46 protein-coding genes (1 of these 46 running past the window's edge) are annotated in these 57671 nt (G+C 41.5%); 14 read left to right on the plus strand and 32 right to left on the minus strand.

The features are described 5' to 3' along the window. Positions 1-276: 276 nt before the first annotated feature. From ACFVSW_RS08530 to ACFVSW_RS08605, 16 genes are all read right to left on the minus strand, one after another. Positions 277-1458: a glycosyltransferase family 4 protein gene (locus ACFVSW_RS08530; RefSeq protein WP_387314654.1), complete on the minus strand. Its 1182-nt coding sequence runs from the start codon at positions 1456-1458 to the stop codon at positions 277-279. A 46-nt stretch (positions 1459-1504) separates the two neighbouring features. Next, entirely contained in the window at positions 1505-2626 is a 1122-nt protein-coding gene (locus ACFVSW_RS08535; RefSeq protein WP_387314656.1) for a glycosyltransferase family 1 protein, read from the minus strand. A 20-nt stretch (positions 2627-2646) separates the two neighbouring features. Further along, positions 2647-3555: a D-glucuronyl C5-epimerase family protein gene (locus ACFVSW_RS08540; RefSeq protein WP_387314658.1), complete on the minus strand. Its 909-nt coding sequence runs from the start codon at positions 3553-3555 to the stop codon at positions 2647-2649. Between the two features lie 21 nt (positions 3556-3576). Next, a complete protein-coding gene (locus tag ACFVSW_RS08545; protein ID WP_387314660.1) occupies positions 3577-4614 on the minus strand; it encodes a glycosyltransferase in 1038 nt (345 codons plus the stop codon). Positions 4615-4805: 191 nt separating this feature from the next. Continuing rightward, on the minus strand, positions 4806-5579 hold the full coding sequence (locus ACFVSW_RS08550) for a glycosyltransferase family 2 protein (RefSeq protein ID WP_387314662.1): 774 nt from the start codon (positions 5577-5579) through the stop codon (positions 4806-4808). Between the two features lie 50 nt (positions 5580-5629). Beyond that, complete coding sequence (locus tag ACFVSW_RS08555) at positions 5630-6487, minus strand: NAD-dependent epimerase/dehydratase family protein (RefSeq protein WP_387314664.1); 858 nt, start codon at positions 6485-6487, stop codon at positions 5630-5632. Beyond that, positions 6484-7152 (minus strand): sugar transferase, encoded by a 669-nt coding sequence (locus ACFVSW_RS08560; protein WP_387314665.1) that lies wholly within the window; start codon positions 7150-7152, stop codon positions 6484-6486. The genes ACFVSW_RS08555 and ACFVSW_RS08560 overlap by 4 nt, the downstream gene beginning before the upstream one ends. A 35-nt stretch (positions 7153-7187) precedes the next feature. Then, the gene (galU, locus tag ACFVSW_RS08565) at positions 7188-8069 is read right to left on the minus strand and encodes a UTP--glucose-1-phosphate uridylyltransferase GalU (RefSeq protein WP_387314667.1); all 882 of its coding nucleotides are present in this window, start codon (positions 8067-8069) and stop codon (positions 7188-7190) included. 134 nt (positions 8070-8203) lie between these two features. Further along, positions 8204-10030 (minus strand): polysaccharide biosynthesis protein, encoded by a 1827-nt coding sequence (locus ACFVSW_RS08570; RefSeq protein ID WP_387314669.1) that lies wholly within the window; start codon positions 10028-10030, stop codon positions 8204-8206. 562 nt (positions 10031-10592) lie between these two features. Then, on the minus strand, positions 10593-11360 hold the full coding sequence (locus tag ACFVSW_RS08575) for a tyrosine-protein phosphatase (RefSeq protein WP_387315124.1): 768 nt from the start codon (positions 11358-11360) through the stop codon (positions 10593-10595). Between the two features lie 98 nt (positions 11361-11458). Further along, positions 11459-12163: a CpsD/CapB family tyrosine-protein kinase gene (locus ACFVSW_RS08580; protein WP_387314671.1), complete on the minus strand. Its 705-nt coding sequence runs from the start codon at positions 12161-12163 to the stop codon at positions 11459-11461. After that, positions 12153-12902: a YveK family protein gene (locus ACFVSW_RS08585; protein ID WP_387314674.1), complete on the minus strand. Its 750-nt coding sequence runs from the start codon at positions 12900-12902 to the stop codon at positions 12153-12155. Before ACFVSW_RS08585 ends, ACFVSW_RS08580 begins: the two co-directional genes overlap by 11 nt. 228 nt (positions 12903-13130) lie before the next feature. After that, the gene (locus ACFVSW_RS08590; protein WP_387314677.1) at positions 13131-13862 is read right to left on the minus strand and encodes a LytR/AlgR family response regulator transcription factor; all 732 of its coding nucleotides are present in this window, start codon (positions 13860-13862) and stop codon (positions 13131-13133) included. 37 nt (positions 13863-13899) lie between these two features. Then, complete coding sequence (locus ACFVSW_RS08595) at positions 13900-14700, minus strand: EAL domain-containing protein (protein WP_387314679.1); 801 nt, start codon at positions 14698-14700, stop codon at positions 13900-13902. A 287-nt stretch (positions 14701-14987) separates the two neighbouring features. Next, entirely contained in the window at positions 14988-15317 is a 330-nt protein-coding gene (locus ACFVSW_RS08600) for a hypothetical protein (RefSeq protein ID WP_387314682.1), read from the minus strand. Between the two features lie 721 nt (positions 15318-16038). Further along, the gene (locus ACFVSW_RS08605; RefSeq protein WP_387314684.1) at positions 16039-18024 is read right to left on the minus strand and encodes a PAS domain-containing hybrid sensor histidine kinase/response regulator; all 1986 of its coding nucleotides are present in this window, start codon (positions 18022-18024) and stop codon (positions 16039-16041) included. 149 nt (positions 18025-18173) lie between these two features. Between ACFVSW_RS08605 and ACFVSW_RS08610 the strand changes: the two genes are divergently transcribed. Further along, a complete protein-coding gene (locus ACFVSW_RS08610; RefSeq protein WP_387314687.1) occupies positions 18174-18395 on the plus strand; it encodes an aspartyl-phosphate phosphatase Spo0E family protein in 222 nt (73 codons plus the stop codon). Positions 18396-18505: 110 nt separating this feature from the next. Here ACFVSW_RS08610 and ACFVSW_RS08615 read toward each other — a convergent pair whose 3' ends face one another. Beyond that, positions 18506-19231, minus strand: coding sequence for a LytR/AlgR family response regulator transcription factor (locus tag ACFVSW_RS08615; protein WP_387314689.1), 726 nt, complete (start codon positions 19229-19231; stop codon positions 18506-18508). Between the two features lie 256 nt (positions 19232-19487). On the opposite strand from ACFVSW_RS08615, the gene ACFVSW_RS08620 reads away from it, so the two are divergent. Next, positions 19488-20558, plus strand: a complete 1071-nt coding sequence (locus ACFVSW_RS08620; protein ID WP_387314691.1) for a diguanylate cyclase domain-containing protein — start codon at positions 19488-19490, stop codon at positions 20556-20558. Between the two features lie 1186 nt (positions 20559-21744). Here the strand turns inward: ACFVSW_RS08620 and ACFVSW_RS08625 are convergent. Together ACFVSW_RS08625 and ACFVSW_RS08630 are read right to left on the minus strand one after the other, a co-directional pair. Next, on the minus strand, positions 21745-21942 hold the full coding sequence (locus ACFVSW_RS08625) for a hypothetical protein (protein WP_387314693.1): 198 nt from the start codon (positions 21940-21942) through the stop codon (positions 21745-21747). Positions 21943-22164: 222 nt separating this feature from the next. Further along, the gene (locus tag ACFVSW_RS08630) at positions 22165-22323 is read right to left on the minus strand and encodes a YwzD family small protein (protein WP_387314696.1); all 159 of its coding nucleotides are present in this window, start codon (positions 22321-22323) and stop codon (positions 22165-22167) included. A gap of 522 nt (positions 22324-22845) precedes the next feature. Between ACFVSW_RS08630 and tagU the strand changes: the two genes are divergently transcribed. Next, positions 22846-23769: a polyisoprenyl-teichoic acid--peptidoglycan teichoic acid transferase TagU gene (gene tagU / locus ACFVSW_RS08635; protein WP_387314699.1), complete on the plus strand. Its 924-nt coding sequence runs from the start codon at positions 22846-22848 to the stop codon at positions 23767-23769. A gap of 61 nt (positions 23770-23830) precedes the next feature. On the opposite strand, the gene tagH is transcribed toward tagU, so the two are convergent. Beyond that, positions 23831-24682 carry a teichoic acids export ABC transporter ATP-binding subunit TagH gene (gene tagH, locus ACFVSW_RS08640; RefSeq protein ID WP_387314701.1) on the minus strand — a complete coding sequence of 284 codons (852 nt, stop codon included), beginning with the start codon at positions 24680-24682 and terminating at the stop codon, positions 23831-23833. 231 nt (positions 24683-24913) lie between these two features. Between tagH and ACFVSW_RS08645 the strand changes: the two genes are divergently transcribed. From ACFVSW_RS08645 to ACFVSW_RS08660, 4 genes are all read left to right on the plus strand, one after another. Continuing rightward, positions 24914-26023, plus strand: coding sequence for a phage baseplate protein (locus tag ACFVSW_RS08645; RefSeq protein WP_387314703.1), 1110 nt, complete (start codon positions 24914-24916; stop codon positions 26021-26023). Positions 26024-26767: 744 nt separating this feature from the next. Next, positions 26768-27670 carry a LysR family transcriptional regulator gene (locus tag ACFVSW_RS08650; RefSeq protein WP_387314705.1) on the plus strand — a complete coding sequence of 301 codons (903 nt, stop codon included), beginning with the start codon at positions 26768-26770 and terminating at the stop codon, positions 27668-27670. A gap of 217 nt (positions 27671-27887) precedes the next feature. Continuing rightward, positions 27888-28403, plus strand: coding sequence for an acyl-CoA thioesterase (locus tag ACFVSW_RS08655; RefSeq protein WP_387314707.1), 516 nt, complete (start codon positions 27888-27890; stop codon positions 28401-28403). A gap of 25 nt (positions 28404-28428) precedes the next feature. After that, positions 28429-28800: a hypothetical protein gene (locus ACFVSW_RS08660; RefSeq protein ID WP_387314710.1), complete on the plus strand. Its 372-nt coding sequence runs from the start codon at positions 28429-28431 to the stop codon at positions 28798-28800. 282 nt (positions 28801-29082) lie between these two features. Here the strand turns inward: ACFVSW_RS08660 and ACFVSW_RS08665 are convergent, their stop codons facing one another. Beyond that, positions 29083-29355, minus strand: coding sequence for a hypothetical protein (locus ACFVSW_RS08665; RefSeq protein WP_387314711.1), 273 nt, complete (start codon positions 29353-29355; stop codon positions 29083-29085). Between the two features lie 800 nt (positions 29356-30155). Here ACFVSW_RS08665 and ACFVSW_RS08670 point away from each other — a divergent pair. Then, complete coding sequence (locus ACFVSW_RS08670; RefSeq protein WP_387314714.1) at positions 30156-30326, plus strand: hypothetical protein; 171 nt, start codon at positions 30156-30158, stop codon at positions 30324-30326. Between the two features lie 120 nt (positions 30327-30446). On the opposite strand, the gene ACFVSW_RS08675 is transcribed toward ACFVSW_RS08670, so the two are convergent. From ACFVSW_RS08675 to tagD, 8 genes are all read right to left on the minus strand, one after another. Further along, positions 30447-31850 (minus strand): polysaccharide pyruvyl transferase family protein, encoded by a 1404-nt coding sequence (locus tag ACFVSW_RS08675; protein WP_387314716.1) that lies wholly within the window; start codon positions 31848-31850, stop codon positions 30447-30449. A 26-nt stretch (positions 31851-31876) separates the two neighbouring features. Next, positions 31877-33739, minus strand: a complete 1863-nt coding sequence (locus ACFVSW_RS08680) for a CDP-glycerol glycerophosphotransferase family protein (RefSeq protein WP_387314719.1) — start codon at positions 33737-33739, stop codon at positions 31877-31879. A 15-nt stretch (positions 33740-33754) separates the two neighbouring features. After that, positions 33755-34924: a CDP-glycerol glycerophosphotransferase family protein gene (locus ACFVSW_RS08685; protein ID WP_387315127.1), complete on the minus strand. Its 1170-nt coding sequence runs from the start codon at positions 34922-34924 to the stop codon at positions 33755-33757. A 28-nt stretch (positions 34925-34952) separates the two neighbouring features. Further along, on the minus strand, positions 34953-35978 hold the full coding sequence (locus ACFVSW_RS08690; RefSeq protein WP_387314721.1) for a ribitol-5-phosphate dehydrogenase: 1026 nt from the start codon (positions 35976-35978) through the stop codon (positions 34953-34955). After that, a complete protein-coding gene (locus tag ACFVSW_RS08695; protein ID WP_387314724.1) occupies positions 35971-36687 on the minus strand; it encodes an IspD/TarI family cytidylyltransferase in 717 nt (238 codons plus the stop codon). The genes ACFVSW_RS08690 and ACFVSW_RS08695 overlap by 8 nt, the downstream gene beginning before the upstream one ends. 623 nt (positions 36688-37310) lie before the next feature. Then, positions 37311-38117 (minus strand): ABC transporter permease, encoded by an 807-nt coding sequence (locus tag ACFVSW_RS08700; protein ID WP_387314726.1) that lies wholly within the window; start codon positions 38115-38117, stop codon positions 37311-37313. 24 nt (positions 38118-38141) lie between these two features. Continuing rightward, complete coding sequence (locus tag ACFVSW_RS08705) at positions 38142-39347, minus strand: CDP-glycerol glycerophosphotransferase family protein (protein ID WP_387314729.1); 1206 nt, start codon at positions 39345-39347, stop codon at positions 38142-38144. Beyond that, positions 39319-39717 (minus strand): glycerol-3-phosphate cytidylyltransferase, encoded by a 399-nt coding sequence (gene tagD / locus ACFVSW_RS08710; RefSeq protein ID WP_387314731.1) that lies wholly within the window; start codon positions 39715-39717, stop codon positions 39319-39321. Before tagD ends, ACFVSW_RS08705 begins: the two co-directional genes overlap by 29 nt. Positions 39718-40046: 329 nt before the next feature. Between tagD and ACFVSW_RS08715 the strand changes: the two genes are divergently transcribed. Then, entirely contained in the window at positions 40047-40769 is a 723-nt protein-coding gene (locus tag ACFVSW_RS08715) for a WecB/TagA/CpsF family glycosyltransferase (RefSeq protein WP_387314734.1), read from the plus strand. Between the two features lie 81 nt (positions 40770-40850). Here ACFVSW_RS08715 and ACFVSW_RS08720 read toward each other — a convergent pair whose 3' ends face one another. Continuing rightward, entirely contained in the window at positions 40851-47300 is a 6450-nt protein-coding gene (locus tag ACFVSW_RS08720) for an Ig-like domain-containing protein (RefSeq protein ID WP_387314736.1), read from the minus strand. Between the two features lie 274 nt (positions 47301-47574). Between ACFVSW_RS08720 and ACFVSW_RS08725 the strand changes: the two genes are divergently transcribed. The 3 genes from ACFVSW_RS08725 to ACFVSW_RS08735 all read left to right on the plus strand — a co-directional run bounded on the left by ACFVSW_RS08725 (position 47575) and on the right by ACFVSW_RS08735 (position 50528). After that, on the plus strand, positions 47575-48798 hold the full coding sequence (locus ACFVSW_RS08725; protein ID WP_387314738.1) for a HupE/UreJ family protein: 1224 nt from the start codon (positions 47575-47577) through the stop codon (positions 48796-48798). A 372-nt stretch (positions 48799-49170) separates the two neighbouring features. Then, positions 49171-50196, plus strand: a complete 1026-nt coding sequence (locus ACFVSW_RS08730) for a C40 family peptidase (protein ID WP_387314740.1) — start codon at positions 49171-49173, stop codon at positions 50194-50196. Positions 50197-50402: 206 nt separating this feature from the next. After that, a complete protein-coding gene (locus ACFVSW_RS08735; protein WP_387314743.1) occupies positions 50403-50528 on the plus strand; it encodes a hypothetical protein in 126 nt (41 codons plus the stop codon). 33 nt (positions 50529-50561) lie between these two features. Here ACFVSW_RS08735 and ACFVSW_RS08740 read toward each other — a convergent pair whose 3' ends face one another. Continuing rightward, complete coding sequence (locus ACFVSW_RS08740) at positions 50562-51017, minus strand: VOC family protein (RefSeq protein WP_387315129.1); 456 nt, start codon at positions 51015-51017, stop codon at positions 50562-50564. A gap of 946 nt (positions 51018-51963) precedes the next feature. Then, positions 51964-52326, minus strand: a complete 363-nt coding sequence (locus ACFVSW_RS08745; protein WP_387314745.1) for a DUF4181 domain-containing protein — start codon at positions 52324-52326, stop codon at positions 51964-51966. Positions 52327-52782: 456 nt separating this feature from the next. Here ACFVSW_RS08745 and ACFVSW_RS08750 point away from each other — a divergent pair, with 456 nt between their 5' ends. Then, positions 52783-54408: an SWIM zinc finger family protein gene (locus tag ACFVSW_RS08750; RefSeq protein WP_387314747.1), complete on the plus strand. Its 1626-nt coding sequence runs from the start codon at positions 52783-52785 to the stop codon at positions 54406-54408. 441 nt (positions 54409-54849) lie between these two features. Then, positions 54850-57671, plus strand: the 5' portion of a protein-coding gene (locus ACFVSW_RS08755) for a DEAD/DEAH box helicase (protein WP_387314749.1). 256 nt of this gene lie beyond the right edge of the window; 2822 of the gene's 3078 nt are visible here — the first part of the coding sequence; it begins with the start codon at positions 54850-54852; the stop codon falls past the right edge of the window.

Consider the following 57671-nt stretch of genomic DNA (forward strand, 5'->3'; position numbering starts at 1 on the left):
ATATATAATATATGCCTTATACTCTTTAGAAAATTTAAGGTTACTTTTCTTAGTTGAAAATAAATAAATTATAAAAATATAGATACCCAAGAATATCAAATAAAACCACCATGATACCCCAAATACCCCCATACTATTAAATAAAACTTTAAGGATAATTATTATAATTATCAAAAAAAATACTAATCCCTGCATAATATTCCTTTCAATTATTAATTTTTTTTAGAAACTAAATAATTCTCTTCTAATTTTGGAATGATAATAAAATCAATATTATTACTCCTCAATTAATACCCCGAATTCCTTTTCAAGTACTTCGCCAAGTGCAGAATAATAATTAGGAAATGAATAATTATACTTGATATTAAGATAAGCTTGATTTCCCATCTTATATATATTTGTTTTTTTCGAAACTATTTGTTCAATCTTAATCGCTAAGTCCTTTGCATCCATTGTACGGAAAAGATAGCCGCATTCTCCCTCGTTTATATAAGAAGCAGTACCATTATTATCTGTGCTAATAGTTACCATTCCATTTGCCATAGCTTCTAATATTGAAATGGAAGCAGATTCCAGCTTACTAGGTAAAATGAATATGTCATTAGTTTGGTAAATTTGGTCCATTTTATTATAATCAATATTCTTTTCAAGTCTTATCACATCGTCTACGTTCTTAGACTTTATATATGTTTTTAATAAATCAAAATATTTTTGCTCATCTTCATTTACTACTTGTCCAACGATTGTCACTCTCAAATTTCTTCTATCTCCTATAAGGGATATAGCATCAACCAATAAAAAGTGGTTTTTATAATCTCTATACTTACCCACATCTAAAATGTTGATATTTCCGCCCTTACAATATGTTCTATTAGCTGTTTCTTCCTTTAATTCTGCAATAAATGGAACAAAATAATCATGACTTTTAATGTGATACTTATCTTGATTATTTCTTAACACCGAAATATTTCTAGCATAAACCGTAGTTATTCTAACTTTAGGGAAAAATTCACGTATTATTTTTTTAATGAATCTTTTTATTATATTTTCAGAAGTATTTGGGGAATATAATGGTGTCTGATTGTAAATTATGGTACATCGTATTTTTAAAATCTTACAGATTAAATAAGCACACCATGATGAAAAATTTCTTTCCCTTAATATTACAACATCGGGGCGATACTTCCTTATTCTTATAAACAATGAAATATTTGCAGGAATAAAATAATAGAGTTTCTTACTCTCTGCCTCATTAGCACTATATTTCCAATCGACTATTTTGCATAAAAGAATTGATAATATTGACTTTTTCATTAGATATGGCTTCAATTTGCTATGATCTTCGCTTTTTCCAACATTTTGGACAAAAAATTCAACATTATGGCCTCTTTCAATTAGTGACTTAACTATTGGAAATTGATTGGTATGAAATCTTGGAGCCACAAAAAGAAATTTCATATAACGAAATGACCTCTTTTCAAATTTATATCATCTTGTAAAATTGTTATTCTATAAAAACGGTTCTTACAAAGGTATCTGTAACTGAATCAATGTCGTACCCAGCTATTTTGAATTTATCATTCATACTTTCTCGTACTACATCTTCTTGTCTGTATTCTAAAGCTTTTTCAGCCCAAATTTTTGTGCTATCTTTTAAAGATAAATAATCTACCAACTTAGTAATACCTGCCTCACGCGTTATAGAATCTGAAATAATACAATGTAGCCCGGTTGCTTGAGCTTCAATAATCACATTTGGCATACCTTCAAAGAATGAAGGGAAAATTAATACGTCCATTGCCATCATGATATTAGGCACATCTGATCTTACTCCAGTAAAAATTACTTTATCTGTTAGACCAAGCGTTTTAATCTTATTTTTTATATCACTTTCTAACTCACCTTTTCCAACTAGTATTAGAACACTTTCTTTATGTTTCTTTACAATCTCATTAAAGACATCAATTAAGAAACTGTGATTCTTGGCATTATTAAATCTTCCAACATGTCCAACTACAAATTTATTTTTTATTTGAAACTCTTCACGAATTGCAGTTCTTGTATCCAAGTCAAAATGGAAATTATCTAGTGCAATTGCATTCTTAAGAATTATTGCCTTTTTTCGTTGTATACAGCCTTTTCCAAACATAAACTCAGCAGCTTCTGTCGATGGTGCAATTTTTATATTTGGAATTGTTATAGATAACCATTTAAATACCAGATGGAGAATTTGATGCACTCTTCCCCCATAAGTTTTAGTATTACTAGACCGAAATACAAGTACTTTAGCCCCTCCAAATTTCGCTGCAAGTAAATCAATTGTTGATAATGAATGCTGTGATATCCTCATAACATAGTCATACTTTTCTTTCCGAACAATATCCTTAAGTGTATTGAAGGATTTTACTATTCTTTTAGACTTAGGAATGGAACGATGGATTTTCCCCCCCATGGATATTATTTCTTCTTCATAAAATCCTTCTTCCTTTGATGCCACATAAAAGTCCATCTGATATTTATTTTTATCTAAAGCACGATAAACTTTCATCAAAAATGTTTCAGCGCCCCCAGCATTCATTGAGCCAACTATACATAAAAGCCTTTTAGTATTGCCATTTTTTTTCATTTTAGTTTCCTTCTTTTCAACTATTTCTCAGTTAACTTCTGACACACCTTTACTATAAATGCATGTTTCCTTTTAAACCAATTATTTTGATATTTATGCCATCTCTCAGAATACTCTTTAAATAACTCATTTCTAAATATGTCATATAATACTTCCAACTGTGCAATATGCAGTTTATGGTAAAATGGACTTGTTATTCTACCACCTAGGTCATACATACTCCAATATCCGTTATCAAATTCAGACAAGTGAGCTTCCAAGCTTTCCAACGTTTTATCAAGTAATTCTTTTATTCTTTTATCCTCACTCACCTTAAAATAATCAAACAAACCAAATATAGCAAATATCCAACCATTAAGTACTGTTGGCTCATTTGTATATTCTTGAAGAAAAACCTCACCATTAAAATATTTTGTTGTTCCACCTAAATCTAACGGAGTTAATAAAAAATCTATTGCTTTCTTAGCTCCAAATAGATATTTCTCATCATTAAATTCTTTATACGCTCTAAGCAAAAGTGATACACCCTCACCCTGGGCCATAGCTGAGTATGGAGCGTTAGAATGTACAAAAAAGAAATTACTCCATGAACCATCTTTTTGTTGATTATTTATAGCCCAATCAACACATAGTTTAAATTTATTTAGATATAATTGTTTATTTTCTAATAAATACAAATCATATGATCCCAAACCGTATTGAAAAATTGCTATAGGGAACAAAACTTTTGAACCATCCTCAAGTTCTAGAATTGGAAGTTTTACCTCATTTAAATTATCACCCTTAGTAACCTTTTCTGTGAGATCATTGTAGTATCCCTTAATTCCTGATTTTGAATAGATTTTGCCTATTCCTTGATTAACATGCAATATACTCTTACCATTTAGCATATTTAACCATTTTTTCAACTTAAATATACTTAAGCTCATATTGAAGAATTTTCCTCTCTATCACAAATATTTTAAAAATCTACTAATAACCTTTTCAGGTAGGAATTCGTTGGCTTTAAATAAACAATTACTTTTCATTCTGGTAATATTATCGGGATTGTTAACTAATTCCATTAGAAGATCTTCTAATTTAGACTTTTGCATAAAGTCATATATGAACCCAGTCTTACCATGATCAATAATTTGATTTGCAGAATCCCAATTTGAAGCCAGGACTGGTAACCCTGCGGCATACGCATCTATTATTGTCCCTGGTACACCTTCTGTCTTATAATGAGTTGGAAATAACAATGCAAAGTATCCCTTTAATACATCTACGCTATCATTATAATTTACAGCTCCTTTATAGGTTATATATTCAGGAAAATCCTTTTTTATTTTTTCAAACCTATCGTTATATTTTTCTTCTACTGGTCCATATATATCTAATGTATAAACTTGTCTACCTAATTTCTCATTAATATTGATAATCACGTCTATAGCATCCTCTATACCTTTTTCTTCCATAACTCTTGAAAAAGTACAAAGGTTATATTGCCCTTCGATTGGAAATTGCAAATTTTTTTCATCGAGTATACTTAATCGCTTAAAGTTTGGTAAATATTTTACATTCTTTAATCCCAGAATCTGTAATGCATTAATCATGTTGTATGATTCAACATAAACTCCATCTAAATTGCACATTTTACTTTTAAGCTTATGATTTTTTTTTAATATTTCAGGCAGCCACCCACCAATAACTACATAGTGCAACTTCTTATGAAATATCCAATTTAACACTAGAAACAAAGGAATAAAAATCTTAACTCCATTATGAGCAGGTAGTATCACTACATTGTCACAGTTCTTTAGTAAGAGTAAACATTTAAACAGTAGAGCTACGGGATTTTTTTTCCAACCATGCGTATCAACGGTCTGCACTAAATTTGAACCTATAGCTATTTTTAATTCCTCTGTTAATAATTTTGTTTTAATAGTTTGTCCATTGAGAAGATTTTTATTATTCCCAAAATGTCCGCATACACCAACCCTATACAAAATTCCACCTCTAATAACGTAAAATATTTAAAGTTTCTCCAAAATTTTTCTCTAAATAAATAAGGAAATTAAAATTAATATGTTAATACCTCTAAACACATATAATTGCAACTTCCTTATATAATTCAATGCAAATTACTAGGTAGTATATAAATTTTTAAAGCAATTTCTATCTTGATACATAGCCCCACTTACCTTAATTTAAGAATTGTTACTATTATCCAATATAAAATTAGATAGAATGATTTTAGTATGGGTATTTGCTCTATTTCACGATATACCTTCCAATGATAACTAACTAAGGATGATTTTTTACTAGATATAGCACCAGCTCTTATACGATGACTTCCAAGCGGCTCATCCAAACCATAAAGATATGTTTCCTTTTTTATGACCTGTAACCACATAACATAATCGTTTCTCTTTTTAATATTTGGTATTTTAAATTTACCCAAATTTTCGGCACTGTATATTACTGTCGAATTCCCGGGGCAAGTTTTTAAAACGCCATCATAGTCGCTTTTGACCTTTGCCCTGATAGTTCGATTAAGGAAATTCCCCTGCTCATCGATTTTAGTGTAACTTGTACATGTAAAATTATAATTATTCTTTTTCATGAACTCTATCTGTTTGTGTAGTTTTTCAGGAACCCACACATCATCACTATCAAGGAAAGCTATATATTTACCTTTTGCTAAATCAACAGCCGTATTACGTGCCACTGCTGCACCAGAATTTCTGTCTAATTTATAGTATTTAATTCTTTGGTCCTTCTTCATATACTCCATTACTACAACCGATGTGTTATCCGTGGAGCAATCATCAACAACGATAACTTCCCAGTTTTTGTACAACTGTGCAATTACAGACTCCAGTGTTATCCCTATAAAATTCCCGCAATTGTAAGCAGGCATAATTATTGAAACCAAATCTTCTTGTATATTAATAGATTGCATACTTTCCATTACTCCACCTCAAAAATGATACATAAAATATTCATGTAAAACCCATCAAATTATTTTTCAATAGTCAATTTAATCGACTCTTCAAAACTATTGATACAATAATCTTCTTTGTACTTTGACATAACTTGCTCATATAAAAATGTCCCAAATACTTTATTTATAGCATTTACCTTTTTACCCATAAGTTTAATTACCAAATTAAATAACTTAGTCACTACTATCTTGTTCCCATATACATCTCCTATTTTACACACCATATCGGCAGTATTTACATACTCTTTATTCTGAGGGTGGAAGATACCATGCTCTTCATTATCAATCATCAAACGTATAAACTCACAAAGGTTTTCTATATAAAGCATGCTACGCTTGTTATCTATATTTGGGAAAATCGGAATCATCTTTGCTAATTTAGCCAGCTTTGGAAAGTTCCCTTTCGTTCCTTTTCCATATATCATTGGCGGGCGGACAATGACGACTTTGAAGTTATCATCTTGCAAAGGGGTAATCCCCTGCTCTGCCTGTAATTTACTGTTACCATAAAATCCATTTGGATTTGGCTTTGTATTTTTTTTCACAACTATACTTTTATTAGTAGCGCTACTCTCGCCAAAAACAATCATACTACTCATAAATATGAATTGCTTCACACCTTCTGCCTTACTTTTCTTGGCAAGTTCTATTGTCAAGTCACGGTTAACCTTATAATACAAAGACTCTAAATCAGACTTTGCATCGACATGGGCTATACCTGCCACATGGAAGATGACATCATACTTTGAAAAGTCTGCTTTCCTCCACTCTTCAGTCCGGCATGAAATGTACTCTATAGTGTATTTATCTGCAGTCGAAGAAGCGAATGCATTACCAATATAACTATGTTTGGCCGTGATAAGTATTCTTTTCATCTCAAAATCCTCTCACTATCCGCTTTTTCTACTGCTGTTGTTGAAGTTGGGGTACCTTTCTCTCTCTCAATCTCGCCAGTACCACCTTCAACAACACCATCGTGCTTTAGAATACTAACTATGGTACCGAAGAAGCATCTCACATCAAAAACAAAGCTCAATTTCTCAACATATTCCCCATCAAGCCGCGCTTTAACTTTAATCGGTAACTCATCCCTCCCATTAATCTGCGCCCACCCCGTAAGCCCAGGGTAAATATCATTCGCCCCATATTTATCTCTCTCAGCTATCAAATCATACTGATTCCAAAGGCAAGGCCGTGGACCAATAATACTCATTTCACCTTTAAGAATGTTTATAATTTGCGGAAGTTCATCCAAACTAGTTTTCCTCATAAACTTCCCAACTCTGGTAATAAAGCTTTCTGGATTTTTCAAAAGGTGAGTAGGTGTATCCTTTGGTGTATCAATTTTCATCGTTCTAAATTTCAAAATAAAAAACTCGGATTTATCTTTACCAATCCTACGTTGCTTAAATAAGACTGGGCCCTTTGAATCTAGCTTAATACATAAAATTAATAGTAAGAATACTGGTGAAAGTACCATGATCCCAATAAAGGCCAGAACAATATCTAATATTTTTTTTATATATCTTCTATAAATCACTTATTTACGCCCCTCAATGAGAAAAGGTTAAATAATTATTTAACCTTTTCTGCCTCCAATATTTCATCCATAAATGATAGAATTTCTTCTCGTAAAGAAGGTTCTTGCAGAGCAAACTCAATCGTAGTCTTCACAAACCCAATCTTCTCCCCAACATCAAACCGTTTACCCTCAAAATCATATGCAAAGACTCTTTGAATCTGATTCAACTTCTGAATCGCATCCGTCAACTGTATCTCTCCACCAGCACCAGTTTCCTGCTGCTCCAAAAACATAAAAATCTCAGGTGTAAGAATATATCTTCCCATAATCGCAAGATTAGAGGGAGCAGTTCCCGGTGCAGGCTTCTCAACAAAGTTCTCAACCTGGTACCTTCGACCATCTTGAACCGAAGGTTCAACAATCCCATACCGATGGGTCTCATCATCCGGTACACTCTGAACACCAATAACCGAAGAGTGAGTTTCCTCATAGACATCAATAAGCTGTTTTAAGCAAGGCGTCTCACTCTGAACAATATCATCACCTAAAAGAACTGCAAACGGCTCATCCCCTATAAAATTACGCGCACACCAGACTGCATGGCCGAGCCCTTTTGGTTCCTTTTGACGAATGTAATGAATATCAGCAAGATCAGCAGCATATCGTACTTTATCAAGAATATCTAATTTGCCCTTCTCCAATAAATTTTGCTCAAGTTCATGTGCAAAATCAAAATGATCCTCAATTGATCGTTTCCCTTTACCAGTAACAATAATAATATCTTCAATCCCTGACGCAACAGCTTCTTCAACAATATATTGAATCGTTGGCTTATCAACGATTGGTAGCATCTCTTTCGGCATTGCTTTCGTAGCCGGTAGGAACCTTGTCCCAAGTCCTGCTGCTGGTATAATCGCTTTCCTTACTCGTTTCATACATATTCCACCTTTTTAATTCAATAACAAACCGAAAGGTTTGAATATTTTAATCTTGTTCATTCCAATAACAGTACAATAGGTATTGTTTTTTTAATATCATACCGAAGGTTTTGCTTTTTCAATTAGTTATATTAATTCACCGCAGCCAACACAGCCGAACCCTCAAACCGATTATTAGCCACCGCAATCAATGTATCATGCATCTCCATCTCACTCATATCTAACAAACTATCAATTAAACGGCCCAACTTCTCAGCACGGATAACCTTCGCCTTCCCAATATGAATCTTCGGAAACACTTGCTCGGGATGCACTTCATTCTCATTAAGTAGTTCCTCGTACATCTTCTCCCCAGGGCGTAGTCCTGTGTACTTAACCCCAATTTCTTCTATAGAATAACCTGAGAGCTTAATCAGGTTTTTCGCCAAATCAACAATCTTAACCGGCTCCCCCATATCCAGCACAAAAATCTCTCCGCCGCGCGCTAACGAACCCGCCTGAATCACAAGCCGTGAGGCTTCCGGTATCGTCATAAAATACCGTGTCATCTCAGGATCCGTCACCGTCACTGGCCCGCCAGCTTGAATCTGCTTCTTAAACAACGGAATCACACTGCCGCGGCTGCCAAGCACATTTCCAAACCGAACCGCCACAAACTTTGTGTCACTATTCTGGGCAAGACTCTGAATAATCATCTCCGCAAACCGCTTCGTCGCGCCCATTACATTTGGCGGATTTACTGCTTTATCCGAAGATATCATCACAAAAGTATGAACTCCGAAGGTGTCCGCAGCTTCAGCCACATTCTTCGTCCCAAAGATATTATTCTTCACCGCTTCTCTTGGGTTGTATTCCATCAACGGGACATGCTTATGCGCCGCCGCATGATAAACAACAAACGGTCGATGCTCGTCCATCACATCAAAAATCCTTGCACGGTCCTGAATATCACCAATCACAGGAACAATTTCAATTCGGCCTTGGTATTCTTTCCGAAGCTCCATATCAATTAAATAAATACTGTTCTCTCCATGACCAACCAAAACAATTTTACTAGGATTAAATCTGCAAATCTGCCGGCAGATTTCCGACCCGATCGAACCGCCAGCACCTGTAACTAACACTGTTTTTCCTGACACACGTTCTGAAATGCCCGCTATATCTAACTCCACCGGTTCCCGGCCTAATAAATCCTCTACCTGGACATCGCGAAAGTGATTCACGGACACTTTTCCTGTCATTAAATCTTCCAGCATCGGCATGATTTGTGTCTTGGCTTTTGTTTTTGCACACTCATCAAAAATCCGCTTTAATTCGTTTTGCTGTAAGGATGGGATGGCAATCACGATATTGTCGATATTTAACTTTTCAACCGCCTCTTGAATCTGACTAGAATCTCCAAACATCGGTATATTTAATATCTGCAGCTTGTATTTCTTCGGGTCATCATCGATGAATGCAACTGGTTCAAGCTCCGTATCTGCACTTTTCTGCAATTGTCTGGCCACCATTACTCCAGCAGCACCCGCTCCAATAATCAGTGTCCTTTTTTTCGAGGCATCCCCCTGTAAATACGTATCGCGAATCATTCGCCACACAAATCGAGAACCGCCTATTGATAATACATAAAGCATCCATGTCGTTATTAACGCCCTAACGTATATTTCAAAGTGGACTATGTATTGAATAACCGCCGTCGTCAACACAGCGAATGTTACTGCCTTCACAATCGCCAGTAACTCCCCTACACTCGCATATTCCCACGCCTTATTATAAAGCCGGTAATAGCTAGCAAAAATATGATGACAGACCACAAGTGTTAACCCGCTTATGACAATAACTAGTTTGGTGTCAATGACAATCGATGGATGTAATGGATAATAACTTAGATATATAGCCGTTAAAACAAGAACAGAATCTAATAACCCCAATGTTACAAGCCGAGTCCTGTATGCCAAATCAATCATTCCTCCTTTTATCTTTTTATTTCGTCTAACTAAACAGTACGTGGCCAAAAAAATAAATACCTAATGAAATACCAAGTGCATTATCACTTATTCTTTCATTAGATATTTATTATTGTAAATTTGTATTTAAACGGGCATCGAACCCTCCCTCACACCATGATTCTGACGACGCGCGTCTAAGGTCCTGCTTGGAACCCACAGCATGACCGAGTGCCCCCATGGATATCGGACAGGGGAGCCTCGCCGGTCAGCCAATGATGCCTAACAAAGAAGTATAATCACATGATGTTAATTCCTATCATCATAAGCGGGGAAAAGGATATTCCACCGCCAACGACGTGCGCCTAAGGTCCTACTCGGAACCCACAGCATGACCGAGTGCCCCCATGGATATCGGACAGGGAAGCCTCGCCGGTCAGGCCATGACGCCTGACCAAGAAGTATAATCACATGGGTTTAGCAGGGTAAAGGATTTCACCCTGCCAATTGGGCCGTAATGGCGCCACATCAAAGTAGTCAATAATCAACATTGATATATATAGCTTCTTCTTGATTAAAAAATCCCAAATATCTTCTTTTTCTTCCTAACCCGCTCCGGCACTTCCTTATAGACATGACTGCCCCCAACCACCAGCGCCGCATTTTCTTGAAATAAATAAACCATTTCATTCCCATACTTCGCCTGAATCACGTCGAAGGCCTCTCTCATCTTAAACGTCCGATTCCCCGTATTATGGGCATCAGAGGCAATAAAATGAGTTAAGTTCGCCTCGATTAACTGGTGTGTAAAGTTTTTAATCTTCTTGCCAAAGTCACCGGAAACGCTCGCTGCGGTGACCTGCGACAATGCGCCCTTTTTCACAAACTGATAAAGAAGGTCCGGCTGTTCAATGAGTTGCTGATTCCGCTCTGGATGGACAATCACCGGCACAAGCCCTTTCAGCTGCATTTCATAAAACAACTTCTCCGTGTATCTCGGTACATGGCTCGACGAGAACTCTACCAAGACGTATTGGCTGCCATTAACCGCGAGGATATCTCCCGATTCGTAGGCCTCGACCATTTCTCCATGGATCCGTGTTTCCTGACCAGCTAAAATCTTCAAATCTATCTTTTCTTTTTGTAATGCTAGATTCAACTCTTCAACACCAGCGATAATACCTTGCTTCGAATTTTCGTACTGATTATTCAAATGATGCGGCGTGGCGACAATCGTGCGGATCCCCTGCTCGACCGCTTTCCGTGCCATGTCCAGGCTATCCGACAAATCCTGTGCCCCGTCATCCACGCCCGGCAATATGTGACAGTGCAAATCAATCATAAGCCACACCCATTTCCATTAAATTGTTATCTAATTAAGATTAACACGGTCGAAAGGCCTAGTAAAGGGAGGTATTTTGTCGCATTTTGTAGAAACCGTTATTTAGCACCATAATAATAGTAATAATCATTATTCTTTATTTCTTTATGGTTTAACACGACACCAAGCAGCTTGCTTTGCGCGTGGTCAAGCAATTCTTTTGCCTTCTTCGCCTGCTCGATTTCTGTCTTCTCACTAAAGACAACAAGAATCGAACCATCACATTGATTCGCGAGAATTTGTGGATCAGCTACAGCTAATAACGGCGGTGTATCCAAGATGACGTAATCAAATTGCGCCTTTGCTTCTTCCATAAATTGCTCCATCGATTTCGAGCTTAATAATTCAGCTGGATTCGGCGGCACCGGTCCGCTTGTTAACACATATAAATCTTGCTCTTCTGTTTCGTTCACGGTTTTTTCAAGTGTCTTTTGCTTCGTCAGCACGGTGGTAAAGCCAAAGCGGTTATCCTCGCCAAATGTATGATGAACCGTCGGCTTCCGTAGATCGGCATCGACTAATAGTACTTTTTTTCCAAGCTGGGCGAAGGTTACCGCAAGGTTTGCCGCTGTCGTTGATTTTCCTTCCGCCGGACCTGATGAGGTCACCATAATCGTTCTGATTTCTTCATCAATCGCGGAATATTGGATATTTGTCCGAATCGTCCGGTATTGCTCCGAGATTGGTGATTTTGGTGCAATCGCCGTAATCAGCTTTCGGCTTGGGTCTTTACTTGTTTGTGTCTTTTTCTGCTTACGAGCCAAGGGTCTCACCTCTTACCGTTGATTTTCGCGCCGCACGTTTCATTTTCAATTCTTCGATTTGCTGGTCATCAATCGTGGCAATAACCCCTAGAATCGGTAAACCTAAGATTTTTTCAACATCCTGCTCGTTTTTAATCGTGTTATTGAAATACTCAAGCAAGAATGCAAAGCCAACCGCTGCCATTAACCCGACAACAATCGCAATTGCCACATTTAATAATGGTCTTGGTTTTATCGGCGCCGGATTTTCTGAAATATCGGCTTTCGCTAAAATACTGACATTATCGACTTTCATAATCTTCGGGATTTCTTTTTGAAACACTTCTGCTGTCTTGTTCGCAATTTGCGCTGCCACTAAGGCATCCGGGTCCTGAACAGACAAGTTCACAACCTGTGAATCCTTTTCACTGCCAACGGTAATCTTTCCTTTTAACTGGGAAGCCGTCATCTTTAAATTAAGCTCGTTCACGACGATATCTAAGATCGCCGGGCTTGTGATAATCACATTATAGGTATTTATTAATTGAAGGTTTGTTTGGACCTCACTTGGGCTATAAACGGATTGTTCATTTTTCTGTTGGTTGACGAGAATTTGGGTAGAAGCTTGGTAAATCGGGGTCAATAAAAAGTAACTTACCACACCACTTACAATGGCAGCTATTAAAGTTATCGACACGATTAGAAGCAATCGTTTTTTCAAGGTCTCAAGCAGTTCTTTTAAACTAATAGTCTCTTCCATTTCGGCCTCCTAATTTTATCACTACAAAACATAGGTATTATATCACAATTTGTCAGCTTTTACTGTAATTTGTCAAATTTAATTTCACTTACTCTATTAAACACCCATTTGTAAGATTTTTGAAGGGGAAATTAAAGAATGGTAAAAATTTCACATATTTACAAACGAACAAGCAAGTTAGACAGCCTAACGAAAGACCTAAATAGAGTAGGCTCCCCGCCTCATTGGTCATTTCCCCATTAGCCGGTTGACGGTTTGAATTTGTAATTTGGAAATATGAGCGATTTTTTCCGAATCGGCAAAATGGGCGAGATAGGTTTCACCGTACGCTTCAATTTTGACGATTTTCCTGAGGTTTACGAGGTACGAGCGGTGGGTTCGATAAAAGTATTTTGGCAAGCGTTTTGCAATATCCTGAAGGGAATCAGCTGTTTCCACCTGCTCCGCTTCCAAATGGATGATCGACTTTCTTCCTTCTTTTTCGACATAGACGATATCGTCCATGGCAAGATAAAGAAACGCTTGATTCGACTTAATCGTCAGCTTATTGAGAGCGGCCGCTCCCTGCTTCGCTTCCAATCGCTTGTGCAATTGCAGACCAATCTTTGCCTTTTCTAAGGCAATTAACAGCCGGACCTTTTCGATTGGTTTGACAATATAATCGACTGCCGAGAGATTAAACGCCTCCACCGCAAACTCATCATAACCCGTCGTAAAGATGACCTGAAGTGCCGGAACCATTTTCTTACACAGCTGTGCTGCCTCGATGCCATTGATACCAGGCATATTAATGTCCACTAACACAATATCTGGCTTCTTCTTGTTCACAAGCTCAATCAGCTCTTCACCGCTCGACGCCTCCCCTGCCAGCACATATCCAGGAAATAACTGAATATAGTGGCCTAGCAGTGTTTTCGATGAAAGGTCGTCATCGACAATGATCACTTTCAGATTCTTCATCATACCACTCACTTTTTCGTTTAATGCCGCTGCCCCCTTATTTTACACCTATTTCGGGGCGAAAAGTATGAGCAGGATGTTGGGTTTTAAGCGATGTCTGATATTTCCGAAACACGGTCTGGGCAGTCATCTTTTTCGGTTTGCCTAACAGGTATCCCTGAATAATCGGCACATCGATGTTGATAGCCGCAGCTAAATCGTCTTCCTCCTCAATTCCTTCTAAGATCACGCCCATTTTGTATTGTGCGTATTGAATCAACAGCGCTACCATTTGCTGTTTTTCCGTTGACGACGATAATCCGACGGAAAAGTAGCGATCCAACTTAATATAATTAGGGGAAAACTCAATTATTTTTTGTAACCCCGTAGCCCCTGTGCCAACATCATCAAGTGCGATGGCAAAGCCGAGGTCTTTGACTAACAAGATTCTTTTCTTAAACTCCGGAAGCTCCCAGCAGGATTCTTCCTCTTTCGTTTCATTTAATTCAATAACTACCCGCCCGCAAACGAAAGGATATGTTTTTACTAACTGATTCATGAAAAAAGGAAAATGAGGATGAAGCAATGTCGACGGATAAAGATTGAGAAACAATAGCCCCTCCGCTAATTTATTTAACGGAAACCGGCTGATCGCCTGAGCGAATGATCTTGTGTCCAGCTCGTATAACGTCCCATCTGTTCGTGCCGCAGCGAAGACCTGCTCAATATTGCCATCGCCATATCCGTCCGGAAACCGCAGCAACGCTTCATAGCCAAAAATACTCATCGCATCTACATTCCACATTGGTTGATAAACATGTTCAATATTTTGAATCAGAACATCGCTAATTTGACCCACGCTCCTAACCAATCCGTGATTTCTTTTAGAGGATTTTTTTTGAGTTTGTTGCTGTATTGTTGGATTCGCCGATAAATTTGAAAATTCCCCGATAAAGCGGTGTGATTCGCCGATAAAATCGTAAATTCGCCGATAAACTTGCAAAATCGCCGATATATCAGCTTAACTTGTATCGTGGTGTAATCTTACACATGTAATCGTGACTTTTCTAGCATTTGAACCTGGTTACTTTCAAAACTAGTGGAGATTTTTATTTTTAAAGGATTTATATTAAGTCCTTGAGACGTTTAATTGTGATTCTTGATTCTTTCACCAAAATAATCCCAAAACGATTCAATAGTGACAATAATTCGGTTATGTTCGTCTTTTCCATCTAGCTCAGAATCAGCGGTGTGTTTCGTATTTCCACCAGCGGATACAACCTTTAGTTTACCCTCTGCTGCCGGTTCTAACCCATTTTCTTCGGATGTAACTTTATACTCGGATAGAATGTCAGTTTCGATCTCTTCGACGATTTCAACCGCATCCACCACTTCTTCTTTCAGCCAGGATTCCCCATAGAGAACCATCCATAGAACACCCAAAGATAGCAGGAAAATAACAGCCTTCTGGATCACGATAATCCCCCTCCGTCATAACGAGGGCCATGGCATCCATAAAAATCGTGCTAATCCCTCTAATTGGTGTACAGGGGTACTTAGGAAAAGACTCCCTTAATTCCCTGTACATCCCAAATATAGCCAATCGCCGCTCAAGTGTCTAACCGCGGCGGGGCATAACAGACAGGAAAATAGACTTATTAACTATTAAAACTGACAGAATACGACATAAAATGAGACATTTCGCAACGTGTGAGGAAAATCACTTAGGTACATTGTCACGGATGGGCGGTCTTACCGAAAAATCCAACGAAAATGTATCCAATGAAGCTTATTGGAGTCCGTCCTGCCTAAAAATTCGAGGAATTGGTATCCTATCGAGCTTATTGGAACCCGTCCTGCCTAAAAATTCGAGGAATTGGTATCCTATCGAGCTTATTGGAGACCGTACCGCCCCAAAAATTCGAGGAATTGGTATCCCATCGAGCTTATTGGAGACCGTCCTGCCAAAAAAATCCGAGGAATTGGTATCCTATCGAGCTTATTGGAACCCGTCCTGCCTAAAAATCCGAGGAATTGGTATCCAATAGAGCTTATTGGAGCCCCGTCCCGCCTAAAAATCCGAGGAATTGGTATCCAATAGAGCTTATTGGAGCCCGCCCCGCACCAAAATCCAACAAAAAGGTATCCAAAAGGAGCAAACAAAAAAGCGCCGCCAACAAATTCTGGCGGCGACTGATTATCGTAAATGTTTCGCAACAACGCTCAAAAAGGCAGGAATATCAACCGGCTTACAAATATATTCCGTAAACCCTTTCGCCAGTACCCGATCGATTTCGTCTTGAATGGCGTTGGCGCTTAAGGCAATGATCGGCGTTTGTTCGCAGGCAGGATTTGCTTTGATCCTGTCAAACACTTCACAGCCATTGAGATCAGGAAGGTTGATATCTAATAGGATTAAATCCGGTCGCTGGACGAAGGCCAGCTCGATTCCCTCAGCCCCGGTCGCAGCAGAGAGGAAGCCAATCCCTGGGATCGTGCCGAGGATTTCTTGGATTAATTGCATATTTGATAAATTGTCCTCAATATACAAAATCGTAAATTCGTTGTCTTGGAGCTGGACCGGCGCCTTTTTTTCAAGTAGTCGCAGTCTGCTTGCCCCCGGAGCTTTCACGAGCGGGAGGCTGATGCAAAAGTCACTTCCTACTCCCATCCGGCTCTCAACAGCGACGGTGCCCCCCATTAATTGAATCAATTGCCCGACAAGCGCAAGACCGATGCCTGTTCCTTCAACTTGCTGATGGCCGCTTCGGTAAAACGGTTCAAAGATCTGTCCTTGCTCGGATAAGGGTATTCCTCGACCGCTATCGACAACATGGACAAACAGGAAACCATCCTTTACGTCCCAGTGAATTGCCACCGTTCCCTTTACCCGGTTATATTTAATCGCATTATCCAGCAGGTTTAAGAATACTTGCTGCAACTTAAACCGATCCGCGAATACGTAACAATCATCTGCGGCGGTTTGTTCGATTACGATGCGAATCCCTTTACTATCGGCAAGCGGAGAAATAAAGCGAACACATACATCGATAACGGTATCGATCCGAATCGTCTCCGTTTCCATTTTCATCTTACCCGCCTCGATCGCCTCTAAATCCAAGACGTCATTAATTAACGTCAATAGATGGGTGCCACCTCTTACAATTTGATCGACAAACTGCCGCTGCTTCGCGGTAAGCGTCTTCTCTAGTTCCAGCAATTGCGAAAAGCCAAGGATCGCGTTTAATGGCGTACGCAACTCATGACTCATCCGCGACAAAAACACCGATTTCGCTTGATTGGACTTGACCGCTTCTTCCTTTGTTTCGATGATGCCCCTTTCCATCGCCCGGCGTTCGCTAATGTCCTCAAGTGCCCATATATGCCCCTTAAGTTCATCATCAATATAAAAGGGAAAATAGCTCCTTTTAAAAACTTGCTCTCCAAACCGGTCCATCTCATTTACGACCGGCTGTCTGTTTGCTATGATCTTGTTAACCTCCTGCTGGTCCTCCACATGTTCTTGAAAATAGAAATGAAGCAGTTCAAAAAGATCTTTGCCAACAATCTCTGCAATCGGCATATTTATTCGAAACAATTGGCAGCACCTGTGATTGATCGAGATGATTTTCATGTCACAATCCGTCACAACCATGCCAATCTCCAAACTATTAATCAGCGCCCTTTTTAACGCCAGCGACTCCTCGTGGATTTGCTCCGTTCGTTTGCGTGCGGTAATGTCGACACCAGAACCGATGACCTCGACGACTTTCCCCTTTTTCTTCACTGGACTTAACATCACATAATAATCCACCCCGTTTAGCTGGGCTTCGTAATCGCTGATTTCGCCATTCCAGGCCCTTGAATAGGCCTGCTCTATCCGATTCGCATCCTCTTTCGAATAAAACTGATGGAGATTTTTCCCCGTTACCATCGCCGGGGTAAGACCCATTTTTTCAAGTAATTGACCTTCCATTAACGTATGTATGTAATGGTCGCCCTGCTTGATATACTTTAACGTCATCCCTTGCTGACGGCGGATCGTGTCGACTAAATCGAACTCTGCCTTTTTTACATATTGTCTGTATTTGATGAGCATCAACAGCGTGGCAAACGAAGCCATCATCGCAATCAGGATCGATGCGGCCGCAAGCACATTTGTATACGGACTGGAATCAAACATCTAACTCTCTCCTTTTTCTAACAGGCAGGGATTGTCCAAGCCACCTTCTCCCCCTTTCAACCATGATTTCCCGCATCTGAGAACTTTTGCTATAAAAACCATTTCATAAATGGTATTATATACCTATCTATTAAAAGGAGCGACTCCAAATGACCTATTTATTAATGATGATTGAAAACTATCGAAATGAACTGTTTGAATTGGCAGATAAATATGGTCCCACTTCCTCGCAAGCGATTGAGTGCTGTCAACAGTTAGACGAATTATTAAACTTATTAATGGCCCTTGAGCAAAAAGAACAACTACCTCATGATGACAGCGTGTTAAGGGGCGGAGCGCCGCAAATTACTATAGACAATTTTAACTTGTAATATACATTCTTAGGCAATGAACGAAGTGAACCCTTACACTAATCACACCGCCTTTATTGGCAGGGATGGTTCTTTGAATATATTTCGATGGGAGATGGTGGCGGTAAACGCTAGATAAGTTTTCTGATTTCGTTAATTTTCAATTTCGAGATTTTTGCCAATTGGTCATAGTCCTTAAAATGAACGATAAAGCTTTCCTTTTGCGGGGTGATTTGCGAAATCTTTTCTAAATTAATGATATAGGACCGGTGCGCATGGAAAAAGGTGTCATCGAGACGAGTGAGGATTCGCGCCATCGTTTCGGACGTATCATAGATCTCCTTTTCGGTATACACAAGACACTTCTTCCCTACCTTTTCGATAAAGAGGATCTCATCGAGCGGAATAAACAGGGTCGCCGTTTGGTCCCTCAGCTGCAGAATTTTTTGCTGCTGCTTAAGGCTATTCCCCATTTTCTCCCGTTCAAACTCGATGATGTTTTTCGCTTTCTCCAACGCTTGCGCTAACCTCTCCTCCTCCACCGGCTTGACGAGGTAATCAACGGCAGCCATTTCAAATGCATCAATTGCATATTCATCAAAGCCGGTAATAAAGATCACTTTAATCATAGGCAAAAAAGAAAGACACTCCTTCATCGCCTCTAGCCCATTTTTCTTTGCTATTTTAATCGCGGTCAGCACAAGGTCAGGCTTCTTGACAATGACCTCCTCAACGAGCTGCTCCCCATTCGCACATTGTCCGATTAATTGAAACTCAGGTAAACTTGTAAGTAAATGTTTCATGATGTCTATGGATTCTTGATGATCATCGGCTACTATCACCTTTATTGAAGTCATATGTGCATTTCCTTCCTTTAGGCAAGTATAGGTTCATGTCTATATTTTAAATGATTCTGTAATAAAATGTATTTGTTTTTTGAGATTACTACTATGAAAGAGTTGGAAATTAAATGTAGATGAACATAAGACCTAGCTTTTCATCCTGTTCAACCTCGATTATCGCCTTTTCGCGGCCATCATCTTGCAGAATTGTAAAATGATGCCTACAATAGATGCTAATACCTGACGATACACAGGAGGAACTCTGCAAATCATGTATGTATTCCATTATTATTATCTGGTTATCATCTTTATCCTTCTGGTTGTTACCTTTTTGCTAGGACGATTTTTTCAAAAGAAAACGGACAGGCTGCAATCTTCACTGGATGCAACTAATCAGCAGCTGTCATCCATCTTTACCCATACATCTGATGCGATTAATATTACAACAGTGGACGGAGTGCTTACCTACATCAATCCGGCCTTTGAACAAATGTACGGCTGGAAGAAAGCGGAGCTAATCGGAAAGCCGCTGCCAATTATCCCCGCTGAACTGCACGATATGGAACTGCGGTTGAGGGATACCTTGCTTGCCGGCAACTCGATTAACCACTGGGAAGGTTCCTTTTTACGAAAAGACGGCTCTTTCCTTGATGTCGAGGTCTCGGTTTCGCCATTAAGAGATGCGGACGGTACGGTTAACGGTTTCGCGGCGATTACCCGCGACATCTCTGAAAAAAAGCAATATGAGCAAAAGCTCATTGAACTCGCCTTCTATGATCCGTTAACAGGTGCTGACAATCGCCGCTCTTTCTATTTGCGCTTAGCGGCAGCAATGGAGACGGCAAAGGAAGAAAACCTGCGCTTCGCCTTGCTCTATCTCGACTGCGACCGCTTTAAATGCGTCAACGATTCGATGGGCCACGATGTCGGCGATGAATTGCTCAAGCAATTTGTCGGCCGGATTCAAGCCATGCTGCCAGCATCCGCTACCTTGTTTCGCCTCGGCGGCGATGAATTCGCGATTATCGTCACGGAGCTGTCTTCCAATGAGGAAATTATTCGTTTAGCCGATCGGCTATTGGCTGCGCTGCAGACACCGTGGACAATACAAGACCATTCGTTTGAAACCACCTGCTCAATCGGAATCAGCCTCTATCCCCAGGACGGCGCCTCGCAAACAGCGTTAATTTCGGCCGCAGACCACGCCCTGTACGAGGCGAAGGATGGCGGACGGAATCTTTATCGGTTCTATGCTGGGGAACAGCGAAGAGCCGTGGCGGTTGCGGGTGCGGCGGTGGACGAGATTGGGGATGGGAGCGGTACCGGCGATTCGTCTCGTTAGGATTATTATTTTAACCATGCAACTGCTGGGGAGCAGTTGTATTTTTTTGTTTTTGGGACGTTCCCGGTGTTTTGTAGAAAGGGGTCGGGATTTTGTAGAAAGGGACCCGTATTTTGGTAATAGGGACCGGTAAATTCAAAAAGGCGGTCGATATTCCCGAAAAGTGGTAGATTCTCCTCGCTATGAGCAAAACATCAATAGGTATATACCCACTCTCTAGGTTTTATTAGCGGATTTTTCGAGTTTATTAGCGAATATGCAGTTTTATTAGCGAATTCCAATCGTTTATTAGCGAATTTCAAGTTTTATTAGCGAATCGAACTGGAAGACCCAAAATCTTCATTTAGTAGTAAGATACTGCTGTTTTTGCTGCAAACTCGGTCACAATTAACCACTTATTGTGACCGTCCTCTCTATTTTCCCACTCTCTCGGGAACAATTAACCACTTATTGTGACCATGCTCCCTCGGTCACCATTATTTAAGTTGCTAACGGAAACTCCTTCTAAAATAGTTTTCACCTGCTAGAGGGTCATGTTAACTCCTTCCATTTTTGCAGTGTAATGAATATTCATTTGGAATATTCTGGTGTAAAGTGCATAACTCTTAGTATATGGCTGTTTTCCGCAATGTTGCTGATATTTATGAAATATCATATTGATGTTTCGTCAGTTTAGGAGGAAATCATATGGAATGGTATATATGGTTCGCAGTAATTATTGGTACTATTATTAGCATTGGGTATTTTAAATCTAAAAAGAAATAATCCTGGTTGAACTACCTGGGATTTAGTTAAACAACCTACACTTCAATGTTAAAACCACTTGGAATTATCGAAGTGGTTTTTATTTACTAATTGTATAGTTGTTTAACCTGTTAATTTTATCGATAAAACATATGCCATTAAGCTGTTATTTGGCTTTTTCTCCACGACTTAGTGTCATCAGCTGTTGTTTTTTTAATGAGTAATTTCAGCATAGTAATCACTCACTAAACAAAAAAATATCCGGCACAATGGCCGGATGCACAATAAAAATATTTTTTAAAGGGGTTATGAGAAGAAGAAAGAGCGACTTCTTTCCACGCTTTTATTTTAACTGGAAAAGATGAAGAAACTATGAACAAACCATGAAAAGTTTCTTATTTTTCGATCGCAGCTACTTCCGCTCCAAAGGACTCGGCATGGCTTATTCCCCCGATTTCTCCTGCATCACTTTAATCAACGCATCCAGCTTCTCATTTCTTGCTTTATCTAACATCGTCTTTTCATTCATGAACCTGATAGTGCGGACGATAAACCAAATACTAAATCCGAGAATTAACAAATACAGCAAGATTGGAACAAGTGCAAACAACCCAAATAAACTGCCCAACTCATTTGACATGTAAATCCCTCCCTGAATGTAAACTTATACCAGTAGTATACAAGAGTGACTGATTGTTATCCATGCTTTTTTGTGGAGTGGGGCGGAAGATGCCTGGTTAAAGGACCGATATGATTTTGAAAACTGGAGAACGGGCTCCAATAAAGGCTAACGGCAACCGCAACTAACGCCAAAAAAGGCCACCGGGATCTCCTCCGGCAGCCTTATGTATTGTATATAAAATTAGCCTATTACTAGACTCTTCAAATCCTCTTTTAAATCTTCCATTAATTTTTCTAACGTTAGTTCTTGCTCATTTAAGCCCTTGTCATATGCCTTTTTTACGATTTCTGAGAATTCTATGACATTCGAGCTGCTTTCCTTTTCAGATTTCCGTTCCAATTCCCAAAATCCTCCTTCCTGTTATATTAGTTTCATATTCTACTAGATTCGGTGTCGATTGTAAATACACTTCCATTTGAATGTTGTGGAAATTTTGTGAATTTTGTCGAATGGCTTCTATTCGCTTTGGTGTCAGGCACCACAAATAACAATTACCTTAGCCAGTCCCCAAAGTGCGGGGACTGGCTTTTTTGGATGATTGGGCTGGTGGATGCGGGTGAATTGTGTGAACTGGTGAGAAAATCGGTTATTTGGGCGGGTAAACTGTGAAAAGTCGCGGGTAAATCCAAAAGTCGAGAGTAAAATCCAAAAAGCTGAGAGTAAATCTAAAAAAGCCGAGGGTAAATTCCCACCTTCCTACCTCTTCTCTCCTATTCTTTTAAGCTACGCTTTGCACTAATCGTCAGCATTCGACGGCACTGCGGAAAAATTCCACAATTTTTTTCTATCAATTTACCAGTTTTTTTGTTAATCTATATCATGAGTGCGAAAAAAATGTAAAATTCTTGGAGGTTTAATCATATGAGATCTCAACATAAGAAAAAGAGAAAATGGTTAAAGGTTACTAGTATTATTCTTCTTGTCCTGCTCATTGGGGCGGGGGCATATGCCTATACAGTATATAAATCGTTTAAAAATGCAGCGAATACGATGCATGAGCAGATTGACCGGAAGTCTGACAAGCGGGCTACTGAGGTTTCTTTTAAGAATAAAGATCCATTTACCGTATTAATGCTTGGTGTCGATGAACGACAAGGCGATAAGGGCCGTTCAGATACGATGATTGTCTTGGCCGTTAATCCTAACAATAAATCAGTGAAGATGCTAAGCATTCCGCGTGACACACGCACCGGAATCGTTGGAAAAGGCACAGAGGATAAAATTAACCATGCCTATGCTTTTGGCGGTGTGCCAATGGCGATGGATACGGTTGAAAACTTCCTTGATATTCCGATCGACTATTATATGAAGGTAAATATGGAAGGCTTTAAGGATATTGTTGATGCTGTTGGCGGAATCAAGGTTCAAAATACTTTAGAATTTACGCAAGATAAAATCCATTTTGCCAAGGGTGAATTAAAACTAGACGGTACAGAGGCGTTAGCCTATACGAGAATGAGAAAACAAGACCCTAATGGTGACTTCGGCCGCCAAGGCAGACAGCGTCAAATCATTCAAGGTGTTATTAAAGAGGGCGCAAGCGTATCAAGCCTTAAGAACTACTCAGGCATTTTCGCTGCTCTTGGAAAAAATGTAAAAACAAACATTGCTTTCGATGATTTAATGGACCTTCAAAAGAATTACAAAGAAGCAGGTTCTAACATCCAACAGATGGAAATCAAAGAAACAGGGAAAAAGATTAACAAAATCTATTACGGATTAGTATCTGACGAAGAAAAGCAAAGAGTTCAAAGCGAATTGAAAGCTCAACTGGAACTAAAATAGTACAAAAAATGACCCCGGCTTTCCCAGCTGGGGTCATTTTTTGTAAATTATCCGGCCCCGACTAACGATTAAAAATCCCCAATCGCTTCCCCTTAGGCTTACCGCTAGTTTCGGCCGTCCTCAGTTTGCCGCTTCTTTTTTCCATTACTTTCTGATGGAATTGTTTCTTTTCTTCCTTTGACAGCTTCCGGAATTCTCGAATAAATTGTTTGTACATGGGGATGACTTCTTCAACCGGGCCGTACGCCTTGACCTCCCCTGCCTCGAGCCAAAGCGCTTTTTGGCAGAATTCTTTCACCTGGCCAATCGAGTGGCTGATAAAGAAAATCGTCTTGCCTTTTTCTTTAAAGCTGTTCATCTTGTCCAAACATTTTTCGGCGAAAATCTTATCGCCGACGGAAAGGGCCTCGTCAATAATTAAAATATCGGGATCGATATTAACGGAAATGGCGAAGCCAAGTCGAGATTTCATCCCGCTGGAGTATTTTTTCACAGGCTGGTCAATAAAATCGCCAATTTCGGCAAAATCAATGATTTCCGGGATTAACGCTTGAATTTCTTGCTTTTTAAAGCCAAGCATCAAGCACTTCAGCTCGATATTCTCACGGCCTGTCAGCTGATTATTAAGCCCCGCTCCGATTGAAATCAGCGCGGCTTCTCCCTGAATCTCAATTGAACCTGAAGTTGGGGGGATAACCCCGGAGATTAAATTGGACATCGTTGATTTCCCGGCACCATTAACACCGATAATTCCGATACTATCGCCATGCTCCGCTTCAAAACTAATATTTTGCAACGCATAAAAATCCTTCCCGTAGCCACCCGGCAACGCCAAATCCAGTAGTTTATCGGAAGTTTTTTTATACATTTTATATTTTTTTGTGACATTTTTAAACGAAACCGAACTGCTCATATTAACTCCTTATTGTAGATATGAATGTACTTCTATTATCTTATTATAAATAGCTTTTCATCCCATATTAACATAAAAATTGCCTAAATATGACTATGTTTGAATTTTGCCACCGTTAGCCATTTTAATCATTAATTTACTATTAAATATATTCCCCTTGTCCGCTTCCCTCTGTATAATTGCCGTATGTACGTTTTTCTTCCGAACACCATCATGAAAGAGGGGATTAGGATGACATCATTAAATCGGCGTGACAGGTTCAAAGCCAAGAAAACCCAGAAGCGAATTTGGAACTTCGTCATTACGGCGATCGCCGCTGCCGCCTTCTTTTTCTTCCTTAAAGATTTCGCTGTAAAAAGCGAGACGACAAAAATCAACCCGTCAGATACCCATTATCGCGAAAACAATCCAACAAATGACCATACACCAGATAACAGCACAACCGATACTCCTCCTCCTGAGCAGCATCCCGAGGAGCGTCTATTGTTAAAAAATAAAGCGGACCACACGATCACTCTTCAGCTGGCTGATAAAACGGTGATGCAGTCGTTCGCGGTTGATGACGTCCATCAGCAAATTTATGTCTCGCAAGTGGAAAGCGGACGTGCCCCCGAGGAGGCAGAGTCGTTTGTGATTACGCGCTGTACGATGGACGGAAAGATGCTTGACAGTATGACGTTAAAGTATGGCGGCCATGGAACCAATATCGGTGTCGAGGTTGACGGCGACTCTGTCTACGTATGGAGTTCTTATAACAAAATAGCTGAGGACGGGACGGTCACAGGGCATGATCTTGTGCGCTTCAAATATAAGGCGGGGGCGGTCTACAATCCGTCGTCACATGCTCTTAAAAATTTTTCGAAGCTGATTGACCCTTCCGCTTCGATTCAAATTGCCGCTGCAGTTGATCCGATTAACAAAACACTTGCTGTCAGGCAAAGATCTGGAACGAAGACGAGTGTGGATGTTTACAGCTTGACCGATGTACTAAGCGGCGGCGATACAAAGCTGTCCACCACTATCGTCCCAAAGAATTTATATTATTTACAAGGCTTTTCACTTGATGGCGATTATTTATACTGGCGGACAGGAGATACGGATGAAACAAGGTTTAAAGATTTTGTCACCGTATTTAATACGATTACAGGAGGAGTCGTTTATCAAAAACATATGACTGCTGGAATCGACGGGTTGGTGAACGAGTCCAATTTTCGTGAACCGGAAGGGATTTTCCTCTACACGAAGCCGGATACAGGAGAAAAATCATTGTTTGTCGGTGTCGTAACGGGGGGGAATGGCGAGCGGTTTAATCGGATTCATGCCTTCTCTATTGGAGAATAAAAGACGCCTTTCACACTCGGATAAAGGGTTCCGTTTTCGGGTGCTTTCTTAATAAATGACACAAGAAATGACGTATGAATTGGCATACGTCATTTCTTTATTTATCAAGGTTTCTGTGAAATTCCATTAACTTTGACATAGTAATTGACATCATTATTATGATGGACAATAAGTATTGTACAATTAAAAAAGAGGGTCAAAACTTCTGTCATTTGCAATGCCGTTTTGAGTACCAATTTTATTGATCTTTAAAAGCTGCTGATTCCTGCATCTAGGATCAAGAGGGGCCGCACTTATCGGTTGGGGGATCAGGTTAAGCACCCGAGCTGATAAATAGACGGAAAAATTTCGCTTAATGAGTAATTTTTATTAAAAAAGGCTTAAATAGACGGAGAGATTCCGCCTACTGCCTCGAAAAATTCAAAAATGGGAGATTTAGCTTTGCTTAATCGGAAAACCTCCTCTTATTTACCCCGAAACGAGCTCCATTCTGCATCTAACCGGAAAATCTCCGCTTATTTTACTTTTGCTGGTTACTCGATTAAGGACAAGACATCTTATTTAAAAGGGAGTGAGTTTTAGCTCAAAAATGCAAATTGTGTTACGGTGAACCGTATCATAAGTAAATGAGGTTTTTTCAAAAAATTGGTTTGCCTTTTTGATAAATCACAAGTGAGGTTACTAAAGTAAAAAATGTGGTAAACTAAAATATCTTTAAAAAAGTATATAAGGTGTTTGATAGGATTGGAAATTAAACATTTGGAGTGTTTTATTGAAGTTACACGTACTGGCAATTTCACCAATGCAGCTGAAAATCTGTTTATTACGCAGCCTGCCCTCAGTAGAATTATCAAAACCTTGGAGGATGAACTTGGTACACAGCTATTTATTCGCACAAGAAAAGGGCTGATATTAACAGATTCAGGACGTATTTTAAAAAAGCATACATTAATAATTGAAAAACAGTTGCAGCTATTGGATGCGGAACTTGGTCAGATGTTCATGCTAAAAAAAAGCCATGTCCGTATTGGACTCCCTGCGATTACTAATTCTATTTTCTTCTCACAACTGATTGCATCGTTTCATGAAAAATATCCAGAGGTGACATTCCAATTGGAAGAGGATGGATCTAAGCCGATTGAGGAGAAGATTGTCAATGGTTTGTTAGATTTTGGGGTTCTCGTTCTTCCGGAGAAAAATGATAATCTCGACTATTATAGGTTTGTTAATGAGAAATTAAAACTAGTGGTACCCTCGTTTCATCGTCTTGCTGGGAGACAGGAAGTGTCATTGAAAGAACTTAAAGAAGAGAGCTTTATTATGTTCAATCGAGATTTTGAGTTAAGGAACCTAGTCATGACTGCTTGCAGAGAAGCTGGTTTTCAACCGAAAATTATTTCGGAAACATCACAATTAGATTTTATTCAAGAATTGGTGGCTTACAATATAGGTATTACTTTGCTGCCTGAGAATACATGTTTGGAACTAGCAAATGATTTTCGAACTATAACCGTAATCAATCCGACAATCGAATGGAATCTAGCGATGGTCTGGAAAAAAGATGCATACTTATCACAGGTTGCGAAAGAATTTATCCGATTTGCTAAAGTAAAGCTGTCGACATCTAATCATAACCATGATTCATAATCTAAATTGAGTCAAATAGTAGAAGGCTTCCTCTTGTTAAGGGGAGGCTTTTTTTATTGTTTAGGCTAAAGAGCGCTTACATACTATTTTGTTATGAATTGCATATGGGATTGGCATTGTATCTTTCCACTATAGTCATATTATAATTGTCATTGTAAAAACTTCAATGCATTTGAGGCGAACGCTTCAAATGTATTTTTATATAAGGTGGTATTTTATGCAAGCGAAAAGGGTTATAGAAACGCGTGTTGTTCAAACCGATCAAGTGCTCATTAATGATTTGAACAATTATCATACATTATTTGGTGGAGTTCTAATGAAGAAGATGGATGCTTGTGCGACGCTTTCCGCTCGCAGGCACTCAAGGGTAAAGGAATGTGTTACGGCATCTACTGACTCGGTTAACTTCATTGAACCAATCAGAGTAAGTGATTCGGTTTGTATCGAATCATTTGTCAGCTATACAGGTAAAAGGTCAATGGAGATTTTCTGTAAAGTGGTGGCCGAAGATCTTGAAACTGGAAAACGTAGACTTGCAGCTACAGCATTCTTAACTTTTGTTCCTCTAGATGAAAATAAAAGGCCGATAGAAGTTCCAGGTGTTATTCCAGAAACAGAAGAAGAAAAATTTCTCTATGAAACGGGAAAAGAACGTGAAAAAATTCGCAAGCTAAAAAGACAACAAAATAACGAACTCGTGTCCAAACTTTCAGTGGATAAACCATGGGACTAATACCAAGCAAAAAGGGAGAGAGATTATGCTAACAACATCAAGTTACAACCAATTGAAAAGTGCGCAAATTGCTATCGGAAAATTGAATTCCACAAAACCATCTATTTACAGAAAATTTATCAATATCATTAAGCTGACTCGTCAATTGCAGTTTGGATATCAATATATGGGCTCATTAATTATGGATGAAGACCCAGGTAAATTCAATCCGAGGTCTCAAGATGATTATGTGTTGTCTGTCTATTATCGGGAAATCGAAAATTTAAAAACAGACATAAAGTTCCTTGAGTTAAAGCAATTACTAAAAACGTATAAACAAATCAGCTATGCTAATATTAGCAAGTTAGCATTGGGGGAAAACCCAGAAGCATTAGTTGGTCCAACTTTAGTCCGTTAATAGCCGAACGGAACCTTTCCAACCTCACTTAGAACTTTCACGGTGAACCGTATCACAAGTAAGTGAGGTTTTATATAAATAAGGTTATTGTATTCCTAATAAAGAAGCTCGTCGATTACTATGGCGAGTTTTACTCTTTTATATACCAATAACGATGCCAATACTACTGTCATTTCGGCACGTATTTTAAGAAAAGCACCTCAAAACAGAACCCTTTATCACTCGGATTGATGCGTTTTCCATTGGAGAATAAAAGACGCCTTCACACTCGGAAGGCGTCTTTTATATTAGATGTGTGCAGCCCATACTTTTGAGCTCTTGTTCAAACTTGTCTTTCGCTGTCGTTCGTAAGTAGTGGCCGAGAATTTTTGCTAATTGAGCGCTTAATTCCACGATTTCCAATTCTTCATAATGGACAAATGCGTCCATCTTCCCCTCTTTGACCCATACTCCTCTTCCATTCTCTTTGATGACGTCATATTCCTTCCCAATCATCTCGGGAGGCAATTGATCTCCGTTTATATCAGTAATTGATTGAACAATCTTTATTCTCATATGACTCCTCCCTTATAAGTGGTGACATGAAAATCTGATATAAATGCAATAAAAGTTCGGGCAAATGGAGGTATTCAACTAAATTTTAACACGGAATACCGCCGGTTTCAAAAAAAGAACAACGCTAAATGCCGACAAAAATTGGCTTCCGCCAAGACGGCTTTGTCGGATAAGGACACATATTATCTACTATACCCGCTTTTCGACCTTCCTAAAAAAAGAAAAAAGCGCAGGAATGCCCCTGCCGAGTTTTACTGTAGAGGTACAAACAATAAAAATGCTTTATTTATCCGGTTTCGGTCGCTTATACCCCTCATTGGCTACCGAACTTCGTTGAACTTCCCGGGTTCGGTCGCTTATACCCCTTATTGGCTACCGAAACTCGTTGAACTTTTCAGGTTCGGTCGCTTATACCCCTTATAAGCTACCGAAACTCGATAAACTTTTCTGGTTCGGTCGTTTATACCCCTTATAAGCTACCGAAACTCGTTGAACTTTTCTGGTTCGGTCGCTTATACCCCTTATAAGCTACCGAAACTCGGTGAACTTCTCAGGTTCGGTAGCTTATACCCCTTATAAGCTACCGAAACTCGGTGAACTTCTCAGGTTCGGTCGCTTATACCCCTTATCCAATCTAGTTTTCCTGTATAGGTACCAATAGAAGATGTCATGAAAGGATCGATATAAAAAGAGAAATTTTCTGTCATTTATTTGTTTTAAATACTAGTTTTAGGGTACATAAATGATAGTTAACGAATGCCTTTATTCAAGGAAAGTTAATATAAAAAGGAGGAGTTACGTTGGATATTCTAGAGTTCGGTGCTTGGTTCCAATATTTCTTGTTGATTATTAGCGGCTTTTTAGTTCTATTTCTTGTGTTGCTGTTATATACCAATAAATTTACAAATCAAAAAATCAATGAAATCGAACAACAGAATGAAGGCGTTGGATCTTACACGGAATTTGATTAACGATTGCAAGCGTTGAGGATCTGAGCTGTCAACGCGGGTGCCATTTCCATTAAATATCAATAAAAGCGCATGGATGGCCCATGCGCCTTTTCACTTAATGCCTAATTTCAACAATATAGCCTATTTACGAGCAAACATATCCGCTGTTTTCAAAGCCAACCGGACGGCTTTGCGATTTAATGTCCCTTTGTACTTTTTAATCGCTTTATCTTTTTCAGCGACCTTTTTTTGCAGCTGCTTGATTGTTTTATCTTTTCCTGCTAATTTCGCTATTTGTTTTCCCTCGACGAGCGAGAAGTATTTCTCCATGCGGTCGGCGATTTCGACTGGACTGCAGGCGCTGATTGGCGCGATTGGCGGCAGGAGCTCCGCTGATGCTGACGCCATTTTCTCGTCTAGAGGCACGACCGCAGGCTTCACGCCGTCTTTATAAATGTGATCGATGTTGTTTTTATTCAAGAAGTCGATGTAGTGGTCAAAGTTCTGGCCTTGGCGTTTCGTTGGCTGCTGGAAATCAGCCTTTTCCACTAACTCGCTAAGCTTTGTGTCAGCGGTAATTTGATTCGCCATCACATGTGTTAATTGATGATACTCTGTCAATTCTCTCATACGCGCATCTTTCGGAATCAGGATGCTTGGTGTTCCGGCGATGGTCGCTGTGATGTTCCCGTGCAGTCTGGCCCCGAAGCTCAAGTCTGCCTGTCTGATGAAGTCTAACCATGTCGGTACATTTAAGAAATAACGGATGCGGTCATTCATATAGGCCGGGTCTGACATGCTAACCGGATAGTTCGTGCGTGGCTCTTTTGTTAACGCAGGCGCCCCTGCATAGGCAAGCTTCAGTTCTTTCATCCATTGCGGAAGGAAATAATGGTTCGGATACTCTTCCATCCCTCTTGTAATGAAATCTAATACATTTTTCGGTGCAAGCATTGAAGAGTTCACAGCAACGACTGAGTCCTTTGTGATCTTCGTTTCACGGATGTTTAATTCGCGGCCAAAGGAATACATCGATGGGCAGCCGATAACAGTATGGTCAATTCCCTCACGGAAGCCTAAGCGCGTCAGGTATTCGGAGGTAATTTCACCTCGCAGCCCAATCATGCTCGACTTCTCTAAGACTGCGCTGACAAACTCCTTCACGTCTTTATCAAACGGGAAGCCTTCGTTTAACTTTGGTTCAAACGGTGCACGCAAACCGACACCAATCACATACACAGGAATTTTCAGTTTTTTAATTAGCTTCGTATACTTCCGTAATGATGGGACAAATTCTTCCCGGAACGCATCTGCGAGCGGGATGACGTATGCATCATATTTTTCATTAATTTCATCGGCACGGCTTGGATCATAGTCATAGTAGTCGGGCGTAATCGTCGTATCTTCGGTCATTAACGTCCGGAATACACTGTATTGATAGACCAAGTTCCCGACGTTGCCGCCAATTGAATTGTTCGCCATGATATGTGCTGCATCAAAAATATCGAACGGCGACATCCCAGTCCTGATAATAATATTTTTCATTTCAAAAATAACCCCCTGATTTCTTTCTAATACCAATCTTCATCTGTCTTTAATAAAATCTGCTCGACGACTCGTTCGCTTGATTTGCCATCAAGATCATCGAAGAAGTACTTCACAAACGGTTCAATCTTCTGCATTTCAAAGTTTTCTTGTTGGATCGTCTCAATTATCTCTTCTGTCGTTCTGACAAGCGGTCCTGGAATAAACGATTGATAATCATAATAAAAGTCCCTTTTTTGAACGTATTCTTCGACATCGTAAGAGAAGAATAACATTGGTTTGTTCAGTAACGCATACTCAAAGCAAACAGACGAGTAATCAGTAATTAAGATATCGGTAATAAAGAGTAGGTCGTTCACTTCGCGATAGGATGAAAAGTCGTAAAAGAAATCACTGTATTGGTACGGAATACTGAAATCATTTTTCACAAACGGATGGACTTTGAACAGGAATACATATTCATCCTTTAACGAATGATACAGCTTGTCAAAATGTAAGCGATCGATTGGATAATGCGCCGATTGCTGTCCATTGCCGCGGAAGGTTGGCGCGAATGTGATTACCTTCTTATTCCTTAGAAACGGGTATTCCTCATATAGCGAATCGCGAACCTTGTCCTGATAGGCTTGATCGAAAAAGATATCCGTTCTTGGAATTCCAGTTGCGATTACTTTCTCTTGATCAATGCCAAAGCCCTCTGCATAGTGCTTGGCAATATTTTTTGAGCTTACGATTGCCTTTGTATAGTTGCGGTGATTTCTCGACTTTGGCGATGGACCGCCAGGCCGTCCAAGGCGGCTGAAGCCAAATGTTTTAAAGGCGCCGACCGCATGCCAAAGCTGAACTAGTTCTGCTTTTTTGCGAATTTTCAACGGATAGACCATCGGATAAAAATCATCGAGCAGAATAAATTTCGCCGTGGCCAGCTGATAAGCCAATTCCATGATCTCTTTGTAGGACTTGCGATCCTCAATCCCTTTTTTCAGGATAAAGTGATAGTCGACATCGAGCTTCTGCTTCTGCATCTCGTCATAGACAAATTGGAAGTTGCCGCTCATATCTGACCGGCTGTCGGATGCGAATAACACTTTCTCTTCTTGTAATGGAAGCAGCTTACAGAGATTGTAGACGAGTTTAAAGCCGTATGTGCGCATAAAGCGATAGAGTAAGCTATCATTTTTCGCGAGCATTAAATTATATTTAGAAGGGTCGATATCCTTCAGCTTAGTCGACTCGATTTTTAATGTTTTTTCGCGTTGGTCATAGGTTGCCATTAAATTATATTTCAGCTCTTGTTTAGCAGAGAAGTATTCCATCTTTGTGGTATAGAACTGCTGCGGCAAGAAATTAAGCACATTGCCAAGCGGATAGATTTTTCGATAGTTCTTAAACTCTGATACTTGCACTTCCACTTCGAGATAGGTCCGATAGGTGGAAGGAGTCAGCGGCTTATTATTCTCCGTCATTGTCGAAAAATCAATTTTCCCTTTGAAGCCAGCCCATTTGTAGCGGCTTTCAATCTTGCCCTCTAAGGCAAGCTCATCAATCGAAATATCGGTTAACGGAACGGTTATTTCTTGGTCGTTATCATTTTTCAGGACCAATTGCTTTTTCACTAAGTCCTCATCACGCATCGAGATATCTTCAAGGTAGAAATAGCCTTCGATTTCCATGATCGGTCCGTTCCACATCAGCTTCGTAATTTGTCTTCGCGGAATCAGTTCCTTCCGATCCGTTCCGGATTTTGCTAAACCCGGTAATGCTTCTTCAAGCTGTTTGCCTTTGATGACAATATAATCTTCTTCCACAGCGGAGAATGGGGCTTCGGGCTTTGCTTGTTGTGGCGTCTGTGTAGTACTGCGCCTTCTCAGTAATCTCTTAAAAATCAACTTCTGTGACACCCCTTACACTTCTTTTGAAATAATGGTTTCGATGGTCTTTCGGCTTACCTGGCCATCATACACATCGAAAAATCGCTTTCGAAACTTATTGACTTGCGGAAGATTAAATTCTTCCTTTTTAATCCAAAAAGCCAGATCCTTCGTTTTCGTGAAAATTGGACCTGGGACAAACGATTTATATGGATAATAAAAATCTCTTTCCGATATATAGGCCTCCAAATCATTGGCATAAAAAACAATCGGGCGGCCCAGTAAACAATAATCAAAAATAATCGCTGAATAATCGGTAATCAAGACATCAGCAAGTGTTAAGATTTCTTCGGTATTAAACACATCATCTATTTGGTAAACAAAGTCCAATAGTCCTTTGTCAAAGTTCAGCTCTGATTTGATATAGGGATGAAGCTTCACCACTAGGGCATAGCCGTCACCAAGCCCGTTTTTCAGCGCAGCAAAATCTAAATAAGTTTGCGAGACTGATTGCTGATGGCTTTTTCCTCTGAAGGTTGGCGCATAAAGTATCAGCTTCTTGCCGTTAAGTTCCGGATATAACTGTACTAATCGCTTTCTTACCTCGATATGATGTTCTTCCTGAAAGAAATAATCGGATCGCGGTAATCCTAATGGCAGTATTTGTTCTGCCGGCATATTAAATGCTTCGGCATAGAATGGGATGACTTCCGCTGCACTAACAATCACGTTTGAATAATTCGAATGAACTTTGACATGTTTTAAATAGTCGCTGCTTGGACCAAAGCTTTTGCCAACCGTGCTATAACCAAATTTCTTAAACGCACCGGCAGCATGCCACACTTGGATGATGCTCGTCTGTTTCCGCGGCTTAATGAAATAAACGGGAAAATAGTAGTCATCAATAAAGAAATAGCGCGATGTTGCCAAGTGATAGGTTGAGATGAACATGTGCAGGAGATAGGAAAGTTTCCCCCGCCTGCTCGAATCAAATTTCTTAAATAAGTCGACTACTAGAAACTCTGGGTATTGCTGGTTTACTTCATTTTGCAAATGGAGCAAATTCCCCTGAATCGCATCCGAACGATAGGAAGTAAAGGTTACCTTTTGCTGCTTCACAGGGAAAATCAAACAATATAATTGGTAGATGATGCTTATTATCGCTTTGGTAAGTATGGTCGGCAGTAACTTTATTTGCTTCATCAACTAAACAGGCCCTTCCTAAAGGGGGTTAGATATTCCATTCCATGACTGTTTTACCCCATGATGTCGTTAAGTCTTTTTCAAAGGCATCGATAATGTCTTGAATCGATTTCACTTCATGGACCGAACCAATCAATGTTTCGAGATAATCGACTACCTCCTGGTTGCACGCCAGGAAATCAACGGTGTTTTTAAAATCGTGATAGCCGCTTCGCGAGCTGCCAATCAAGGTAATTCCCTTTTCCAAAATCATTCTTGTGTTGATTTCGACCGGATATTCCGAGACACCTAGAATCGAAATCGTCCCCTCCGGAATGATATGGTCAATAATTTGGTTAATCGCATATTGGCTGCCAATGCTGCCGACACATTCAAAGGCATGATCAAACTTCAGGTCAGCTGGCAGTTGATTAATGTTATAGACTTCATCTGCGAATGAAAAATTGTTTAGTTTAAAAGGAGTTTTTCCCGCGACAACGACCTTACTCTCTTTGTATTTCTTTTTCAATAATAGCGCGGTAATATAGCCTAAGTTCCCGTCTCCCCAAACACCAAAGGTTTGGCGGCGGCTGTGTGCCTTCGCCTCAAATCTCGCGAGGGAATGCATCGCAATTGTGATCAGCTCTGTGAATGCCGCTACGTGAACATTAATATGCTCCGGCAACGCTATCAATCTATCTCTCTCTAAAAAAATATAATCCTGCATAAAGCCATCAAAACCACTGGAGCGAAACTTGCTCGAGCGCAGGTAGTTTTCGGCAATGATTTCATCTTGTTCAACTGGTGTATTCGGGATCATCACGACTCTTGTCCCCGGTTTGTATTCCCCTGCCGGGTCGTAAACAATATCACCGATTCCTTCATGGATTAGCGCCATTGGTAGCTTCGTCGCCATCGCTTCTTCACCGCGCGTCCCGGTATAATAGCGTTGGTCGGCAGCACAAATCGATAGGTGGGTAGGGCGGACCACGATGTAATCTGAATGAATCGAACTATCCTTGTAGGTAATCTCAAACTGACGTGCCGACACTAATCGATACACTTGATTAATCATTTGCAATCTTCTCCGATAAAATCGCATTCGCTACTTTTAAATCATATGGAGTCGTAATCTTTATATTAAAGACCTCACCTTTGACGATCTTGACCGGCTCGCCGTATAGGGAACAAATCTTACAAGCATCGGTGAGAATTTCCTTTTGCTCCGTCGTTAGCTGCTGATAGTAATTCACAAGCGTTTGAATATGGAAGCTTTGCGGCGTTTGCCCTTGATACATCTGGCTGCGCTTCGGGATATTTGAGATCGTATCGCCGTCCTCTGACTCAATGATCGTATCGATCGCTTCGATGACGGTATCAACGGCTTTATATTTCTTGACCTGTTCGATGTTTTCTTTAATGATTCGATGGGTTAGAAACGGGCGAACAGAATCGTGGGTGACAATATAATCATCTTCAAACACGCCAATGGTACTCTCGATGTAACGAATCCCATTCATGATCGACTCGTTTCGATCGCGACCACCCTCGATAACAGCAACTCGATTATTTTTTCCAATAAATTTGCTGATAATATCTTGCGTGTAATTGATCCACTCTCTTGGTGTGACGACCAAGATTTTTTCAAAATCAGGATTTAAAATGAATTTTTCCAGTGTATGAATAATAATTGGTTTATTATTTAAGGTTAGAAACTGTTTCGGCATGTTAACATTGCCCATCCGCGTTCCTTTACCACCGGCAAGTATTTCTGCATAAATCATCTATCCAGCCTCCGTCTAAGTATATATAAAAGAAGAAAATTGTCTTTTTATGTCAAAATTTAGTATATTATGATTTACGGCACAATGACTATTAAACTATATAATGACGCGATTGACTAGTACTTTTTGCACTTGGAATAAATTTGACATACTCTCCCAACCGAATCTATTACAGAAAATGGTGCATATTGCTGGATTGGGGCAAAAGTGCAGCTTCGGGATCTTCTTGGTTTTGGATACGAAATGTCCTTCATCAGCCTTATGAAGGACAAATCTCCTTGGTTTTGGATACGAAATGTCCTTCATCGACCTTATGAAGGACAAATCTCCTTGGTTTTGGATGCGAAATGTCCTTCATCGACCTTATGAAGGACAGATCTCCTTGGTTTTGGATGCGAAATGTCCTTCATCGACCTTATGAAGGACAAATCTCCTTGGTTTTGGATACGAAATGTCCTTCATCGACCTTATGAAGGACAAATCTCCTTGGTTTTGGACACGAAATGTCCTTCATCCACCTTATGAAGGACAAATCTCCTTGGTCTTGGACACGAAATGTCCTTCATCCACCTTATTAAGGACAAAACCAACTCATATTTCGCTCGAAATGTCCTCAAGAGCTTTTATAAATAATCAACAAAGCGATCTTTGAATTTCAAATGGATGCTGGAACCAAGCCATAGCAAGACGAGGACCACTACCCAAAAGTAGAGCGTATATTTCGCATGATCAACGAAATACCATTCGGTACCGAGTAATGCCGCGCGATAGCCTTCAATTATATAATAGAAGGGATTTGCCTTCATCAAGTTCCGAATCTGCTCCGGCAGCCGCTCGACGGTCCAGAGGATTGGCGTTAAATATAACAACACCCGGACGACCGATTGGATGACCATTTGCACATCACGGACAATCGTTGCCAAGGTGGAGGTGATTAAGGAAATCGCCACCAACAACACTAAATTCGCCAGCATGAAGTATGGCAATTGGAAAGAATAAATCGACGGCGTATAGCCATAATAAAGCAGGATGACCGCGATGATGCCGACGAGTGTCACATGATGGTAAAACTTAGAGGTAATCACATAGGTAGGAATTACACTCATTGGGAAATTCATCTTGGAAATGATGTTAATCCTTGTGTAAATCGATTTGGACCCCAGCGGCAGTGAATGGGAAATAAAGAACCAGACACTAATCCCTGACAGCATCCACGGCAGATATTCAATCCCGCCAACAGGCTTCCCGCCGCGAATTCCGAACCCAAATACAAACCAATAAATACTGATTAAGATCATCGGGGTGATAATTTCCCATAACATCCCTAAATAATTATTATTATTATTGCTTTTTAATTCAAACATCGACAACCGGCCGATTAAATGCAGGTTGGTAACGTTTTCCTTTACCACTTGAACTAATGATTTCATACTACTGCCCTTTCCAAAAACACTCTAAAATTTTTTACTAGCGCTCGCGATATAATCGACAAGCTTCTTCGCGGCGTCACCGTTTGAATATTCGTTCCAAATCTGCGAAAACGCTGCAGTTCGCGCTTGTCCATCGTCAGCGTCTATCGTTCTGATTAATTCGATAACCCCTTCAGTATCAAAGGCAATCGGGCCGGGAACAACCGCCTCATAATCCGCAATCACGCCTCTCTCCCGTTTGTAAAATTCCAAGTCATACGGGAAGAAAATCATCGGCTTGTTTAACAGCGCAAATTCGAACGGAATCGACGAATAATCGGTAATCAACAAATCCGCAATAATCAGCAGCTCATTCATCCGTTTAAACCCGCTAAAATCATAAACAAAGTCGGGGTAACGTTCTTGATAATTGTGACTCGATTGAACCGCCGGATGGAGTTTGATCAATAAAAGATAGTCATCCTTTAACGTTTGATACAGCTTGTCAATATCAAGGCTAATCTGAAAATCGGCCAATTGGGAATCGCGGAAGGTCGGCGCGTATAACAAGATCCGCTTTCCTTTAAGACGCGGATAGTTGTGCGCAAACTCTTTTTTTATCGTCTCATGCTTTGTTTTATCAAAAAAAAAGTCCGTTCTCGGAACACCGATACGCAACATATTTTCTGCTGGGACGGCAAATGATTCGACAAAAATCCCCGCCATCTTTTCCGAGCCGACAACAATCCTGTTAAATTGCGCATAGACGCGTCTAAATCTTTGCTTTGCCGCTTTGCTGCGATAGACAATCGAATGATCCTCCAGTCCAAAGGTTTTCAGGGCACCGGCCGCATGCCAAATTTGGATGCACTCGACATTTTTTCGTAACTGAATTGCTGCTAAAAAGGCAAAGTAATTATCAATAATCAGGTGCTTGGCGGTTGCGATATGGTAAATCGACCGCAGCCAGCTGAATAAATTGGCTGTTTCGAAAGGGATGACGGTCGTGTTTTGTAATTCCTGTTGAAATTCTTGGGAAAATGCCGACTTATGCAGGATTACTACTTGAAACGGCAGCTTTCGTCTGGCGATTTCGTGATACAAAAAGGACGTGTTTTCTTCAAACGAGACGACGAAGGTGATCTTATCCTTCTGCGGGCATATTTTAAACAGGTTATAGACGAGTTTAAAACAGAGCAAATAACATTTAATAGCGATTTCTTTAACCATTTGTACCGGAAAATAATTCATTTTTTATTTTTGTAGTCGATACACCCACAGTCCTCGGCAAGTAGATGACCTCGCAAAATTCCTGTAAATAATCGAAATGCCCTTTCCAGTCATCGCCCATGACAAATATATCGATATTGTTGCTTACAACGTCGTTCACCTTTTGATCCCAGCTTTTCTCAGGGATCACTAAATCAACAAACCGAATTGCTTCAAGAATCACTTTTCTATGTTCAAAACTGTAATAGGATTTTTTATGCTTTAAGCTGTCGAACTCGTCCGTCGACAAACCGACAGTAAGATGAGAACCTAACTCCTTAGCCCTTTTCAAAAGGTTTATATGTCCAAGATGGAGCAAATCAAATGTTCCATAGGTCAGTACTTTCTTCAAACTAGATCCCCCTCTCATTAAATCTTTTCATTCGCTGATTTAACTACCTACCCAATCATACTAAAATCGTTCATTATTAATTAAGATATTGTAAATAATAAGTAGAATTGTGTAAATGTTTTTAGGACTTTATGTCGAAATTGTAATATTTATGTTAATATTATACCAAAAATATTGATTAATAATAGAAGGTACCTTCTGGATTATTTTAATTGACTTTGCGCAAAATAATATGAATTATAAAATATATTTTCAATCTCATATGAAGTATTTAATTGCTTATCGCTATTTATTTTTTGCACTAGTCAGGATTAGGGGTTTAATTACACATGCTTAACTTTAAGGAAGTACTGGGTTACCGTTTCGTCGATAATACGATGGCTGAACTTGTCGAGGAAGTTCATTCGAGGATTACCCACTCGCAAAAAACATTTATCGTAACAGCTAATCCAGAAATCATTACATACGCCCAGTCAAATCCTTCCTATGACGAGGTTATCAAAAATTCTGATTATATAACCCCTGATGGCATTGGGATTGTTATAGCTTCAAAGATTTTGGGCAGACCGCTCCGGGAACGGCTTGCCGGCTTTGATTTGATGTTAAAACTGTTGGAATTATCCGATAAGAAACATTATCGGGTTTATTTATTAGGCACCAAACCTAATATTATTGATTTAAGTGCAAGCAATATCAAAAAGGCCTTTCCTAACCTTGAAATCGTCGGCTTTCACCACGGTTACTTTCAAAGTGATGAAAAAATTATCAAAGAAATTCAACAGAAACAACCTGATCTTGTCTTTGTCGGGCTCGGATTTCCGAAACAAGAGAAGTGGATTTCTGAAAACCTCCAGCACTTTACTAAAGGAGTCTTTATTGGCGTGGGCGGCTGCCTAAATATTTGGGCCGGAGTTACCAAACGCGCGCCAAAGTTTATGGTGAATTTAAACCTCGAATGGCTCTATCGTCTGATAAAGGAACCATCCCGGTCGAAAAGAATGTTAGCGATACCAATCTTTTTAAAGCGAGTTTTTCGGCATGAGTTTAAATAATTGCGGACATAGGGACAGGGCCTTGCCGGGCACAAATAAAAACCTCTTCTCATTGCTGAGAAGAGGTTTTTTTGAATTTGTTTATTGAATCCATGCTCCGTCTTTGCCGATTTTGTACTTACCTATTGTTGTGTTTGATGCCATATGGCCATCAGTGTATAGGTAGTACCATTTCTTGTTGACTAGGACCCAGCCGGTTTGCATTGCACCACTTGATGCAAGGTAATACCAGTTGTTATTTACTTTTACCCAGCCAGTTTGCATTGCACCACTAGCAGTTAAGAAGTACCATTTACCGCCAGATAGTACCCATGAATTTGATTTCATGACACCATTTGCATCAACGAAGTACCATTTACCGCTAGAAAGTACCCATGCATTTGTTTTCATAACGCCATTGGCATCAACGAAATACCATTTACCGCTAGAAAGTACCCATGCATTTGTTTTCATAACACCCTTCGCATCAAGGAAATACCATTTACCGCCATAAAGTACCCAGGCATTTGTTTTCATGACACCATTCGCATCGACAAAATACATTTTTCCGTTGGTAGAAACCCAGGTATTCATATCCATTACTCCGAATGTGCCAAGATAATACCACTTTCCTCCGGATAATACCCATTCATTTGTGAGCATTGATCCTTCAGGTCCGAGGTAATACCATTTTTGATTAGATTGAACCCAAGCATTCGTTTTCAGAATACCATTATTATAGTAATACCAGAGGTCATTCTCTTGATACCAACCATTTTTAACTTCAGGATCTGGTGTTGTTGTTTCGCTAACCGTCACTTCAGTTGCCGCACTTACGTTGCCTGCTGCATCTGTTGCTGTGACAGAGATTTTCTTGCCTGCTGCCACTTTTGCAATCGTAATCGCAAACTTGCCTTCAGCATCTGCTGTTGCGTTGCCGATTTCTTTACCGTCAACTTTCGCAACCACTTTTGCTCCTGCTTCTGCTGTACCTTTGATAACTAGATCAGCATCGGTTACAGGATTTACTACTGGTGCTGCTGGTGCGGTTACATCTGCTTCAGTTGTTACAGTTACTTCCGTTGCCGCACTTACGTTGCCTGCTGCATCTGTTGCTGTGACAGAGATTTTCTTGCCTGCTGCCACTTTTGCAATCGTAATCGCAAATTTACCATCAGCATCTGCTGTTGCGTTGCCGATTTCTTTGCCATCGACTTTCGCGACAACTTTTGCTCCTGCTTCTGCTGTACCTTTGATAACTAGATCAGCATCGGTTACAGGATTTACGACTGGAGCCGCTGGTGCTGTTGTATCTTCATTAACAGTGCCAACTAATTCTCTAGTATCTCTCACACGGATACGCTCACCTTGTGAGAAGGCACCTGAAAGACCTACAGCTTCCAATGTGTCACCCTTTTTAAGATCTGGTACAGCTACACCGCTTTGGTTCACAATGTATCCATCGGTAAACACAATTACATCGCCAGAACCGTCATTGATTACATAAGAGTTTTCATCGTACTTCGAGACAACTGTTCCTTTTACCTTCACAAGCAGCCCTTGGTTGGCAGCAGTTGTTGCTTCCCCGGTCGCTACCTGCTTCGGTTGAACAGGCGTGCCTTTGCCAAGCTTGATGACATCTTTTGCAAAGTTAGTAAACTCTAACTCTGTATTATTTTCATATGTCTTGATGTGGCCATAAACACGTACTTTATCGCCTGCTTTTAACGCTCCGTCTGGAACTTCAAGGTAGGCCATAATTCCGTTCGTATCATCTTGTAGATAGAAGGCATCGAAGAATACGCCGGCACCAGTTGTTACCGTTCCTTCGACGACGACATTCGTATCATCCGCTAGTTTGCGGGCATCGGCGATTTTCATTACTTTCGTATCGCGATGTGCTAACCAGTTGACGGCATTAAGCGTCATTTCGTCATTGCCTTTTGGTTCAAATGACTCATCCATCTGTTTATCATTGAAGATGTTCATACCGGAAACCACGATACGCCCATTTGCACCAATTTCTTCGGATGCAATTAATGGAATCGCTGAACCGCCTGTTTCATCGGAGACAGCATCATAGGTGTAACCGCCTTTAATATTGCCTTGGTATGTTGTTTCATTTCCTCTTGCTAAAATTGTAACCTTACCGCCTTCTGTCAGTGCCGTATTATTCGGGCCAGAAAGACTTGTTCCCGAGTAGTAATCGACAAATGATACGCGGTCGGTAATATAGTTAGACACTAATCCTGGACGTACTCGGACCGCAAATGGGCTTACCTTTGGATCGCCCCAGAAGTTGCCGGTCTTGCTATCATCAAATACGCCGTCATTACCCATGCGGATCGCTGAGTTAAGATCGCCAAGTAATGGATTATTAACGGTTGGGTCTGTTGAGCCATTATTGCTCTTTCCAGCCATTAATAGTGAACCGCCATTATTGATAAACTTGGTAACAGCTGTTCTTTCAGCCGCTGTCAGTGCTGTTCTTGCATGAGTTAATACTAATACTTTTACATTGCTTAATACTTCATCTGTAAGCGCAACTTTATTTTCCGTTACTGTATAGCCTTCTTTTTGAAGCATTAGTATAAAGGCTTTTAAGTTATCCTTGTACGTACCGCTGTCCGCACTTGTATTTTCATTGCCGTGCGCTGCATCAATTAAAACCGTAACTCCTAGCGGCTCTTTAATTTTTACAGGCATTGTATACTTCACATCACCAATATCAAGACCGTCGGTTGATGTTACGACAACAATTAGCTGATGGTCGCCCTTCATTGGACTTGGCCATGTAGCAGTTGCTCCTGCAGATCCTTTTGATAAAATTGATGAAATATTATTGGTGCCGATAAAATTCTCTTGTCTAACTTCATCGTAATAGAAGTCTACCTTTAGATTTTTGATCGCTTCTTTACCATTATTGGCTACAGTTGCGGTTAATTTAGCAGGGTTGCCGCCAATAATCACGCCGCCGTCAATATCAATTCCGTTTACTTTTACATCAACTGATTCTTCTTTTGACCAGATTGGCGCTGAATAAATTCGTTCGCCATCCATTTGCGTAACCTTGACAACAAACCATTGCTGGCCGCCTGTTACGGTATAGTTTGGACTCCATTCAAAGTCAGAAGTCATTGGTGAATACGTGTCAACGACTTTGCCGCCATTTGAAATTAATTCAACCTTTGCTACTCTATCATCTGATTTATAGCTTGTTGGCAGATAGTTGTAATCTGTGCTGTTGCGTTTTTCTGCTACTGGATCGCTTCCTGTGATTTTAAAATTCAACTTCTTGCTATCAACAGTTGAACCCATGTAATAGCCATTTGCTAATACATCTAACGTGAAGTTTGGATCCTCTGCCATATAGACGCGCATATTCCGCATCGCATGCATTAACGAATCTTGTGACAAATCATCGGCCACGATAACAGTACGGGCATTTGTTTGTCCCCATGTACCATCGTGGTTGTCTTCCCCATAAGTTGGAGCGACATGCCAGCCTAGGTCTAATGCCGAGTAGAATTTGCCTTCTGCATTGGCATAACCATAGTGTCCAGAACCGTTACCCACTTCTAGCATTGTAAATAACTTGTCTAAGTCTTTATTGTATGGCTTGAAATTATTAAAAGCATTCGCAGACATATCCGGGTGGTTAAATTGACCAACGATATCATCGTATGTCATGACCCATGCGTAATACTTGTTTAAGTCTTGGTATTGCTTGCCGTTAATATTTCGGTCAATGAAATTGTCTGTTCCGAAGATATTGGAATGTCCCCATGTAGTTGAGGTCATTTCAAATGCCGGGAAGACTACATAATCATTATTTTTTGTATATTGCTTCGCTAAATCCTTTGTTAACTGCCATTGGTCGCCGCCTGTACGCTCCTGCATACCGCCGTGTTCCACTGTATCTACACCCAATTTTTCCGGGTCGATATCATGGGAGTGGTCAGAGAATGCGAACCAATCGTAATGATGGGCCTTACCTGCTTTTAGTGCATCTTCAGGCGAACCTGCCGCATCATGTGAAATACTCGTGTGGTTATGTGTTGTTCCACGGTAGTGATTTCCACCGGTAAAGCGCGGTACAACTTCAAATGTCCATTCTTTTTCAGAAGGGTTGCCTAAAACGTCTTTAGCGGCTACCTTCACGGTGTGCTTGCCTAGTGCAAGGTCTGCTGCTGGTGTATATTTTACTTGTGTTTTGTTAATGACGGCAGCCGGTGCTTTCAGCTCCTTGCCATCTAACCATAATTGTACGGTTGTTTCATCGACACCGCTTGGGTCATCGATTAAGGCTGAAATTTCAGGTGTTGGACTCTCCACTTTCGTGCCATCCTGCGGTGTTTCTCCGCTGATTGTTGGTCCAAACGTATCTTCGATTATCTTAACCGCATTTGGAGCCGCACTTGTTCCAGCTGACTGGACTTGAGTGCCCGCTTTTGCTTCAATATAATACTCAAAGCCATTTTGCGGTACATTTGATGCTGGCAATGTGACTGTATAGCGGCCTTCACTGCCTTTCACCATTGGTAAAGCTGTAAATTCTGTCGCTCCAGCCGCGCGATAATAAGCAGTTACTGACTCTGCTCCATCGGCATTGGCGGCAAATTCTACGCTTGTTCCTTTGTACACTTCTTTAATCGCTGTGTGAGTGATCGCTAAAATTGGCGAAATATCCTTTGGATCACGTGGATACAATTGGTACCCGTTTGTTGCTGACGCATTGGTTGTATACTGACCTAATACACCTGTAACGGTATAGCTTTTTCCAGTTACAAGGTCGTTATCTGGAACGATTCCTGTTGCGCCCATAACACGCAATGTCGTCGCTTTGTTATTTTCGTCAACAAAGGTTACGTTCCAGTTTGGCGGTGTACTTGCTACAGCTGAAACCTTACCTGTGACGGAAACAAGGCTTCCTTCCAGCGGCTCTGCAGTTGCAAACGTATTTAAATCCATAATCGTAAGTGTTTTTGGAGCCGGAACTGGATTGCCTTCACTTATTTTTTCAATAGCTGTCGCTTCTAATTCGACTAAGCCATTGTATTGTAAAACCTTACCTGTTACGCGGACTTTATCGCCTTTAAGTGTCTTAAACGGCGTATCTAATCCACCAAAAATGTTGATTCCTGCTGTTCCGTCTTGAATATAGTAGTTTTGCTTCTGCGTTCCAAGAATTTGGTTGTCGACAGTCGCAACCCCTTCAACTGTGAAAAATTTATTTAAGTTCACAGCTTGACCTTTATCGTCTGACTTACGAACATCAGCAATCGTTGAAGTCGTCGCTGTATCCGCTTTTGTCACGGAAACAGACGGACTTTCCAGCATGATACCCTTACTGCTAGTCGTAATCTGTGTTACATAAACGGTATTCGGAGCACTTTTGATTGTTGTCGTAAAATCTCCTGCTGTTCCCGCTGTAACGGTTGCTAATTTTTCACTAGCATTCGCTTTGTCGTTCGGATAGACATTAACGGTGGCACCCGCTGCTGCAGTACCTGGACTGCCAATTAATGTGCCTGTTCCGCTTGTGATGCTGTAGCTTAATTTATCTTGAGCGATTGCTGCGCTTGGTGCTGCTACGCTAATTTGAATCGCTGCACTTTCATCTAAATCGCCTTGCTTGGCAGTAACAAATACGGATGGTAATGTTTTGGCAGAAGTGAAGCCAATCGAAAATGAACCGTCAGCTGCCGCTGTAGCTGTAGCTAAAGCAGTTCCTTTGGATGCGTTTTCATAAACATTAATCGTCGAGCCCGGTTCAGCTGCATCAGCTAGACCGACTACTTTTAGATCATTGCTATTTTGGGTAAATTGAATGTTTATTCCTTTGACCTGTAAGCTTGTAACTGGAACCATCGGCTTCTCAGGTGCGCTTGCTGTGTTTCTCGGTGCAGCAACTGCTCCTACATAGAAATCCGCGGCGTTGTCGTCTGTATCCCAGGCATTTCCTTTGCCGGTTGCCGGGTCGACGTTTGCGTAAGGGCGGCGCTGAGCACTTGTTTTCGCATCTAAAGTTTTCGTAGGTCCAGTACCTTCATAGGCATTTGCCGCTGTGCCATATCCCACGAAATCAACAGCATCTGCAGGCACCTTTCCATCTTTTGGTGAAGTAGTTGTTTTCAACAATACTACCTTCCCGGCTCCAGCAGCCATTGCGATGGCACCTGAATCATCCGGAGTTGCAAGATCAGCACCATTTGCACCGCCTGCTTCTGCGATTAGGTAATAGCCATAAGCAGGTATTACACCATTTAAAGTAGTAAATTGCCAGCTACTTCCAGCTGATGAGGCATATTGTACAGACCAGTCTTTCAGATCAACTGGTTGATCGGTTGGATTATACAACTCAATAAAATCCTTATTGTAAGGAGCGCCTGAGTTACCTCCTCCCCCGAAAACTTGGGAAATAACAATGTGATCAGCTTGCTCTGCATGTGCTTTGCCTATTAATCCGCTTGGCAAAAATGTGCTAAGCAATAATAGCGCGGCCATGAACATACTTGTCATGCGCTTGAACTTTCGATTGGTAAAGCTCATCCATTAACCACCCTTTTCCTCATTTATTGTTTTCACGAATCTAGGTATTTCCACCTATCGTGTAGTGATTTATATCACTCTCTCATTCTACAAAAATTTTTCGCTGAAAGATATAATTTTTTTGTAAATTATTATATAAATATTCGTAAATGAAAACCCTTTCCCGTATACAACCACCCTCAAAGTGTGATTATATAAAGGAGAAATTGTTTTACGTTTTCATTTGGGAAATCCAGGAAATTATATTAATATAATGTTTAGGAGGGATGTCAATATGACATTATTCAACAAATTTCGACCCAAAGTCAGACCTCTAACCTTGGTATTGTTATCTTTTTGGCTACTTGCATTTATTTTCTTTCCTTCAAATGCTTCTGCCCATGCCTATAGTGCTAGTTATACAAAAATAACAATGGATAAAAAACAGACAAAAGTCGTCTTTTCGCTTGATACTTTATCTGTTTTGGAGCTAGCGCCCAAGATTGATGCAAACAAGAACTTTATCATCGAAAAATCAGAAATCAAAAAGGAAGAACATCGCATCGAGGAATTAATCACCGAGGGTCTCACCCTTGATAATGGCAACAGGGAACAGACACCGACGGTAGAAAAAATCGAGATTGTCAAAAAGGAAACGAAGGAATTCCTGTCTGTTACGATGATTTTCCCGGCATTTTTACCAGGCGACACCCTCGTCTTTAATGACGGTTTTTATTTCCACGATACCGGGACAAACTACGTCAACCTGATTTCTTCCTCTTATTTGGGAGAAACAAGTGAGGCGGTGTTACAAGGCAAGGAACGGACGTGGACGATGCTGGTCACCGAGCCACAGTATGAGCAGGGCCAAGAACCGCCTAGTGAGCAGGGTGCTGCTGGTGATGCCGGCGCGGACCAAGAGCAGGGGGCAGGCGCTGGTAAAGAGCAGCCGAATGCCGCCGCAAAGTCGGGTACCTCTTCATGGTTTTCCTTTTTCAAGCTTGGCACGCTTCATATCTTAACCGGCTATGATCATTTACTCTTTCTGTTTGCCTTGTTACTGAGGAAGCAAACCTTTAAGCAATATGCAGCGATTGTTACTTCATTCACGATTGCCCATAGTATTACCCTTAGTCTTGCTGTGCTCGGCTTGTTCACGCTGCCATCGCGATTTGTCGAGGCTACAATCGCCTTTAGTATCTGTTATGTCGCCCTTGAAAATATTTTCAGGAAGGAAATCCGCCATCGCTGGAGCATCACCTTTCTTTTCGGATTAATTCACGGTCTCGGCTTTGCCACTATCTTACGCGAAATGGAGATACCAAAAAGTCACCTGGCCGCCGCCTTAATAAATTTCAACTTAGGGATTGAATGTGTTCAATTACTAATCGTTTTGCTGCTGCTGCCATTATTAACTATGATGTTCAAACTAAAAAATTCGAGAAAAATCGTGACGTACGGTTCTTATGTGATTGTCGCCTTGGGAGCCATTTGGTTGGTGGAACGGGTATTCTTTTAGTGATTAGGAACAAAAACCCCTTGATGGAACTATTTCATCTGGGGGTTTTTGTTGGCTTTTTTCTAAAAAAATTGTTGCTGCTTAGATTCGCAAATAAAACAACGAAATTCGCAAATAAAAGCCACAAATTCACTGATAAATGATTTGAGCCCGCTTAAAATACCCAATAATTCAGTCGTAAAGTGTGATTTTTACAACTATTTGTGACTTTTTACAGCCTTCTGTTTCATTTATACCGCAAATCTTCCTTTTTTCTTCAAGTTCCCCCATCTTTAGTGACAATTCTTCGAGTTTCGCAATTTATTATCCCGGTACACTAGCAAACTATGGTAAAATGAGGGCAAATATGAAAATATGAGGTGATTTTTCTAGATGAAGAAGACTATTATTCGCACTCTATCGACAACCGCCCTTTTTTCGACGCTGTTTGCCGGGTCCGCCCTCGCTGATAGCTACAAGGTTCAAAAAGGGGACAGCCTATCAAAAATTGCCTTGAAATATCAGACCAGTGTCAATGAAATCAAGGTGCAAAACGGATTAAAATCCGATCTAATTTATGAAAATCAAATCTTACAAATCGGCTCTGCTCCTGCAACTACAACCGTTACAGCGGTCAAGCAAACCACTTATACTGTTGTCAGAGGTGATGCCTTGATCAAAATTGCCAACCGCTACAATGTGACCGTCGGCGAATTGCAGCAGTGGAATAACCTGAGCGGGACATTGATTCTTGTCGGACAAGTCCTGAAGGTGTCTGCCCCCGGCCAAACTGTGACCGTGACTGCGCCGAAACCGGCAGCTCCGGCACCCGTGACTCCGCCAGCAACCGCCCCGTCCCAGCAGGCTTCTACGAGTGAGTATACCGTCAAGAGCGGCGACAGCTTGAGCAAAATCGGCGTCCAATATGGAATGACCGTGCAGCAGTTGAAGACGTTGAATAACCTGAAGTCAGATATGATTTATGTCGGGCAGAAGCTGAAGGTGTCAGGCACCACTGTTAGTCCAGGTAAAACCGACAATGGAGCAAAAACTGATTTTGCGTCAAAAGCGATTTCGACTGCAAAGAGTTTAATCGGCACCCCTTATGTGTGGGGCGGCAGCTCTCTCTCAGGCTTCGACTGCAGCGGGTTCATTTATTACGTCGCGAACCAAGCAGGCACGAAAATCGGGCGCTATTCCGCAGCAGGCTATTATGACCGCAGCTACTATGTCGACAAACCGCAAGCCGGCGACCTTGTATTTTTTGAAAATACATACACAAAAGGAATCTCCCATGTCGGTTTTTATCTCGGCGGCGACCAATTCATCCACGCCGACGAAAAATACGGAATCATGATTTCCAATCTAAAAAGCCCCTACTATACCGCCCACTTTGCGGCATTTAAGCGGCTCTACTAAAAGTTTAGGCCAGTCTTCTATAAAAGAAGACTGGCTTTTTTTTAGCCGATAGGAATGCATAACCTTCCTATCAGGCATAAGTACAACTACGCCTCGTGAACCACCTAACGGCTCGCCAATCTGCGAGTTTTCATTATTTTACCTGATTAAAAGATTGCAAGATTGGGAATAATACTAGTAGAACCGTAATCGAGGAGGAATGAAGAATGGAGGAAAATAAATTGTTACTATCGGAATTTGCTAATGAGGATGGCTTCGACCTGAACACGTACCTAACCCAATTGTTTGATTATTTGGCTATGGACACGGGGACAGGCACCTCGTCTCACTAAAAGCGGGACAGGGTGCCTCGTCCCATCCTGTTATTATCGTTGAAGCTGGTTCCATTTGCTTAAATGGATGGCTCCATGCTCCGGCTGCGGCTCACCGTCGAGAACGGACAAATATTCAAGCGAGTTCCCATCAGGGTCATTGAAATAATAGGACGCAGCCGGCATCCAGGTGTGGACAATCGGTTCCGACGTGTCCAAACCGAAGTCCGGGAGCAGCTCAATCCCCTTACTTTCCAAAAATTGCGGGATCTCCAATAATTGTTCTAAGGAAACCACCAAAGCAAAATGGTTGGCAGCAAATTTTCCCTCAGGAACCTCCCAAATACCAAGCATTTGCTCTTTTGCCACAGGATCACCCAACCAAAAGAAAGCCACCCCCCTACCCCTAATCACATAAGCAAGCTCTAAATCCAGCGACTGATAAAACTCAATTGCCCTCTCCAAATCCCTAGTATACACATGTGTTTCATACAACTTCGACATCTTCATCTTCACACGCGCCACCCTTCTCTTCTTGAGAAATAAACCTTCTTTGGATTATTTCAACAAACAAGGAGATAATTCCTTCCTAGGATGTGGGAGGGACAGTTTACGGGCACTTCGTTCCGATTACTTATTTTTAAGTCAATTTGGATTCAAAAATGGTATCTTTTTCGAGAAATGCGCAAGGCGCCCGTAATTGCCCGTATGCTCAAGACGAGCCGGACGAAAATGGGGTTTATCGGGCAATGAGACGCCTGCTCATTGACCGGACGAGCAGTTTTTTCACCTTTTCGGGCAATGAGACGCCCGCTCTTTGACCGGACGAGCTGTTTTTTCACCTTTTCGGGCAATGAGATGCCCGCTCTTTGACCGGACGAGCTGTTTTTTCACCTTTTCGGGCAATGAGACGCCTGCTCATTGACCGGACGTGCTGCTTTTTCCCCTTTTCGGGCAATGAGACGCCCGATCATTGACCATGCAAGCTGTTTTTTCACCTTTTCGGTCAATGAGACGCTCGCTCATTGACCGGACGAGCTGCTTTTTCACCTTTTCGGGCAATGAGGCTCCTGCTCATTGACCGTGCAAGCTGGTTTCTCATCTTTTCGGGCAATGAGACGCCCGCTCTTTGACCGGACGAGCTGTTTTTTCACCTTTTCGGGCAATGAGGCTCCCGCTCATTGACCGTAAAAGCTGTTTTTTCACCTTTTCGGGCAATGAGACGCCCGCTCATTGACCGTGCAAGCTGTTTTTTCACCTTTTCGGGCAATGAGATGCCCGCTCTTTGACCGGACGAGCTGTTTTTTCACCTTTTCGGGCAATGAGACGCCCGCTCTTTGACCGCGCAAGCTGTTTTTTCACCTTTTCGGGCAATGAGGCTTCCGCTTCAATAGTAGAAATTTACCCCAGTTCTGTTAGGGAGAAATCGTGTCTAAACGGCCTAAACATGAGTCCCTCAAAACAAAAAGATGAAGCTAATGGTGAATACACAAAAGAAGCAGAATGCCCAGAAGGTAATGATGTATTCCCTTGTCGGGCGATCAAATTTCCATTCCATAAAAGCGCGAACGCCAAATAAAAAGGTAAAAAAGATAAACAGCGTATATTTGTCCATTCCGGAAAAAAAGAACTCCATGATGATCATAGAAAGAAGAAAACCAATAAAAAGGCCTATTTCCACTCTTTTGTGCAGGTTGTTCACCCCGCGATAGAAACCCTTAGGCCTGTTAATGTTTAATTTTTTTCGTAAGATGAACTCAAAAAGAATAAAGAATAGCGACCAAGGAATTAAAAACAGCAGCAAGCTTTTGATATCCATGCGTGAATACCCCATTTTTATGTTTTTTGATAGTAAACTAATTCTTCAATGATTTGGCCTTTTCCTTCTTTCCAAACCTCCCTCTCCTCTAATAGTGGTTTTTTGGGTATAATAAAGGAATATGGATTTTTTTAACGTGTTTACCGTTTTATTAATGATAGTTATTTTTCAATAGAGGGGCTGCGATCCTAATAGGTCAGCCTTCGGGATATTTATTTTTCAAAAAAGAAGGCTGTGGTTTCCGCCTTTATGACTTTTATTTTTCAATAAAGGAGGCTAGGACCTCCGCTTTTACGACTTTAATTTTTCAATAAAGGGGCTGCGGCTTCAGCGTTTACGATTTTTATTTTTCAAAAAGGACGCTGGGACCTCCGCTTTTACGACTTTAATTTTTCAAAAAGGGGCTGCGGCTTCAGCGTTTACAATATTTATTTTTCAAAAAAGGGGGCTGCGGCTTTGGAGGCGACACAACAGATACTAAGCCTGGCCGAGGAGCTTGGCGAATTATTGCATCCTAATACGGTCGAGGATGCGAAGCTTGTGCAAAAGGGCTTGATGCTGTACCGGCAAGGGCTGGTTACGCAATTACATATTTCCGATGAAACGGCGACGGCGACGGTGCAGGATGTGACGCCGGTCAAGGTTCGGCTTAATTTCACCTTTTTGGCGATGAGCGAGTGCTCGTGCCCGACGGAGGGCTGGTGCCGTCATCAGATGGCGGTGTTTTTCAGTGCGTATGCCCGGTCTGGTGCCGGCAGTGTCGGTGATTGGGTGACGGGGTGGCGCGAGCCGATTCGTGAGCAAAAGGCGGTTTCCGGCTGGGGGATGCAGACGGCGAAGGATTTGATCAAGGCGAACGGTGTCTTGAAGCCGGATTACAGCCGCTGGGTGCATTCGTTTGAGGTCAGTTTTGACACGCTCCTTGCTACGAAAAAATACACGAGTGCTTTTGTGATTCCGGAGCTGTTCGGGATTTACGAGCGCCGGATTCATGCCAGTGCCCCGGTGGAGAAGGAATGGCGCCTGCTGTATGAGCTTGTCGGGATTGTCGTGTCGTTCCGGAAGCTGGCGGTGCTGAGTGAGCAGCTCGAACACACCGAGGATGTGGTCAAGCGGGCCTATCTACATTTGTTTCATAATATGATGGATGATGCCGAGGAGCTTGCTCAAAAAATTGGTGTGCAGACGACGCCGTTCGCCTTTGATGAATTTATCGAGAAATTGAAGGATGATGCCATCGAATTACTGACGGCAGCACGCGGGCTTGAATATGAACGGATTTTTTTGTACCGCTTGTTGTGGGTTCATTTTTTCAAAAAAAAGCCTTGGCGGGAAGAGGAATTAGAGAAGATTCGGGTGCGCGGCAAGGAGCTCCAGGATTGGGAGAATCCCATGCCGCTGGCGGTTGCGACGATTCATTTGAATCTTCTGCTCCAGCACGATGAGCTCGCTTTAAAATTGATGGCGCAAATTAAGGATGATTTGTTCACGCCTCATTTGGTTTATTGGATTGATTATTTGAGTCAGCTGAAGGCGTGGAAGCGGGCCGGACCGGTGATTGAGTTATTTGTGCAAAAGGTGAAGGGGTATTTGGAGCATTTGGGTGCCTATCATAGCTGTGCGGCGTTTTCGCGGAGTGCGCTTCGTTCGATTATGGCGTACTGTGCGAAAAATGACCGCTTGGATTTGTATGAACGTGCACTGCTCGCGATGCTTCCCTATAGTTTTGCCGATTATGAGTATTTGCTGTTCGAGCGCGGACAGTACGACCGCTGGGGCGAGCTTCAGGCGCTGGCCGGTTTCGATTATTACGATTTGCCGAAGGACCGGGTGAAGCTTGTCGAGAAGGAGCGCCCCGAGGTGCTGCTGGCGATGCTCCATCAGACCGCCCAGCGCGAGATTGATCAGAAGAATCGCGCCAGCTACCGGATGGCGGTCAGGCATTTGAAAAAACTGCGGACGCTGTACAAAAAGCTGAAACGCGTCGACGACTGGCAATACTTTATCGATAACCTACTCGAGCGGACAAAACGGCTCCGCGCCTTCCATGAAGAATGCAGACGGAGCAAGCTGATTGAGTAGAGGATGAAGATTGGGGCTTTGATGGGGTGGTGTCAGGTGGGGTGTCAGGCACCACTCGTGGACATTTGTCCGCGTGGGGTGGACACTTCGGTGAAAATGTTACGATTCGCAAATAAAATGGCACTTTTCGCAAATAAAACGGGTTTGTTCGCAAATAAGAATTGAATTAGACTTTAATTTTTCTATTATTAGTGCTTTTTAGTTATTTTTAGAGTGTTACCCAGTGCGTTTCCTCTGATTCTTTTCATTTTGGTTATTTTTTTGTTAGGTTTTGGACATTTTTCAAAGCGTTTGGGACTTTTTTCGGGGTGTTTTGGACACTTTTTATATACTTTTGGATATTTTTTTGGTGGTTTTGGATATTTTTTATAGGGTTTTGGACTTTTAGCCATTTTTTAGAAATAAATCTAGTCTACCCCACTTAAAGGAGTACACTGTAAGATGCTGAATACAAGGTTTTTGAAATTACTGACAACTAAAATAGGAGATGGCCGCTTCCTGCTTACGGCCCAAGACGTCCGCGGCCATTTTCGGGCTCCGTCGATGTGGAAGAACCTCGTTTTCAGCAGCCATGCCGAGAGCTTCTTCGGGACGGTGCTTGAGACGGAGACAGTGGACGGCGTTGAAGGGGTCGTGGTCAGCGGCTGGCAGCTGGTCTCGCTTTTTGCCAAAGAGTCGTTTAATCGCTTCATTGAATGGGACTGGAATGAGGAGTCCGAGATTTGCCTTGCCTCCTCCCTTGCCCTTTATGAAGGCATCTTGGAGAAAGACTGGCTCCCGGACTTTTCGCTATGGGAGCACGGCGATTTCCGCTGGAAGCTGCCGGAGCGGGTTAAAGACGAATTCGATCCGTCCTTTTGGGAGCAGGAAATGGCCGATGAGACGACGTCCCAATTCGAGGTTGGAGCTGGCAAGCCGCGCCGGGCGGACAGGGCTTTCGAGGACGAGCCTGCCGGGTCGGACACGGCTTTCAAGGATAATCCTGCCGAGCCGCACCGCCCGCACACGGCTTTCGATTATCTCTCCGATTTGTACAATAACGCCTTAGATGCCTATCTAACCCGGAATTCCGCGATGAAAGAGTTGTTCGGACCGAAGCTCGACTTATTGAAAAAGCAGAACATTTCCGGCGGCGAGCTGGCCCGTTATTTTGATGAGGAAAGCTGGCTCGAGTGGGTCGGGATTAAGGAAAGCAACACGCCGTTTACGATCGGGCTCCGATTAGATGAACCAATCAATGGCGAAGGCGCGTGGACGTTGGATGTTTTTTTGCGCGGTAAAAAAAATGTCGATGAGGTTTATGATATTGAGGGAGCCGCCAAGATTCCTGCGAAGTGGCGCCCATTTTTGGAGAAGGTTGACCGCGAGCAGACTCGCTGGGTGCGGCTGATTCCGTGGCTCGGTGAGGACCATGGGGATAGCGAGGAAACAGCCACGGGCGATTTAGCCGCCGCCTTGATGGACCGCCGTCTCAAAACCCATCTTACCGAGGAAGAAGCATGGATGTTTCTAACCGATGCCAGTGAAACCCTGGTGGCGCTGAACATTGAAATCCTCCTCCCTTCCTGGTGGCAGGCGATGAAAAATGCCAATTTGAAGGTGAAAGCGTCGCTGAAAGGATCGTCCAGCCATCGTCCGTCATTCGTTGGTCTGCAGGCGATGCTCGATTTCAACTGGCGTTTTTCAATGAACGGTGTTGACTTGTCCGAGGATGAGTTCGGTAAGCTGGTGGAGGAAAAACGACGACTGGTTTATATCCGCGGCCGCTGGGTCAAGCTGGATCCGCAGTTCATCCGCCAAATTCAGGATTTAATGAAGCGTGCCGAAAAGGAAGGGCTTCATGTCCGCGATTTGCTGGAGCAGGAGCTGGTGGAACCGACTGGTGCGGAAGATGAGCTCGAAAATCCAAAGGCGTTTGCAAAAATTCAAATCGAATTGAACCGCCAATGGAAGCAGATGGTCAAGCAGCTTTCGGAAGTGCACGAAATTCCGCTTGTGGACGTACCTTCGGGGCTGAACGGTGAGCTCCGTCCCTACCAGCATCTCGGCATGAGCTGGCTCTGGTTTTTGCGCCAGTACGGCTTCGGCGCCTGCCTTGCCGATGACATGGGCCTCGGCAAAACCGTTCAACTCATCTCCTATTTGTTGAAAGTGAAGGAAATTGTCGGCGATGAATTAGCAGTGGTGCCTGACACCCCTCCTGCCAAAACCCGGCGCAAAAAGGAGGCGGATGATGCTCCTGCCAAGGTTCCGACGAAAGCGGCGCTGATCATCTGCCCGACTTCGGTGCTGGGAAACTGGCAGAAGGAGCTGGCGCGCTTTGCTCCGGAGATGCAGGTGTATTTGCATTACGGATCGAACCGCCTGAAGGAAGAAGCTTTTTCCGAAAAGGTTCAAGATGCCGATGTCGTGCTGACTTCCTATGGATTGAGCCACCTTGACGGAGCCGAATTCGAGTCGATGATTTGGAGCTCCATTGCGATTGATGAGGCGCAAAATATCAAGAACGCACAGACCAAGCAATCGAAAGCGGTTCGAAGGCTGCGCGGCCGCCATCACATCGCGCTGACCGGAACACCGATGGAAAACCGCTTATCCGAGCTGTGGTCGATTTTTGATTTTACCAATCACGGCTATCTTGGCAGCTTAGGTCAATTTCAGAAAAAGTTCGTTATCCCGATTGAAAAAGATGAGAAGAAGGAAAAAGTGCAGCAGCTCCAAGCTTTGATTCGACCATTCTTGCTGCGCCGCACGAAAAAGGATGAAGAGGTTGCGCTCAACCTTCCAGATAAACTGGAACAAAAAGAATACTGCCCGCTCACGGCCGAACAGGCGTCGTTGTACGAGCAGCTCATCCACGATACGTTTGCTGAGATTGAAAAATTGTCTGGTTTCGAGCGCAAGGGGTTAATTTTACAAATGCTTAGCCGTTTGAAACAGCTATGCAACCACCCGGCGCTGTACTTAAAGGAGAAATCGGCGGGGCGTGAGCTTCTCGAGCGCTCGAATAAAATGGAGAAGCTTGTCGAGCTGATTGGCGCTGTTTTGGAACAGGGCGAGAGCTGTTTGATTTTTACGCAATATATTGAAATGGGCGAAATGATCCGCGCCATATTGAAAAAGAAATTTGGTGTGGAAGTTCCGTTTTTAAATGGGAGCGTGCCGAAGACGCAGCGGGATACAATGATTGAACGCTTCCAGAACGGCGAGTTTCCGGTGTTCCTGCTGTCATTGAAGGCGGGCGGAACCGGACTGAACTTGAC

The organism is Neobacillus sp. NPDC058068 (assembly GCF_042885335.1).
Lineage (GTDB): Bacteria > Bacillota > Bacilli > Bacillales > Cytobacillaceae > Neobacillus.

Coding starts and splice junctions, on each gene's coding strand:
- ACFVSW_RS08735 (WP_387314743.1), top strand. CDS start 50,403: ATGGAGGAAAATAAATTGTTACTATCGGAATTTGCTAATGAGGATGGC.
- ACFVSW_RS08535 (WP_387314656.1), bottom strand. CDS start 2,626: ATGAAAAAAAATGGCAATACTAAAAGGCTTTTATGTATAGTTGGCTCA.
- ACFVSW_RS08700 (WP_387314726.1), bottom strand. CDS start 38,117: ATGAAATCATTAGTTCAAGTGGTAAAGGAAAACGTTACCAACCTGCAT.
- ACFVSW_RS08550 (WP_387314662.1), bottom strand. CDS start 5,579: ATGGAAAGTATGCAATCTATTAATATACAAGAAGATTTGGTTTCAATA.
- ACFVSW_RS08615 (WP_387314689.1), bottom strand. CDS start 19,231: ATGACTTCAATAAAGGTGATAGTAGCCGATGATCATCAAGAATCCATA.
- galU (WP_387314667.1), bottom strand. CDS start 8,069: ATGAAACGAGTAAGGAAAGCGATTATACCAGCAGCAGGACTTGGGACA.
- ACFVSW_RS08665 (WP_387314711.1), bottom strand. CDS start 29,355: ATGAGAATAAAGATTGTTCAATCAATTACTGATATAAACGGAGATCAA.
- ACFVSW_RS08605 (WP_387314684.1), bottom strand. CDS start 18,024: ATGTTTGATTCCAGTCCGTATACAAATGTGCTTGCGGCCGCATCGATC.
- ACFVSW_RS08620 (WP_387314691.1), top strand. CDS start 19,488: ATGTATGTATTCCATTATTATTATCTGGTTATCATCTTTATCCTTCTG.
- ACFVSW_RS08555 (WP_387314664.1), bottom strand. CDS start 6,487: ATGAAAAGAATACTTATCACGGCCAAACATAGTTATATTGGTAATGCA.
- ACFVSW_RS08540 (WP_387314658.1), bottom strand. CDS start 3,555: ATGAGCTTAAGTATATTTAAGTTGAAAAAATGGTTAAATATGCTAAAT.
- ACFVSW_RS08590 (WP_387314677.1), bottom strand. CDS start 13,862: ATGAAGAATCTGAAAGTGATCATTGTCGATGACGACCTTTCATCGAAA.
- ACFVSW_RS08575 (WP_387315124.1), bottom strand. CDS start 11,360: ATGATTGATTTGCACTGTCACATATTGCCGGGCGTGGATGACGGGGCA.
- ACFVSW_RS08625 (WP_387314693.1), bottom strand. CDS start 21,942: ATGTCAAATGAGTTGGGCAGTTTATTTGGGTTGTTTGCACTTGTTCCA.
- ACFVSW_RS08690 (WP_387314721.1), bottom strand. CDS start 35,978: ATGATTAATCAAGTGTATCGATTAGTGTCGGCACGTCAGTTTGAGATT.
- ACFVSW_RS08675 (WP_387314716.1), bottom strand. CDS start 31,850: ATGAAAAATATTATTATCAGGACTGGGATGTCGCCGTTCGATATTTTT.
- ACFVSW_RS08695 (WP_387314724.1), bottom strand. CDS start 36,687: ATGATTTATGCAGAAATACTTGCCGGTGGTAAAGGAACGCGGATGGGC.
- ACFVSW_RS08660 (WP_387314710.1), top strand. CDS start 28,429: ATGCTAACAACATCAAGTTACAACCAATTGAAAAGTGCGCAAATTGCT.
- ACFVSW_RS08725 (WP_387314738.1), top strand. CDS start 47,575: ATGACATTATTCAACAAATTTCGACCCAAAGTCAGACCTCTAACCTTG.
- tagH (WP_387314701.1), bottom strand. CDS start 24,682: ATGAGCAGTTCGGTTTCGTTTAAAAATGTCACAAAAAAATATAAAATG.
- ACFVSW_RS08730 (WP_387314740.1), top strand. CDS start 49,171: ATGAAGAAGACTATTATTCGCACTCTATCGACAACCGCCCTTTTTTCG.
- ACFVSW_RS08585 (WP_387314674.1), bottom strand. CDS start 12,902: ATGGAAGAGACTATTAGTTTAAAAGAACTGCTTGAGACCTTGAAAAAA.
- ACFVSW_RS08530 (WP_387314654.1), bottom strand. CDS start 1,458: ATGAAATTTCTTTTTGTGGCTCCAAGATTTCATACCAATCAATTTCCA.
- ACFVSW_RS08685 (WP_387315127.1), bottom strand. CDS start 34,924: ATGAAGCAAATAAAGTTACTGCCGACCATACTTACCAAAGCGATAATA.
- ACFVSW_RS08645 (WP_387314703.1), top strand. CDS start 24,914: ATGACATCATTAAATCGGCGTGACAGGTTCAAAGCCAAGAAAACCCAG.
- tagU (WP_387314699.1), top strand. CDS start 22,846: ATGAGATCTCAACATAAGAAAAAGAGAAAATGGTTAAAGGTTACTAGT.
- ACFVSW_RS08745 (WP_387314745.1), bottom strand. CDS start 52,326: ATGGATATCAAAAGCTTGCTGCTGTTTTTAATTCCTTGGTCGCTATTC.
- ACFVSW_RS08740 (WP_387315129.1), bottom strand. CDS start 51,017: ATGAAGATGTCGAAGTTGTATGAAACACATGTGTATACTAGGGATTTG.
- ACFVSW_RS08705 (WP_387314729.1), bottom strand. CDS start 39,347: ATGAATTATTTTCCGGTACAAATGGTTAAAGAAATCGCTATTAAATGT.
- ACFVSW_RS08610 (WP_387314687.1), top strand. CDS start 18,174: ATGACCTATTTATTAATGATGATTGAAAACTATCGAAATGAACTGTTT.
- ACFVSW_RS08720 (WP_387314736.1), bottom strand. CDS start 47,300: ATGAGCTTTACCAATCGAAAGTTCAAGCGCATGACAAGTATGTTCATG.
- ACFVSW_RS08715 (WP_387314734.1), top strand. CDS start 40,047: ATGCTTAACTTTAAGGAAGTACTGGGTTACCGTTTCGTCGATAATACG.
- ACFVSW_RS08655 (WP_387314707.1), top strand. CDS start 27,888: ATGCAAGCGAAAAGGGTTATAGAAACGCGTGTTGTTCAAACCGATCAA.